At 65.0% G+C, this 41200-nt stretch carries 40 protein-coding genes (1 of these 40 only partly in view); 8 read left to right on the top strand and 32 right to left on the bottom strand.

Annotated features, from left to right (window positions below):
* Positions 1 to 163: 163 nt before the first annotated feature.
* From M2390_RS11530 to M2390_RS11505, 6 genes are all read right to left on the bottom strand, one after another.
* Positions 164 to 1030, bottom strand: coding sequence for a carbohydrate ABC transporter permease (locus M2390_RS11530; protein ID WP_259178844.1), 867 nt, complete (start codon positions 1028 to 1030; stop codon positions 164 to 166).
* Entirely contained in the window at positions 1023 to 1946 is a 924-nt protein-coding gene (locus M2390_RS11525; RefSeq protein ID WP_259178839.1) for a carbohydrate ABC transporter permease, read from the bottom strand. Before M2390_RS11525 ends, M2390_RS11530 begins: the two co-directional genes overlap by 8 nt.
* A 58-nt stretch (positions 1947 to 2004) precedes the next feature.
* Positions 2005 to 3354, bottom strand: a complete 1350-nt coding sequence (locus M2390_RS11520) for an alpha-L-fucosidase (RefSeq protein WP_259178838.1) — start codon at positions 3352 to 3354, stop codon at positions 2005 to 2007.
* Between the two features lie 65 nt (positions 3355 to 3419).
* Complete coding sequence (locus M2390_RS11515; RefSeq protein WP_259178836.1) at positions 3420 to 4652, bottom strand: sugar ABC transporter substrate-binding protein; 1233 nt, start codon at positions 4650 to 4652, stop codon at positions 3420 to 3422.
* A gap of 247 nt (positions 4653 to 4899) precedes the next feature.
* Complete coding sequence (locus M2390_RS11510; protein WP_259178834.1) at positions 4900 to 6138, bottom strand: alpha-hydroxy acid oxidase; 1239 nt, start codon at positions 6136 to 6138, stop codon at positions 4900 to 4902.
* 101 nt (positions 6139 to 6239) lie between these two features.
* Positions 6240 to 6917: a FadR/GntR family transcriptional regulator gene (locus M2390_RS11505; protein ID WP_259178832.1), complete on the bottom strand. Its 678-nt coding sequence runs from the start codon at positions 6915 to 6917 to the stop codon at positions 6240 to 6242.
* Positions 6918 to 7064: 147 nt separating this feature from the next.
* On the opposite strand from M2390_RS11505, the gene M2390_RS11500 reads away from it, so the two are divergent.
* The 5 genes from M2390_RS11500 (at position 7065) to M2390_RS11480 (ending at position 12314) form a co-directional block, all read left to right on the top strand.
* Positions 7065 to 8387, top strand: coding sequence for an enolase C-terminal domain-like protein (locus M2390_RS11500; protein WP_259178830.1), 1323 nt, complete (start codon positions 7065 to 7067; stop codon positions 8385 to 8387).
* A 29-nt stretch (positions 8388 to 8416) separates the two neighbouring features.
* Complete coding sequence (locus tag M2390_RS11495; protein WP_259178828.1) at positions 8417 to 9424, top strand: aldo/keto reductase; 1008 nt, start codon at positions 8417 to 8419, stop codon at positions 9422 to 9424.
* A gap of 3 nt (positions 9425 to 9427) precedes the next feature.
* Positions 9428 to 10282 (top strand): amidohydrolase, encoded by an 855-nt coding sequence (locus M2390_RS11490; protein WP_259178827.1) that lies wholly within the window; start codon positions 9428 to 9430, stop codon positions 10280 to 10282.
* On the top strand, positions 10275 to 10610 hold the full coding sequence (locus M2390_RS11485) for an L-rhamnose mutarotase (RefSeq protein WP_259178826.1): 336 nt from the start codon (positions 10275 to 10277) through the stop codon (positions 10608 to 10610). Before M2390_RS11490 ends, M2390_RS11485 begins: the two co-directional genes overlap by 8 nt.
* 126 nt (positions 10611 to 10736) lie before the next feature.
* Positions 10737 to 12314 carry a PQQ-like beta-propeller repeat protein gene (locus tag M2390_RS11480; RefSeq protein WP_259178825.1) on the top strand — a complete coding sequence of 526 codons (1578 nt, stop codon included), beginning with the start codon at positions 10737 to 10739 and terminating at the stop codon, positions 12312 to 12314.
* A 56-nt stretch (positions 12315 to 12370) separates the two neighbouring features.
* Here the strand turns inward: M2390_RS11480 and nusB are convergent, their stop codons facing one another.
* From nusB to M2390_RS11415, 13 genes are all read right to left on the bottom strand, one after another.
* Positions 12371 to 12790 (bottom strand): transcription antitermination factor NusB, encoded by a 420-nt coding sequence (gene nusB / locus M2390_RS11475; protein ID WP_121688549.1) that lies wholly within the window; start codon positions 12788 to 12790, stop codon positions 12371 to 12373.
* A 2-nt stretch (positions 12791 to 12792) separates the two neighbouring features.
* Complete coding sequence (gene efp, locus M2390_RS11470) at positions 12793 to 13356, bottom strand: elongation factor P (RefSeq protein ID WP_030143464.1); 564 nt, start codon at positions 13354 to 13356, stop codon at positions 12793 to 12795.
* A 106-nt stretch (positions 13357 to 13462) separates the two neighbouring features.
* Positions 13463 to 13906, bottom strand: coding sequence for a type II 3-dehydroquinate dehydratase (gene aroQ / locus M2390_RS11465; RefSeq protein WP_259178824.1), 444 nt, complete (start codon positions 13904 to 13906; stop codon positions 13463 to 13465).
* A 19-nt stretch (positions 13907 to 13925) separates the two neighbouring features.
* On the bottom strand, positions 13926 to 15011 hold the full coding sequence (gene aroB, locus M2390_RS11460) for a 3-dehydroquinate synthase (protein WP_121688547.1): 1086 nt from the start codon (positions 15009 to 15011) through the stop codon (positions 13926 to 13928).
* Positions 15008 to 15520 (bottom strand): shikimate kinase, encoded by a 513-nt coding sequence (locus M2390_RS11455; protein WP_259178821.1) that lies wholly within the window; start codon positions 15518 to 15520, stop codon positions 15008 to 15010. Before M2390_RS11455 ends, aroB begins: the two co-directional genes overlap by 4 nt.
* The gene (gene aroC / locus M2390_RS11450; RefSeq protein ID WP_259178820.1) at positions 15513 to 16733 is read right to left on the bottom strand and encodes a chorismate synthase; all 1221 of its coding nucleotides are present in this window, start codon (positions 16731 to 16733) and stop codon (positions 15513 to 15515) included. The genes M2390_RS11455 and aroC overlap by 8 nt, the downstream gene beginning before the upstream one ends.
* Positions 16734 to 16814: 81 nt before the next feature.
* Positions 16815 to 17687, bottom strand: a complete 873-nt coding sequence (locus M2390_RS11445; protein WP_259178818.1) for a shikimate dehydrogenase — start codon at positions 17685 to 17687, stop codon at positions 16815 to 16817.
* A complete protein-coding gene (mltG, locus tag M2390_RS11440; protein WP_259178815.1) occupies positions 17687 to 19171 on the bottom strand; it encodes an endolytic transglycosylase MltG in 1485 nt (494 codons plus the stop codon). Before mltG ends, M2390_RS11445 begins: the two co-directional genes overlap by 1 nt.
* Positions 19172 to 19173: 2 nt before the next feature.
* Positions 19174 to 19653, bottom strand: coding sequence for a Holliday junction resolvase RuvX (gene ruvX, locus M2390_RS11435; RefSeq protein WP_259178813.1), 480 nt, complete (start codon positions 19651 to 19653; stop codon positions 19174 to 19176).
* Entirely contained in the window at positions 19650 to 22310 is a 2661-nt protein-coding gene (alaS, locus tag M2390_RS11430; RefSeq protein ID WP_259178811.1) for an alanine--tRNA ligase, read from the bottom strand. The genes ruvX and alaS overlap by 4 nt, the downstream gene beginning before the upstream one ends.
* A 43-nt stretch (positions 22311 to 22353) precedes the next feature.
* On the bottom strand, positions 22354 to 22557 hold the full coding sequence (locus tag M2390_RS11425) for a hypothetical protein (RefSeq protein WP_030143455.1): 204 nt from the start codon (positions 22555 to 22557) through the stop codon (positions 22354 to 22356).
* A 185-nt stretch (positions 22558 to 22742) separates the two neighbouring features.
* On the bottom strand, positions 22743 to 23372 hold the full coding sequence (rpsD, locus tag M2390_RS11420) for a 30S ribosomal protein S4 (RefSeq protein ID WP_030143454.1): 630 nt from the start codon (positions 23370 to 23372) through the stop codon (positions 22743 to 22745).
* A gap of 268 nt (positions 23373 to 23640) precedes the next feature.
* Positions 23641 to 25197, bottom strand: coding sequence for a replication-associated recombination protein A (locus M2390_RS11415; RefSeq protein ID WP_259178805.1), 1557 nt, complete (start codon positions 25195 to 25197; stop codon positions 23641 to 23643).
* 133 nt (positions 25198 to 25330) lie between these two features.
* Here M2390_RS11415 and M2390_RS11410 point away from each other — a divergent pair, with 133 nt between their 5' ends.
* The 3 genes from M2390_RS11410 to M2390_RS11400 all read left to right on the top strand — a co-directional run bounded on the left by M2390_RS11410 (position 25331) and on the right by M2390_RS11400 (position 28024).
* Complete coding sequence (locus tag M2390_RS11410; RefSeq protein ID WP_259178803.1) at positions 25331 to 26131, top strand: peptidylprolyl isomerase; 801 nt, start codon at positions 25331 to 25333, stop codon at positions 26129 to 26131.
* A 101-nt stretch (positions 26132 to 26232) separates the two neighbouring features.
* Complete coding sequence (locus M2390_RS11405) at positions 26233 to 27462, top strand: DUF349 domain-containing protein (RefSeq protein ID WP_259178801.1); 1230 nt, start codon at positions 26233 to 26235, stop codon at positions 27460 to 27462.
* Between the two features lie 112 nt (positions 27463 to 27574).
* Positions 27575 to 28024 carry a hypothetical protein gene (locus M2390_RS11400; protein ID WP_259178798.1) on the top strand — a complete coding sequence of 150 codons (450 nt, stop codon included), beginning with the start codon at positions 27575 to 27577 and terminating at the stop codon, positions 28022 to 28024.
* Between the two features lie 28 nt (positions 28025 to 28052).
* On the opposite strand, the gene M2390_RS11395 is transcribed toward M2390_RS11400, so the two are convergent.
* From M2390_RS11395 to M2390_RS11335, 13 genes are all read right to left on the bottom strand, one after another.
* Entirely contained in the window at positions 28053 to 30302 is a 2250-nt protein-coding gene (locus tag M2390_RS11395) for a bifunctional (p)ppGpp synthetase/guanosine-3',5'-bis(diphosphate) 3'-pyrophosphohydrolase (protein ID WP_030143449.1), read from the bottom strand.
* 218 nt (positions 30303 to 30520) lie between these two features.
* Positions 30521 to 31549, bottom strand: a complete 1029-nt coding sequence (secF, locus tag M2390_RS11390) for a protein translocase subunit SecF (RefSeq protein ID WP_259178795.1) — start codon at positions 31547 to 31549, stop codon at positions 30521 to 30523.
* Entirely contained in the window at positions 31549 to 33204 is a 1656-nt protein-coding gene (secD, locus tag M2390_RS11385; RefSeq protein WP_259178858.1) for a protein translocase subunit SecD, read from the bottom strand. The genes secF and secD overlap by 1 nt, the downstream gene beginning before the upstream one ends.
* Positions 33205 to 33347: 143 nt before the next feature.
* Positions 33348 to 33722, bottom strand: coding sequence for a preprotein translocase subunit YajC (yajC, locus tag M2390_RS11380; RefSeq protein WP_259178793.1), 375 nt, complete (start codon positions 33720 to 33722; stop codon positions 33348 to 33350).
* 78 nt (positions 33723 to 33800) lie between these two features.
* The gene (ruvB, locus tag M2390_RS11375; RefSeq protein ID WP_030143445.1) at positions 33801 to 34841 is read right to left on the bottom strand and encodes a Holliday junction branch migration DNA helicase RuvB; all 1041 of its coding nucleotides are present in this window, start codon (positions 34839 to 34841) and stop codon (positions 33801 to 33803) included.
* The gene (gene ruvA, locus M2390_RS11370; RefSeq protein ID WP_259178792.1) at positions 34838 to 35449 is read right to left on the bottom strand and encodes a Holliday junction branch migration protein RuvA; all 612 of its coding nucleotides are present in this window, start codon (positions 35447 to 35449) and stop codon (positions 34838 to 34840) included. Before ruvA ends, ruvB begins: the two co-directional genes overlap by 4 nt.
* A 115-nt stretch (positions 35450 to 35564) precedes the next feature.
* Positions 35565 to 36194, bottom strand: coding sequence for a crossover junction endodeoxyribonuclease RuvC (ruvC, locus tag M2390_RS11365; RefSeq protein WP_030143443.1), 630 nt, complete (start codon positions 36192 to 36194; stop codon positions 35565 to 35567).
* A 5-nt stretch (positions 36195 to 36199) separates the two neighbouring features.
* Positions 36200 to 36955 (bottom strand): YebC/PmpR family DNA-binding transcriptional regulator, encoded by a 756-nt coding sequence (locus tag M2390_RS11360; RefSeq protein WP_121649813.1) that lies wholly within the window; start codon positions 36953 to 36955, stop codon positions 36200 to 36202.
* Between the two features lie 75 nt (positions 36956 to 37030).
* Positions 37031 to 37624, bottom strand: a complete 594-nt coding sequence (pdxT, locus tag M2390_RS11355; RefSeq protein WP_259178787.1) for a pyridoxal 5'-phosphate synthase glutaminase subunit PdxT — start codon at positions 37622 to 37624, stop codon at positions 37031 to 37033.
* A gap of 206 nt (positions 37625 to 37830) precedes the next feature.
* Positions 37831 to 38733: a pyridoxal 5'-phosphate synthase lyase subunit PdxS gene (pdxS, locus tag M2390_RS11350; protein ID WP_259178784.1), complete on the bottom strand. Its 903-nt coding sequence runs from the start codon at positions 38731 to 38733 to the stop codon at positions 37831 to 37833.
* A 55-nt stretch (positions 38734 to 38788) separates the two neighbouring features.
* A complete protein-coding gene (locus M2390_RS11345) occupies positions 38789 to 39487 on the bottom strand; it encodes a DMT family transporter (RefSeq protein WP_259178783.1) in 699 nt (232 codons plus the stop codon).
* 318 nt (positions 39488 to 39805) lie between these two features.
* A complete protein-coding gene (locus tag M2390_RS11340; protein ID WP_259178782.1) occupies positions 39806 to 41032 on the bottom strand; it encodes an argininosuccinate synthase domain-containing protein in 1227 nt (408 codons plus the stop codon).
* Positions 41029 to 41200, bottom strand: the 3' portion of a protein-coding gene (locus M2390_RS11335) for a TauD/TfdA family dioxygenase (protein WP_259178780.1). Its footprint extends 863 nt past the window's final position; 172 of the gene's 1035 nt are visible here — the last part of the coding sequence; the start codon falls outside the window, past its right edge; its stop codon occupies positions 41029 to 41031. The genes M2390_RS11340 and M2390_RS11335 overlap by 4 nt, the downstream gene beginning before the upstream one ends.

Here is a 41200-nt window from a genome sequence, read left to right as displayed (position 1 = left end):
GGCCCGCCGTCGTTCTTGGGGGTGTGGGGGCCGGCGTGGGCGCGGTGCGGCGCGCGGCCCCGCGCGGGCGGGCCCCCCCCCCCCCCCCCCGCGGGGGGGGGGGGGGGGGGGGGGCCCCCCCCCCCCCCCCCCGTCTCTGCCGTGCAGGACACCCCGGCGAGCGCTAGCGTCCGCCCATACCGCTGGTCACGATGCCGCGCACCAGGTGCTTCTGCAGCACGATCAGTAGCAGCACCGTGGGCACCATCGAGATCACCGACGCCGCCATCACCAGGTGCCACTGGCTGCCCTGCTGTCCGAAGAAGGACTGGAGCCCCAGCGGGATCGTCCCCAGGGCGTTGATGTCATTCACCACGATCAACGGCCAGAGGAACGAATTCCAGTAGGCGATAAAGGTGAACACCGCGAGCACCGCCATCGAGGGGCGCGCGAGCGGCAGCATGATCAGCAGGAAGGTGCGCACGGTTCCGGCACCGTCCACCCGGGCCGCATCATCCAGCTCATAGGGCACGGTCATAAAGAACTGCCGCAGCAGGAATGCACCCAGTGCGGTGAAGGCCCAGGGGATGATCAGGGCCTGGAAGGTGTCCACCCAGCCAAACTGCTGCATCATCACGTACATCGGAACCACCAGCACGTCCTGCGGAATCATCAGCGTGGCCAGGAACAGCACAAACACCAGGTTGCGCCCGCGCCAGCGAATGCGGGAGAAGGCATAGCCGCTGAGCACCGCGACGGCCATGTTGATCGTGGTTCCGGCCACCGCCACAAACAGGCCGTTAAGCATGAACTTCCCAAACGGCAAGAAGGTGAAGGCCTCGACGTAGTTTTCCCAGCGCAGCTGGTCACCCCACAGCGTGGGCGGGGTGGTGAACACCTGATCGGCGGGCTTGAGTGAGGTCGCCACCATATAGATCAGCGGGACCATAAACCCCAGCGCGACGATGCACAGCAGGAGATAGCCGATGACCCGACGGATTCGTTTCGCCGGGGTGAGCTGCACCCGACGTCGCACCGCGATGCTACTCATAGTGCACCCACTTTCGCTGACCGATGAACTGCACGGCGGTAACGCCGAGGATGATGACAAAGAGGATCCAGGCGGCCGCCGAGGCCACGCCCAGCTGCTGATAGCGGAACCCCTGGTTGTAGATGAACTGCACCAGCGTCATCGTGGAGGATCCGGGACCGCCCTTGGTTAGGATGAACGGCTGCACAAACACCTGGAACGAGGTGATCAGCGTCATCATCGTGGCAAAGAAGATCGAGGGCGTGATCAGAGGGAACTTCACACTCCAGAACGCGGTCCAGGCATTGGCACCGTCCAGCTGGGCGGCCTCGATCTGGTTCTCGGGCACCGAGTCCAGGGCGGCCGAGAAGATCAGCATGTTGTAACCAAAGCCCTGCCAGACGCTCATCGCGACGATCGCGATCATCGCCCAGTTGGCATCGGCGAGGAAGTTGGGGGCGGGGAAACCGAAGATCGACTGGGTGGCCCCATCGATCAGTCCGCCGGGCTGATAGATCAGCCTCCACACCACCACGTTGGCCACGATCGGGGTCACCACGGGGATGAAGAAGATGACCCGGAAGATGTGGCGGTGCCGGATCCGCGGGGTGAGCCAGGCGGCGAGGGCCAGCGAAACCGCGAGGTTCAGCGGCACGTAGAGAACCGTGAAGAACAGGGTGTTACGGATGGTCTCCAGGAACACCGGGTCGCCGAGCAGGGCCGCATAGTTGTCGAGGCCGATGAATTTCTGCTCGCCGATCATCGGCCAGTTGTGCATGCTCACCACCAGGGAGGCGATGATCGGCACCAGGGTGAAGATGATCAGGCCCAGCGCGTGCGGGGCGGCAAAGGCCGCACCCCACCAGGAGCGTCGCCCGCGCTGGTCGGCGCTCTCGGGGCGCGGGGCCTTTTTCGCCGAGCGGATGGTCTGCGTCACGGTGTCCCCCGATCCCGGCCGGCACCCACGCGCCGCCTCATCGAGGCCGCCGGGTGGTTCATGCCGCGCTCAGATCAAAGCTCACCAGCACCGGACCGGCAACCTCGGGCACCGGAACCAGGATGCGGGCACCCTCGGCGGTGGCTTCGGCGGATACCGGGGTGCCGTGGGCATCCCGTGCGGTGCTCAGGACGATCTCCGCGGGCAGCCCACCGAGTACCACCTCACCGGGTGACCCGATGAATGCGTGCACGGTGTTGCCGGTGCGGGTCCAGCGCACCCACGGCTCATCCCGATTGCCGCCGGCGGAATAGGGCTCGGAGTCAAAGACCGCGTGGCCGTTGAGGTCGTTCCAGGCACCCAGGTGTTCGAGGGTTTCGCGCTGGCCCTCGGGGACCTCGCCGGAGGCGGTCAGTCCGATGTTGAGCAGGAAGTTGCCGCCGCGAGCGACGATGTCGATGAAGTTTGCGGCGGCGTCGGGGCCGCTCAGCAGGTGGGAGGCATCCTCCAGCTGGTTGAATCCGAACGAGTAGCCCACGCCACGGCAGTTTTCCCAGGCCTGGCCGTCCCCCTCGGCACCGCGGCCGTGCTCGTACTCGCTGGTGCGGTAGTCCCAGTGGGTTTCGCCCCAGCGGTCATTGGAGACCCCGTCGGGACGCAGCGTGTAGAACTTTTCAAACAGGTTCTCCATGCTGAACGGGCCCGAGGGCTTGCCCGCATCGGGCCACTCGATGTCTCCCCAGAGCACGTCGGGGGCATAGCGATCAAGCAGGTCATCCACGTGGTGGTACGCGTATTCGGCATAGCCCGCGTCGAGGGGACGCAGATCCTCCTCCTCGTTGGCGATCGGCGGAATCTCGGGACGGAAGTGCCAGTCCAGGCCGCCGGAGTAGTACACGCCAAAGCGGAGGCCGGCCTTACGGGTGGCGTCGGCGAACTCGCCGATCAGGTCACGCCGGGGTCCTCGGGCCACGGTGTTACGGCCGTTGGTGCCCGGCGCATCCCACAGGGTCACCCCGTCATGGTGCTTGGTAGTGGGGACAAAGTAGCGGGCACCGGTGCGACGAACCAGATCGAGGACCGCATCCGCATCGAAGTTCTCGGCCTTCCAGGCATCGATAAAGTCGTCATAGGGTGCGCCACCGTATACGGTCTTCTGGTGTTCTGCCGCCGGGCTGCCCTCGATGCGGATGGTGTTGAAGTACCACTCCGCATACGGGTTGTGCTTAAACCAGTGGGTCTTCTCGATCGTGCCCAGCGCGCCGATCGGCTCGCCCCAGGCCGGCACCGAGTACGGACCCCAGTGCACAAAGATGCCCAGTTTTGCGCCGCTGAACCAGGCCGGGGTGGGACGCTCAAAGCGTGCGTAGTTGTCGGGACGGACGGGGTTGTCCTGGAACATGGCCATGGGATCTCCTTTGATGGTGGCCGAATGGGGAAACCGGGTGCCGCACGCGGCGGCACCCGGGAAAACTACTTACTGGGAATCTGTGCGGCAATCTGCTTGAGGACTTCGGCCCCGGTGGACTGCCCGTTGATCGCCTGGATCGCATACTGGGCAAGCAGCTGGTTGATCTGCTCGGAGGCCGGGTTTCCCGGCAGCGGGATTGCGGACTTCTGGGCGGCGGCGAAGGTTTCCTCCACACCGTCCAGTCCCGTGTTGGCGAACCATGCGGGCTGTGCGGCGGTGCGGGCGGGGAACGCGCGACCGGCACTGGCGAGCTCGGTGAGCACCTTTTCTCCGGTCATCGTGGTGATGGCCTTGAGTGCGTCCTCGGGCTGATCGCACTGCTTGGAGATACCAAAGCCGGATCCGGCCGAGTAGGTTGCCGGGGTGGTTCCGGCCGGCAGGGTGGCCACACCCAGGTCAAACTTAACCTTGGCCTTCTGGCCGAGCAGCGAGAACGCACCATCGATGTAGCTTGCGGCGTCTCCGTTGACAAACGCATTGTCATCGGCGCTGCTGTCGGCACCGCTGGCCTGGGTCGCGTACCCCTTCTTTACCAGCGAGTTCAGCCAGTCCAGACCCTTCGCAAACTCGGGGTTTTCGATGTCCAGGGATCCGTCGGATTTGAGCAGCTTTCCGCCGTTGTAGGCGAGCATCTGGGACTCAAGGTAGAGGTCTTCGACGGTCGAGGCGAACAGGGTCTTGCCCTTGGCCTTGAACTTTTCTCCGGCGGCCTCGAACTGGTCAACACTCCAGTCCGGGGTGGGCAGCTCAACACCGGCTTCGCGGAACATGTCCTTGTTGTAGAACAGCAGCATGGGGCCGGTGTCATAGGGCAGCGCGTAGAGTTTGCCGTCCACGGTCAGGCCGTCCAGGGCCGAACGGTCATACTCATCGAGGTTGAGACCGGACTTCTTCACCAGCTCATCCAGCGGCAGCAGACCCTCGGTGTAGTTGGAGACGCGCAGGCTCTGCATTGAGACGATGCACGGGGCGTTGTTGGAGCTCAGCTGGGTGCTGATCTTGGTCCAGTAGTCGTTCCAGGGCGCACCCTGGATGGTGACCTTCACCCCGGGGTTGTCGGTGGTGACCTGATCGGCCACCTTCTGCCAGGCGTTCTGGTCTTCCTGGCCGGCGATCCACATCGCCCAGGTCAGTGAGCCGGCCTCTTTCTTCGAGTCGCCGGAACCGCTGCATCCGGCGAGGGTGAGAGCCGCAGCCGCGGCCACTGCCACCCCAAACATCAGACGACGCTTCATTGCAAGTCCTCCTTGGTCATGGCGATCGCAGACATCCGATGATCCGGCGCCTCGATGCGCAGTGCTACTCAAACACATAAACATCGGAGCTGTCAAGCGAATTTTTCAGTCTTGCCCGATCTGAAAATTTGCTCAGTTTTGGCGGTAAATAGCGCAGATACAGGGAATCGGGCACCTTCTCGCCAAAATGACGTGAAGATGCCCGATTTTTAACATCTGATGTATTTGCGCACGGTCGCGCCAACCGCTAGGAGTGCGTGAGCGGGACCAGACGGGTAAGTTGTGTGACGTGTGCGGGTTCGAGCTCGTCCAGGCTCGCCACCCCGAGCAGCTTCATGGTGCGCACAATCTCCCCCTGCAGGATCTGGATCGCCCGATCAACACCCTCGCGGCCACCGGCCATCAGCCCGTAGAGATACGCGCGGCCGATCAGGGTGAAGCGGGCGCCGTGGGCGACCGCGGCCACGATGTCGGCACCGTTCATGATCCCGGTGTCCAGCAGGATCTCGGTGTCGGCCCCCACCTCCTTCACCACGCGCGGCAGCAGGTGGAACGGGATCGGGGCGCGATCAAGCTGGCGTCCACCGTGGTTGGACAGCACGATCCCGTCGGCCCCCAGATCCACCGCGAGCTTCGCATCGGCGAGGGACTGCACCCCCTTGACCACGAGTTTGCCCTTCCACTGCTCCCGAATGAAGCGCAGATCCTCGGGCCCGAGGGTCGGGTCAAACATCGTATCGATCAGCGCGGCCACGGTACCCGACCAGCGATCCAGCGAGGCGAAGGCCAGCGGCTCGGTGGTGAGGAAGTTGATCCACCAGGCCGGACGCGGAATCGCATTCACGATGGTTTTCGGGGTCAGGCTTGGCGGAATGGTCATGCCGTTGCGTACATCACGGAGGCGCGCGCCACCCACGGGGGTGTCTACGGTGACCACGAGGGTGTCATAGCCCGCCGCGGCCGCCCGCTCCACCAGGGCCAGCGAGCGTTCCCGCTCGGTCCACATATACAGCTGGAACCAGTTGCGGCCACCCGGTGCGGCCGCGGCCACGTCCTCGATCGAGGTGGTGCCCATCGTCGAGAGGGTAAAGGGGATGCCCGCGGCGGCCGCGGCGGCGGCACCGGCCCGCTCCCCCTCGGTCTGCATCATTCGGGTAAACCCGGTGGGGGCGATTCCGAAGGGCAGCGCGACCCGATCCCCGAGCACCGTGCGCGAGGTGTCCACCCGGGAAACATCACGCAGGACGGCCGGATGGAACTCGATATCCGAAAACGCCTGTCGCGCCCGGGCCAGCGAGATCTCACTCTCGGCCGCGCCGTCGGTGTAATCGAAGGGGGCGGTAGGGGTGACCCGTTTGGCGATCAGCCGCAGGTCGGCGATCGTGGAAGCCTGGGCGAGCCGGCGCGTACGCGCGTTGAACTCGGGCTTTTTGAAGCGCATCAGCGGAGCCAGATCCCGTGGGCGGGGAATGCGTCGTTCTACCATGATGTCCTTTCCCGGGGGGAATTTTCGTTCGTGTGGTCAGACCACAGGTGTGTATAAAAATCTCGGCGTGGATCCCGGCTCGGGACCCGGGCCGGCGAGCGCTAGCCGTTAATGGAGGAGCGCAGCCACTCCTCAACCCCGAGCACGTGTGCGGTCACCCGCGCCTTAACCAGCTCGGGATCGCGGGATTCCAGCGCATCCACGATGGCTGCATGCTCGGCCAGGGTACGCTCAACCGCGCTCTCCTGGGTGAGCCCGCGCCAGATGCGCGCGCGCACGGTGGCACTGGAGAGCGCCTGCAGGAGGCTGGAGAGGTAGCTGTTGCCGCTGGAATCGATCAGATGACGATGGAATTCCACATCGTGCGCAACCAGTTCCTCGACACTCATGCCCTCATGCGCGCGGGCGGCCTCCTCGCGCAGGGTAGCCAGCTCCTCGGGCGTGATCCGCCCGGTGGCCATCGCACTCGCGGCGGGCTCCAGGATGCGGCGCACCTCGAAGAGCTCCAGGACGGAGTCGTCGTGGTGCATCTCCACCACAAACGCCAGCGCCTCCATCAGGTTTTCGGGTTCGAGGTCGGTCACATAGGTGCCGTCGCCGCGGCGCACCCGCAGCACGCCGATCACATCGAGCGCCTTCACGGCCTCGCGCAGCGAGCTGCGGGAGATCCCCAGCATGTCGCTGAGTTCCTGTTCCGGGGGCAGGCGCTCCCCCGGGCCGAGCTGACCACTCACGATCATGTCTCGGATTCGCGTCATCGCATCATCTGTTACCGGCATATCGATATCGTACGACACCGAGAGAACATCCGTCCTATTTTGCCGAAAATTTCTTTTTTCGGGTTTTTCTTCGCCGCTTGCGCGCTAAAGATCGGATGTATAGTGTGTGAGTCGAGCGAGCAATCCGCAGCGCACAAAGGAGTCCCTGTGAGTTATCTAACCGCCATCACCACCCACGACGTCCGCTTTCCGACCTCCCGGTCCCTGGACGGATCGGATGCGATGAACGCGGATCCCGACTATTCGGCCGCCTATCTGACCCTGGAAACCTCTGCGGGCGATGCCGGCCACGGGTTTGTGTTCACGATCGGGCGCGGCAATGAGATTCAAACCACGGCGATCGCCTCGGTGGCCGCCCGCCTCGAGGGCCGCGACGTCGAGGAACTCCTCGCGGATATGGGAGGCACCTGGCAGGAGCTAGTCCACGACTCACAGATTCGCTGGCTCGGCCCGGAAAAGGGCGTCAGCCATATGGCCATCGGCGCGGTCGTCAACGCGCTCTGGGACCTCAAGGCCAAGCGCGCGGGTCTGCCGCTCTGGCAGCTCCTTTCCCGGATGAGCCCCGAGGAGATCGTGGACCTGGTCGATTTCCGCTACCTGACCGATGCCCTCACCCGCGATGAGGCCCTGGAGATCCTGCGCGCCGCCGAGCCCGGACGCACGGCACGCGAGGCCACGCTGCTCGCCGAGGGCTTCCCCGGCTACACCACCTCGCCGGGCTGGCTCGGCTACTCGGATGAGAAGCTGGCGCGCCTCTGCCGCGAGGCCCTGGACGCGGGCTTTACCCAGATCAAGCTCAAGGTGGGGGCCGACCTGGACAGCGATATCCGCCGGATGGGGATCGCCCGGGAGATCTGCGGGCCCGGCTTCCCCATCGCCATCGATGCCAACCAGCGCTGGGATGTGGAGCAGGCCATCACCTGGATTCGCGCGTTGGCCCCGTTCGATGTGGCCTGGGTTGAGGAGCCCACGAGCCCCGACGATGTGGTCGCCCACGCGGCCATCGCCAGGGCAATCGCCCCGATCCCGGTGGCCACCGGCGAGCACATGGCCAACCGCATCCTCTTTAAGCAGCTGCTCCAACTGCACGGTGCCGAGGTCATCCAGATCGACGCTACCCGGGTGGCCGGGGTCAATGAAAACGTGGCGATCCTGCTGCTCGCCGCCAAGTTTGGTGCCCGGGTGTGCCCACACGCGGGCGGGGTGGGGCTGTGTGAGGCCGTACAGCACCTCTCAATGTTTGACTTCATCGCGGTCTCGGGCACCCGGGAGGGCCGAATGATCGAGTTTGTTGACCACCTGCACGAGCACTTTGTCACGCCGGTACACCTGCGTGATGGGAGCTATCTCCCCCCGCTGACCCCCGGTGCCGGGACCGAAATCCTGCACACCACCCTGCGCGAATTTGCGTTCCCCGATGGGCCGATCTGGCGGGCCGAACACGCCCAGACCCCGCTCGGCATCCGATAGATTTTGTCTCGACCCGTAGGAGTTTCCCCATGAGCCTCGATACCCTTCCCACCCGTGCCCTGGGCCGCGGCGGCCTCCGTGCCGGCCCCTTCGCATTCGGTGCCGCCCAGATCGCAAACCTCTACCGCGAGGTGGATGATGCGAGCGCCCGCGCGGCGGTGGATGCCGCCTGGGACGCCGGAGTGCGCTACTTTGACAGCGCCCCGCACTATGGACTCGGGCTCTCCGAGCGCCGCCTCGGCGAGGCCCTGGCCTCGCGCCCCCGGGACGAATACGTCCTCTCCACCAAGGTTGGTCGGCTGCTGAAACCGCGGGCCGCAAACGGCGAGGTGGATGATGAGGGCTTCGCGGTACCCCGCGCCTTTGAACGGGTGCGCGATTACAGCCGGGATGGTGTGCTGCGTTCGATCGAGGCGAGCCTCACTCGGCTGGGGACCGACCGGATCGACGTGGTGTTTGTGCACGATCCCGACGAGTATGAGGCCGAGGCCCTTGCGAGCGCGTTCCCGGCGCTGGATGAGCTGCGCCGGGAGGGTGTCATCGCGTCCTACGGTGCGGGGATGAATCAGTCGGCCATGCTCGCCCGGTTTGTCCGTGAGACCGACCTGGACGTGATCATGCAGGCCAACCGGTACACGCTGCTCGAGCAGGAACCGCTGGATGATCTGCTGCCCGCGGCTCTCGACCGAAACGTGAGCATCGTGGCCGCCGCGGTGTTCAACTCGGGCCTGCTGGCCCGGGACCGTCCCGCGGCGGACGCCCCCTACAATTACGGACCCGCGGGCGCCGAGCTCATCGCACGGGTCAACCGCATCGCCGATGTGTGTGAGGCGCACGGCGTCACCCTCCCCGCGGCGGCCGCCCAGTTCCCGCTCGCCCATCCCGCGGTTGCCACCGTGTGCCTGGGGTCCCGCACGGCCGAACAGGTCATCCGCAATGCGGCGCTGTTCGAGGTGGAAATCCCGGATGCACTGTGGAGCGATCTCGTCGGTGCCGGTCTGCTGCGCGCCGACGCCCCGGTCCCGGGAGCGCGCTAGCTGATGTCGGCGCTGATCGACGCCCACCTGCACGTATGGGATCGTACCCGGGCACGCTATGAGTGGCTGAACGATTCCCATGCCCCGATCAACCGGGACATGCCCCTGGCCGAAGCGCCCCTCACCGCGGCCGGTGTGAGCGGGGCAATCCTGGTGCAGGCGGCGGATAACCCCGAGGACACCGCGCATATGCTCGCGGTGGCCGCCGCGGATTCCCGGATCCTCGGGGTGGTGGGCTACGTCCCCCTGCACGAGCCGGACCTGGCAGCCGCGGCGCTTGATCGGCTGAGCACCGAGCCGGCGATCGTGGGCATCCGTAACCTGACCCATGATCGCGCCGATCCCGACTGGCTGGTGCGCCCCGAGGTTCTGGCGGGCATCGCGCTGGTGGCCGAACGCGGGCTCCCCCTGGATATCGTTGCCGCGCTCCCCCGGCACCTGGAACACATCCCGGTCATCGCCGACCGCTTCCCCGACCTGCGGATCATCCTGGACCACCTGGGCACACCACCGGTGGGCGGCGACCTGGATGCTCACTGGCACGGCGCGCTGGCCGACGCGGCCGCGCGCCCCAACGTCTGGGCCAAGGTGTCCGGGCTGTATCCCGCGGGACGAGCATCCGCGACCGTGGCCGAGCTGGAACCGGTGCTCACCCGGGCGCTGCGGTGCTTTGGTGCCGACCGCCTGATGCTCGGATCCGACTGGCCCATCAATGAGCTCTTTGGAGGCCCCGCGGAAACCTGGCGGGCGCTGCTGGCCCTCACCGATACCCTCACCCTCGATCAGCGGGCGGCCCTGCGCCACCGCACGGCCGAGCGCGCCTATGCGCTCACCCCTGGAAAGGATCCCCATGAGTGACAGCATCCGCCGTGTGGCCTCGGTCATCGGCCTGCCCCCGGAACACCGCGCCGAATACGAGCGTCTACACGCGGCCGTATGGCCGAGCGTGCTTGAGCAAATCGCACGCAGCAACATTCGTAACTACTCGATTTACCGTCACGGCGACCTCCTGTTCTCCTATTTCGAGTACGTGGGAACCTCCTATGAGGCGGATATGGCGGCGATGGGGGCCGATCCCGCCACCCGTGAGTGGTGGGCCCTCACCGAACCGCTTCAGGCACCGCTCCCCATGCGCGATCCCGCCAACTGGTGGGCCACACTGCCCGAGGTTTTCCACACGGACTAGCCGTGGGACCCCGATGCGCCACGGCCGGGTGCAGCAGCTTCGTCGCATTTGAGCCCCCGTCAGAAAACCCTAGACTCGGATCTACGTTTCATGCATCGCGCGTGAATGCAACGATCGGAGCCCTGCGTGTCAGACGCGAACGACCCCCGCCGCACCCCGGAGAAATCCGAGGATTCCGGACGCCGCGGTCCCGCTCCGCGCCGCTCTCGCCGGCGCGTGCTGATCTGGATCGCGGTGCCCGTGCTGGTGGGCCTTGTGGCCACCGGGGTGATCATCCAATCCTTTTTCACCGGTGCCCGCGACCCCGACGCTGCCCCCTCCGACTGGCCGGCCGCCCCGGCCACCTCGACGCCCGGAAACGGACGAGGGGAACCGCCCGAGCGCGATTCCGCCCGCACCGTGGATCTCCGTTCCCAGCCCGGCCCGCGCAGCGCGCCGTTCACCAACCCGCAACTCCTCACCTCCCTGCTGCCCAGCGAAACCGCCGAGTATACGATGACCTCGATGCTCCCCACGGGCGCGAGCACCATCATCGTCTGCTGGGGCACCCCCGAGTCGGCGGGCATTTCAATGCAGCGCCTGGACCTGGAAACGGGCGAGGCCCTGTGGGAGGTTCCGGGTGTGAACTGCGGAAACATCGTGCTCTCGGGCGATGGAAAATCCGTGGTCCTGGTGCGTAACGAGGATCCCGGCGAGTACACCCAGCGCACCGGACTGTACGGGTTTGATGTGGAGACCGGTGCCGAGCTCGGCACCGCGATCATCGATGGCCGATTCTTTCCCTACGAAAACACCCGAGGCGTGATCTCGGCGCGGCCGAAGCAATTCGCGGCGGCCGGGCCGCTGCCATCCTCACTGGATGACAGCGTCGTGCTCTACAGCGCGGACACCATCCGTCGTTACGATCCGCGCAGCCTGGATAAGCCGCGCTGGTCGTGGACGGCGACCTCTGCCGACGCGCCGGTCAGCGAAGCGGACGAGACACCGCGCTTCGCGGTCTCGGATTCACACGTGTTTGTTGGCGACGCCCTGGTCAGTCTCGCCGATGGATCGTCGCGGAGATTCGACACTCTGCAACGCGACGCCACCTATACGCTCGCCGCCCCCGGAATGCTGGTGGAACAAACAGTTCCGGGCGAGGGAAAAACCTCCGTCCGACTGCTTCGGGCCGACAGCGGAAAAACCGTCTGGGCACATACCTTCGGTGGCAATTCCACCCGACTCGAGTATGTCGACGACCGCTATGTCCGAATTACCCGGGCGTCTTCCGACATCAGCTATCTGGACGCGCACACGGGCAAGCTCCTCCGCGAGGGAACACGAGATGAGACGCGGGAACCACTCTTCGCCGATCGCGAGATCACCGTAACCGTGGATCCCACCCAGAACATGGCACCACTGGTGCTGGACACCGCCACCGGGAACAAGCGGTTTGCGCTGCCCGCACCCACGGATTCGACCCCCACCTGGAGGGTGGCCGGACGCTCGACGGACACCCTCTACCTGTTTGAGGCTCGGGAGGGCTCACGGCCCTCGCGACTGTTCGGGGTGGACCTGGCATCCGGACGCACACTCTGGGAGCACGCGGTACCGGGTTCGGATGTTCAATACTATGCCGTGGGCGACCAGTTGGTCGGGGTGGACTTCCTCCAGTTTGGGCTCACCGGCGCGCGCAGCCTCTACGGCCTGGGCGAAGCGGGTTAACAACACACGGCGGGTGGCATGGTCAACCATGCCACCCGCCGTGTGTGTACGGGAGACTAACCGAGCGCGTTGGCCTGGGCGATCTTGCCCAGCAGGCCGTTCACAAACCCGGCGGAGTCATCCGTCGAGAACTGCTTGGCGGCCTCCACGGCCTCGTCGATGGCCACGGCCACCGGGACCTGCGGGTTGAAGAGCATCTCCCAGACGCCGATGCGGAGGATCGCACGATCCACCACGGGCATCCGGGCGAGGGTCCAGCCCTGCGCGTAGGTTTCCAGCTGCTCGTCGATCTCGGCGGCGTGATCAAACACACCGTCCACGATCTCCCGGGCGTAGAGCCACGATGCTTCACGCGCGGGTTCATGCGCGGCGCGCGCGGCCTCGGCGGTCAGGATCACGTGGATCGGCTGATCGCGGACGTCCGCGCCGTACAGCATATCGAGTGCCCGCTTGCGGGCTTTAGTTCTGGCGCTCACTACTAGTCGTTCACGCGGCCCAGGTAGTCACCGGTGCGGGTGTCTACCTTGACGCGGGTGCCACTCTCAACAAACAGCGGGACCTGGATCTCGTATCCGGTCTCGATGGTTGCCGGCTTGGTGCCACCGGTGGAACGGTCGCCCTGCAGGCCCGGGTCGGTGTGGGTGATGGTGATAACCACCGAGGCGGGCAGGTCCACGTACAGCGGGTTGCCGTTGTTCAGGGCGATGGTGACGGCCTGGTTCTCGAGCAGGAAGTTTGCTGCGTCGCCCACGACGGCGGCGGGTACGTTGATCTGGTCGTAGTCGGTGGCGTCCATGAAGACATAGGCATCGCCATCGGCGTAGAGGTAGGTGAAGTCGCGGCGGTCGACGCTCTCCAGCTCGATCTTGGTGCCGGCGTTGTAGGTCTTGTCTACGGTCTTACCGGAGACGACGTTCTTCATCTTGGTGCGCACAAAAGCGCCACCCTTGCCCGGCTTGACGTGCTGGAAGTCGATTACGGTCCAGAGCTGTCCGTCAATCTTGAGGACAACGCCGTTCTTGATGTCAGCGGTAGATGCCATGAAAAGCGGTTCCGTTCAGTTAAAAAAGGTACGATCGGGTGCGACCGACCCACCCATCTTAGTAGACGCGCCGTGAACCTTCAAAGAACGGCGCGCGCGGGCCCGCCTAGCGGCCGGCAAACCCGGTCAGCTGAACGAGCGCCAGGCGGTAGGAATCGAATCCAAATCCGGCGATCACCCCGGTGGAAACGGCAGAAATAACGCTGGTGTGCCGGAACTCCTCGCGGGCGTGCACGTTGGAGATGTGCACCTCGATCAGCGGAACCCCGGGCTCATGGAGCAGCGCGATGGCATCCCGCAGCGCATAGCTGTAGTGGGTCAGCGCGCCCGCGTTGAGGATCACCGGGGTGCCCGCATCGGCGGCCTCGTGGATCCACTCGACCAACTGCCCCTCATAGTTGCTCTGGCGCAGGTCGATCTCGACACCCTCGGGAGCATCCTCCTGGAGGATGCGCGCGAGGTCGTCGAGGGTCCCCGAACCGTACACCTCGGGCTGACGGGTGCCCAGGCGGTTGAGGTTCGGGCCGTTGAGGACAAGAATGCGGGTCATGATCGCAGACTACCGGATCCTAGGACCCGATCTCCTGATATGCGGCAAACAGGAGCGAGGTTTCCGGGGCGGTCAGCACGCTGGGCTTGCCAATATCATCCAGCACGATGAAGCGCAACATGCCCGCGCGCACCTTCTTATCGCGCTGCATGGTGGCCAGCAGCGTATTCCAGCGGCCCACGGGGTAGCTGGTGGGCAGATCCAGCGAGTCGAGGATCGCTCGGGTGCGGTCCACGGCCTCATCGGAGAGGCGACCCGCCAGGCGCGAAAGCTCGGCAGCAAACACCATGCCCACCGCAACCGCGGCACCGTGACGCCACTGGTAGCGCTCGGCGTGCTCGATCGCGTGTCCCAGGGTGTGCCCGTAGTTAAGGATTTCGCGCAGACCCGCCTCGCGGAAGTCCTCGCCCACTACCCGGGCCTTCATGTCGATCGAGAGTTCAATCACCCGGCGGAACTCATCGGTTTCCGGGTTGGTGGCCACGGCAACATCGGCCTCGATGATGTCGAGGATCTCCGGGTAGTAGATGAACCCGGCCTTGACGATCTCGGCGAAGCCGGTGAGGATCTCGTTGCGCGGCAGGGTGTCGAGCACCGAGAGGTCGGCGAAGACGGCCGAGGGGGCGTGGAACACACCCACCAGGTTCTTGCCCTCGTTGGTGTTGATGCCGGTCTTGCCACCCACGGCGGCGTCGACCATAGCCAGCACCGAGGTGGGCAGCGAGATCAGCTTGACCCCGCGCAGCCAGGTGGCCGCCACGAAGCCGGCGAGGTCGGTGATGGCACCGCCACCAAAACCGATCACCGCATCGGTGCGGGCAAAGTCGGCCTGGCCGAGGATCTGCCAGCAGAAGGCGGCGACCTCCACGCGCTTGGCGGCCTCGGCATCGGGCACCTCGGCCAGGAGCACCTGATAGTGCTCGGCCAGGGTCTCACGCAGGGCGGCGGCGCGGGCACCCAGGGTCGGCGGGTGCACGATCAGTACCTTCTGCACCCCCTCGCCGAGCACGGCGGGGATCCCGCCATAGATGTCTCGACCGATGATGACCTCATAGTCACCCTGCGGGGAGGAAACGGGAACGATGGTGGGTTCGGGGGTACTCATGAGTTCTCCTTAGCCCACGCGGCAATCTTGCCACCGAGGGCGGTGATGTGTCCGGCGGAGGTGTCAAAGCGAACGCTGGCAACCTCCTCGTACAGGGCGCGACGCTCGGTGAAGATGCGCAGCCAGGCGTCGGGGTCGTTCTGCACCAGCGGGCGTTTGCCGCCGCGCAGGCGTCCACGCACCACCCGCTCCGACACGGTCAGGTAGATGGTGGGCAATCCGCGCAGGGTTGCGCGGGTGTCGGCATCCAGCACCGATCCCCCACCGAGCGAAACCACGGCGGGTTCGGTGAGGGCCTGGGCCACCACCTCGCGTTCGATGGCGCGGAAACCGGCCTCGCCCACCCGCTCGAAGATCCCGGCGATCTCGCCGTGCTCGGCGACGATGCGCTGGTCGGTATCGATGAACGGGCGATCCAGGTCGCGGGCGAGCCGGCGACCAATCTTCGTTTTTCCCGAGCCCATCGGACCGACCATCGCGATCGTCTTGGGGACTTGCTGATTACTCACCGGCGGCGAGCTCCGGGTTGGAGGTCTCGGCGGTGTGCAGGTTGGCTGCCAGGTGGGCGCGGTAGGCGTCGAGGTTGCGACGGGTCTCCACGATCGAGTCGCCCCCGAACTTCTCCAGCACCGAGTTGGCCAGCACGAGCGCAACCATGGCCTCGGCGACCACGCCGGCGGCGGGAACGGCACAGACATCCGAGCGCTGGTGGTGGGCACCGGCGGCCTCGCCGGTTGCGGTGTCCACGGTACGCAGCGAGTGCGGCACGGTGGCGATCGGCTTCATGCCGGCGCGCACGCGCAGCACGGTTCCGGTGCTCATGCCGCCCTCGATGCCGCCCGCGCGGTCGCTTGAGCGCACGATCACGCCGTCCTCGATGAACAGCTCATCGTGGGCGGCCGAACCGCGACGGCGGGTGGTCTCGAAACCGTCACCGATCTCGACACCCTTGATCGCCTGGATACCCATGATCGCCTGCGCCAGCTGGGCGTCGAGGCGACGGTCCCAGTGCACGTGCGAACCGAGTCCGGGCGGCAGGTTGTAGGCGAGCACCTCAACCACGCCACCGATGGTGTCGCCGTTCTTTTTGGTGTCATCCACCTCGGCCACCATCTTGGCCGAGGTGTCGGCGTCGAAGCAGCGCAGCGGATCGGCGTCCAGCGCGTCCACGTCGCCGGGCAACGGGAGCGCGGTGCCGTCCGGAACGCGGATCGGTCCGATCGCGATGGTGTGCGAGACCAGCTCAACACCCAGCTCGTTCAGGAACGACTTGGCCACCGCACCGAGGGCCACGCGGGCCGCGGTCTCGCGGGCGCTGGCGCGCTCGAGAATCGGACGAGCCTCGTCAAAGTTGTACTTCTGCATGCCCACCAGGTCGGCGTGACCGGGACGCGGACGGGTCAGCGGCGCGCCGCGACCACGGGACATGTCCGAGAGCTCCACCGGCTCCGGGCTCATGACCTCGGTCCACTTGGGCCACTCGGTGTTCCCCACGCGCAGCGCAACCGGACCACCCAGGGTGAATCCGTGACGCACGCCACCGGAGATGTGCAGCTCGTCGGCCTCAAACTTCATCCGCGATCCACGACCATAACCGAGCTTGCGGCGGGCGAGGTCCTCGCGGATGGCGTCCATCGACACCGGGACGCCCGAGGGCAGCCCCTCAACGATTGCGATCAGTTCCGGGCCGTGAGATTCTCCGGCGGTGAGCCAACGAAGCATGGCACCTATCTTTCCCTCGTCGCGGTGACCCGCGCATGAACATCTGAGGCCGGCGTGCACGGGGCATCCGGCGAAAAACCGCTAACTGGGGGTGGGTGTTGCGGGCAGCTGCAGCCCCACCGCCGCATACATGTCGGCGAGGACCGCGTGCTCATCGGGCAGAGGCAGAGCGGGGTTGTGCCCCACAAAGATCCGCACCTGGATGAGCGCCTGGCGGACCAGCATCTCCAGTCCACTGACCACGATACCGCCTTCGGTAACCCACTCGCTCGCCAGCGCGCTGGGCCAGGGCGAATAGGCCACGTCAAACAGGATCGTGCGCGCCCGCAGATCCGCCGGGAACACGATACCCGAGGAGGCCCCGCCGGGCAGGGTCGAGATCACCAGGTCGGTATCGGCGGCAACCACATACTGATCAAACCGGCGGATTTCCAGCGGAATTCCCAGGGCATCGGCGATGGGTTCAAGGTGCGCCGCACGATCCGGGGTGCGCGCAAACACCCGCACGGCGTGGGCGCCCAGGCGGGCGGCTGCCACCAGCGCGCTGGCGGCTGTTGCACCTCCGCCCAGAATGTCGACGCCGCCGCGTGGCAGCGGGTCCTCCCCCACCAAGCCGCGCACGGCATCGGCAATCCCGGCAATATCGGTGTTGAATCCGCGGGGAGCCTCCCCCGGCACCAACAGCAGCGTGTTGACGGCGCCGGTCAGGGTCGCGTTCTCGTCACGCTCCCCGGCGATCCGGAACGATTCCCCCTTGAGTGGCATCGTCAGAGACAGTCCACGCCAGGACTCATCCAGCCCGGCCACGATCTCGGCCAGTTCGGCCTCACCCACCTCGCGGCGATCATAGTTCCAGTCCCCCAGACCGAGCCGCGCATAGGCGGCCCGGTGCAGATCTGGGGAACGAGAGTGATCGATCGGCGAGCCGAAGACCGCGAGGTGTGTGGTGGCCACTAGCAGCCCTTACCGGGGTTCGCCGAGCACCAGTCGCGCAGTTGCTTGACCGCGGCCTCGTGATCGGTGTTGTTATTGGTGAACACGGTCTCACCGGTGGTGAGGTTGACCGTGACAAAGAACAGCCAGTCGCCATCGGCCGGGGCGATCGCGGCCTTGATCGCGTCGTCGCCGGGGTTACTGATCGGTCCGATCGGCAGGCCGGTGCGCTCGTAGGTATTCCAGTCGTTTTTATCCTTGAGGGACTCGGCCGAGGACCATACCGAACCATCGGCCTGACCCTTACCGTACTGAGCGGTCGAGTCCATCTGGAGCTTCATGCCGGCGGCCAGACGGTTTTCGATTACCCGCGAAACCTTGGCGAAGTCATCGGTGGCCCGCGCCTCACGCTGCACGATCGAGGCCACGTTGAGGGTGCGCTCATACTGGTCGGCGGGCACACCGGCATCGGTCAGGGCACGCTTGGTGCGATCCACCATCGTCTGCAGGGCCTGGGTAGCGGTGGTCCCCTTGGGGAACGTGTAGGTGGCCGGGAAGAGCCAGCCCTCCATCGTGACCGCATCGGCCGGCAGCCCAAAGCTTGCCGGGTTCGCCGCGGCGGCCTGAACATCGGCCTCGGGCACCCCGATCGCCGTGGCCAGCGCGGGCAGGATCGTGCGTCCGGTGTCACCCTCACGAATCAGCAGACCACCCTCGAGGCGGTTGCCGGGCTTGAGCAGCGCGTTCAGTGCCGCCTGCGCACTCATCTCCTTGCGCAGCGAGTACATGCCCGGGTGGAACACCGGTTCGGTACTGCTGGCCACCAGGAGCTGATAGAACGACTCGACCGAGGCGGTCACGCCGTCCTTATAGAGGGTACGAGCAACGGCCGTGCCGTCATCCCCGTCGGCGATGGTTACGGTGACCTGACCGGTCCCCTCACCCTCAAAATCCTTCACATCCATCGAGGAAATCCGTTCGATCAGCTTGGGGATGACCGGCCCCAGCGTCAACGCCCCCACCCCAACCAGGGCCGCAACCACGAGCACGCTGATGCCCGCGACCACAAACCCTCGCCGCCGACGCTTCTTGGGCTTCGGGGCTGCACGCACGGCGGCGGTGTGCTGTGCCAGCGCGGCCTCGGCCTCGGCGCGGCGCTGCGCCCGGGTTTCGGCAATCTGAGCCTGTTCCCGGGCCTCACGACGACTGGTCGGCGTGGGCAGCACGGGATCGGGCTCCTGCAGGGCACGTTCATGAGCCTCGACCACGTCCCGAGGAAGCTCCCCGGTCAACTCGGAGAATACGTGGTTGAGGACGTCCTCCTCGTGATGCGCCGACCCGACCGGTCCGGATGCCTCCCCCCGCACAATCGCCTCTTCTGGCACGCCGGCATCCCGCGGGACGGCCGCGTCTGCGGGGCCCGCAGCGGCGGCAGGGTCGACGGGGCCGGAGGAACCTCCGGGGGTCAGGCGTTCGGGGAAACGTCCGTTCTGAGGGTCGGTCACACTCAGGCTCCTTCGTCGGTGAGCACCGGTTCACCGGGCGCGATCCCCCGGCCGCGCTCGGTGTCCAGGGCGTGTTGGAGGATGATAACCGCGGCGACCTGATCGATCACACCGCGCGACTTCTTCTGGGAGCGTCCCACGCCGCGCATCGCCTGGTGGGCGGTCACGGTGGACAGGCGCTCATCAACCAGGCGCACCGGGGTGCCGAGGCGAGCGATCGCCTCGGCAAATCCCACGGCGTCCTCGGTTGAGGGGGTGCGGTCGCCGCTCAGCGAGAGCGGCAACCCCACAATAATTTCCACCGGTTCCAGCTCGGCAATGTGCTGGCGAATTGCCGCCAGATCACTGCCGTCCTCGGCGCGCGCCACGGTTTCGACCGGGGTAGCCAGCAGACCATCACGGTCGCTGCGAGCTACCCCGATGCGGGCCTTGCCCACGTCGATACCGATGCGTACACCGCGGCGGAAACCCTCGTGGGTCACGCGCGCCCGATCTGCTCGGTGATCGCGGTCAGCGCGGCGGGAATCGCCGTCACATCCTGACCGCCACCCTGAGCGAGGTCGGGCTTGCCGCCACCGCCACCGCCGAGCACGCCACTGGCAAGCTTCACCAGCGCACCGGCGGCCACGCCGGCATCGCGAGCGGCCTGGTTGGTGCCCACGATGATGACCGGACGACCGGAGACCTCGGCGGCCAGGGCCACCACGGCGGCCTCGGCACCCAGGCGCTCACGCACACCGGTCACCAGCGAACGCACGTCGTCGCCCGAGCCGACCGAACCGAGGTTCTGGGCAATCACGCGCACCTGACCGGCGACCTGAGCGGTCTCGACCAGGGCGGGGATCTTCTCGGCGAGGGCTTTGGCCTCGAATCCGGCGATCTTCTTCTCGGCGGCCTTCAGACCGGTGACGAGCTCCTGGATCTTCTCCGGCAGCTGCTCACGCGGGGTCTTCAGGCTGCCGGTGATCTGCTGCACCAGCGCGCGCTCGGCGGCCAGCTCGCGGAACGCCTCGCGACCCACCAGGGCCTCGACACGACGGTTGGTTGAACCCACCGAGGACTCGCTAATCAGGCTGACCAGTCCGATCTCGGCCGAGGAGCGAACGTGCGTTCCCGCACACAGCTCACGCGACCAGGCACCGTTGATGTCCACCATCCGCACGCGGTCACCGTACTTCTCACCAAACAGCGCCATCGCACCGAGCTCGCGCGCCTCATCGAGGCCGAGCACGCGGGTGATGACCTCGTGGTTACCGAGGATCGCATCGTTGGCGATGTCTTCGATCTCGCTCTTGGTCTCGGCCGAGAGGGCCTGGTTCCAGGAGAAGTCAAGACGCATGTAGCCGGCCTTGTTGTAGGAACCGGACTGGTGGGCGTCCTGACCGAGGGTCTGGCGCAGCGCGGCGTGCACGAGGTGGGTGCTGGAGTGCGCGCGGGCGGCACTCTGGCGGTAGTCGGCGTCCACGATCGTGGTGGCCTCGTCCCCGACGGCGACGGTTCCCTGATCGATCAGCACGGTGTGGCTCACCAGGCCCTTGACCGGACGCTGGACGTCCAGCACCTCGGCCTCGAAGCTCGATCCCACGATGCGGCCCTGGTCGGAATCCTGACCACCGGACTCGGCGTACAGGGTGGTCTCGGCGAGGATCAGCTCGGCGGTCTCGCCGGCCTTCGCGGCGGGTACCGAGGCGCCGTTCACGATCACACCGATGACCTTCGAACCGGTGATCAGCTCGTCATAGCCGCGGAAGTCGGTCTCGCCCAGCGCACGGAAGTCGCTGTAGACGGAGAGGTCGGCCAGGTGGCCCTTCTTGTTCTTGGCGTCGGCCTTGGCCCGCGAGCGCTGCTCGCTCATCGCCTGGTCGAAGACCGCGCGGTCCACGCGGAGACCGGCCTCCTCGGCGATTTCCAGGGTCAGATCGATCGGGAAACCGAAGGTGTCGTGCAGCAGGAACGCGGTCTTACCGCTCAGGGTCGAGTTCCCCGCGGCCTTGGTCTCGGCCACGGCGGCGTCAAGAATTTCGGTACCACCGGCCAGGGTGCGGAGGAAGGTCTCCTCCTCGGCGAAGGCCACCCGCGAGACGCGCGACCAGTCGGCCTCCACCTCGGGGTAGGACGCCTTCATCGCGTCGCGAGACACGGCGAACAGCTCGGGGAAGCTCGCGGCCTCGTAACCCAGCAGGCGCATCGCGCGCACAACGCGGCGCAGCAGGCGACGCAGGATGTAGCCACGGCCCTCGTTGGACGGGGTCACACCGTCGGTGATCAGCATCAGCGAGGAGCGCACGTGGTCGGCGATCACGCGCAGGCGGACGTCGTCCTCGTGGTTGGCACCGTAGGCGCGGCCCGAGAGCTCGGCGGCGCGGTCCAGGACCGGGCGCACCTCATCGATCTCGTACATGTTCTCGACACCCTGCTTGATGAACGCCACGCGCTCCAGACCCATACCGGTGTCGATGTTCTTCTTGGGCAGCTCACCCTTGATGGTGAACTCGGTCTTGGACTTCACGTCCGAAACCAGGTACTGCATGAACACCAGGTTCCAGATCTCGACGTAGCGGTCATCGTCGGTGGCCGGGCCGCCGTCGATACCGTAGGCGGGACCGCGGTCGAAGAAGATCTCCGAGCAGGGGCCGGCGGGACCGGGCTGACCGGTGGACCAGTAGTTGGTGTCGGCGTCCAGGCGCTGGATGCGCTCGGCGGGCAGGCCGGCGACCTCGGTCCAGTACTGGATGGCCTCGTCGTCGTCCTTGTAGACGGTGACCCAGAGGTCCTTCGGGTCAAACCCGAGCTTGCCGTCCTCTTCGCTCCCGGTCAGGAACTCCCATGCGAAGGTGATGGCGTCCTTCTTGAAGTAGTCGCCGAAGGAGAAGTTACCGTTCATCTGGAAGAAGGTACCGTGACGCGGGGTCTTACCCACCTCTTCGATATCCGAGGTGCGGATGCACTTCTGCACGCTGGTCGCGCGGTGGAACGGGGCGGGAATCAGCCCGGTGAAGTAGGGCACAAACGGAACCATGCCGGCCACCGTAAACATCAGCGTCGGATCGTCGCTGATCAGCGAGGCGGAGGGGACTACGGTGTGGCCGCGCTCGGCGAAGAAGTTGAGCCAGCGCTTGCGAATTTCGGCGGTTTTCATGGGTCCGTTCTACTGTCGTTGGGGAGGGGAAGAGTCCGACGACTTACTTGGTGGTGGTACTGATGTCGCTATCCTCGCGAAGCTCGGCTTCGCGCAGCTTGTACGAGTCGGCAACGATGTCACCAAACTCGCGCATGCGGCCGTCGAGTTCGCTGAAGAACCGACGTCCGCGGGTGGTCTTGTTCACCTCGTGGGCGACAACAAATCCCGCGGCAATACCCGCGAGGAAAATGAGGAAGTTTTTCACTGGAGTCTCCGAAATCATGAGGGTGAGTGGGCAACCACCCCACAATCTTAGTGCGCTGAGGTGGTAAAAGGTGGATCTTGCGGTGCAGGTCGCACGCTTCACCTGCGTGTGGCGATCCAAAAACCCGGGTACCAAAAGCGGGGCCACGGAAAACCGTGACCCCGCAAGAGGTGTATGGGTACTAGTTAGCGGGCTGCGTAGTACTCAACAACGAGCTGTACTTCACAGGTCACGGGGACCTCGGCACGCTTCGGACGACGCTCCAGGCGAGCCTGCAGCTTGTCGATCTCTACGTCCAGGTAAGCCGGAACCTTGGGCAGGACATCCTGGTGACCGCCAGCGGCAGCAACCTGGAAGACCTCAAGAGCCTCGGACTTCTCCTTGACGTGGATGGTCTGACCCGGCTTCACGCGGAAGGACGGGCGGTCCACCAGCTGACCGTCAACGAGGATGTGACGGTGCACAACCAGCTGACGAGCCTGGGCGGTGGTGCGGGCAAAACCGGCGCGAACCACGAGTGCGTCAAGACGCAGCTCGAGGAGCTCAACCAGGTTCTCACCGGTCAGACCGGAGGTACGACGAGCCTCTTCGAACGCAATCTTCAGCTGCTTCTCGCGAATGCCGTACTGGGCGCGAAGACGCTGCTTCTCGCGCAGACGAACGGCATAGTCGGAGTCAGCCTTGCGCTTGGTGCGGCCGTGCTCACCGGGAGCGTAGGGACGCTTCTCGAGGTACTTGGCAGCCTTCGGGGTGAGGGCAATGCCGAGTGCGCGCGAGAGGCGCGTCTTGCTACGGGTACGTGACTTAGTAGACACGGTTTCCTTTCAAATGGTTTCCATAAACAGATTTCCCGCACCACAAAACGCGGTGTGGAAAGGAGTTAGAGGGAGTGACCAGGGCGATTCGGCTACAGAATCCATCCCGTCGATCGATGAGTCTCTGCGCAGCCGTACGTCAAGACTCGATCTAGGTCCCCGCTAGCCTAGCATGCGCCCTCCCCGAAAGCACCCGCGCGCGGGGCGTTTTGTCGGGGATTTATGAGCGACATTTCACTCTCCGAAACGAACGGAGAGGTCGTGCGCCCTAGCGTCCGCGGACGATGCGCAGGATCTTGGCCAGGCGTCCGCCCACCTCGCGCTCGTTGCCGTGGGTGGTGGGGCGATAGTAGGTGCGGCCGGTCAGCTCATCCGGCAGGTACTGCTGTTCCACCACGCCGAGTTCGGTGTCGTGCGGGTAGCGGTAGCCCTTACCGTGCCCCAGGCGTTTGGCCCCGGCGTAGTGCGCGTCGCGCAGGTGCTTGGGGACACGCCCGAACGCCCCCGCCCGCACATCGGCAATCGCATCGTTGATGCCCAGATACGCGGCATTGGACTTGGCGGCGGTGGCCAGGTAGACCACAGCCTCGGCCAGCGGGATGCGCCCCTCGGGCATACCGATCATCTGGACGGCATCGGCGGCGGCCACCGCGATCACCAGGGCCTGCGGGTCGGCCAGGCCGATATCCTCCGAGGCGGAGACGATGATTCGACGGGCGATGAAGCGCGGGTCCTCCCCCGCCTCGATCATCCGGGCCAGGTAGTGCAGTGCGGCGTCGGGGTCCGAGCCGCGGATCGATTTAATGAACGCGCTGATGACGTCGTAGTGCTCATCGCCGTTGCGGTCATAGCGCAGCAGCGCGCGATCCACGGCACCGGCGACGATCTCCTTGGTGATGACCGGGCGGGTGTCGGCGGGGTCAGCACTCTCCGATTCACCGCCACGGTTCGCTTCGCCGTCACTGTTCGCTTCGCCGTCACTGTTCGCTTCGCCGTCCCCGAGGCCTGCATCTGCATCTGCATCTGCATCAGCATCAGCATCAGCATCAACGTCGTCTTCGTCTTCGTCTTCGTCCCGATCCCCCGCTTGTCCCTCGGGGGCACCAAAATCGAGCACCCCGTCCTCGGACAGCGCCGCGGCGACCAGCGAATCGGCGGACACCGCGGCCGCCTCAAGCGCGGTGAGCGCGCGCCGGGCATCCCCCGAAGCCAGCCGAATAATGGTCGCGCGGGCCTCGGGATCCAGGCGGTAACGATCTCCCAGACCACGCGGATCGGATACCGCACGATCGATCAGGACCCCCAGATCGTCGTCGGAGAGCTGTTCCAGCGTGAGTAGCAGGGAGCGCGAGAGCAGCGGCGAGATGACCGAGAATGAGGGATTCTCGGTGGTCGCGGCCACCAGAATGACCCAGCCGTTCTCGACCCCGGGCAGCAGTGCATCCTGCTGCGCCTTGGTAAAGCGGTGGATCTCGTCGAGGAACAACACGGTGGAAAGACCGTACAGATCGCGGCTGGTCATGGCCTCCGCCATCACCTCGCGCACGTCCTTCACCCCGGCAGTGACCGCCGAAAGCTCCACAAACCGGCGATTCGAGGAGTGTGCGATGGTCTGCGCGATCGTGGTCTTCCCGGTACCGGGTGGTCCCCAGAGAATGACCGAGACCGTGCCCTGGTCCCCGGACTTTCCCGTGGCCAGACTCACCAGCGGAGAACCCGGGCGCAGCAGGTGCCGCTGTCCGGCGACCTCGTCGAGGGTGCGCGGGCGCATGCGTACCGCGAGCGGAACGCTCCCGGACTGGAGGGCGGAGGACGAGGAAACCATGCCTCCAGGCTATCGGGTACCACCGGCGCCGGCTGCGAATTCGCCGTCGGCGCGCGCCATACGCACACATATTCATCGGCCGTGCCGCTAGTATCGTCTCGAACACCCGAACTCCCTGGAAAGGACCGCATCCGTGGCAGCCCAGAAAAAGGACGAAAAAGCCGCTCGCGAGGCACGTGCACGCCTGCAGCAGTACGAGGCACGCAAGGAGGCGTGGGAGAAAAAGCGTAAGACGCGCACCCGCAACGCCTGGATTGCCGGCGGCGTGGCATTCGTCCTGGTAGCCGGAGCGATCACCTGGGGCGTCATCGCCCAGAATGCGGGCAACACCCCCGAGGCCGGATCCTCCGCCTCGCCGAGTGCCTCCTCCTCCCCCGCCCCCACGGCCAAGGCGCCGGACCCCTCGGTCGCCGAGGATCGTACCTGGACCGGGGACATCACCGTCAACGGCGTCGACCTGGGTATCGAGCTTGAGGGCCAGAAGGCACCACAGGCCGTCGCCTCATTTGTCTCACTGACCCAGCAGGGCTTCTACAACGGCCTGTCCTGCCACCGCATGGTGGACACTCCCGGAACGTCGGGTGAGCCCGGATTCCAGATCCTGCAGTGCGGTGACCCCAAGGGTGACGGCTCCGGCGGTCCCGGCTACAGCTTCGGACCGATCGAAAACGCTCCGTCCGACAACATTTACCCGGCGGGCACCCTGGCCATGGCACGCGTCGGAAACGACGCAAATTCCAACGGCAGCCAGTTCTTCATCGTCTTCGGCGACACCAAGATTCCCTCGGATAGCGCCGGCGGATACACCGTACTCGGCAAAATCACGAGTGGCCTGGATAAGCTCAACGAGTCGGTGACCACGATCCCGGTGGGCGGTGCGGATAACTCCACGCCGCAGCAGCCCATTAAGCTGGACTCCATTACCGTCAAATAGAATCAAGACGTATGTTGGGGCTGCCCGGCATTCGTCGTCCATACTAGGCTTATCGAGAGATCTCGAGAGCATCGAGCGTAAACATCAGCAAGGTGAGGCACGTGTCTACTTCCGAACAGCAACCGTGGGGTCGCGTCGACGACTCCGGTACCGTTTTTGTCCGCGAGGGCGAGCAGTGGCGTGAGGTTGGTCAGTACCCCGACGGCACCGCCGAAGAGGCACTCGCCTACTTCGAGCGCAAGTACCTCGATCTGGCCGGCCAGGTCACCCTGCTGGAGCAGCGCGCCAAGCGCGGCGCTCCCGCAAGCGACATCTCCAAGGCCGTCGCCAAGCTCCGCGAGGAACTGACCGACGCCAAGGCCGTGGGCGACATTGCCTCGCTGGTTTCCCGCGTGGGTGCCCTGGACGCCACCGTGGGTGAGCTCACCGAGCAGCAGACCGAGGCGGCCAAGGCCGAACTCGAGGAGGCCGTGGCCGAGCGCACCCGCATCGTCGAGCAGGCCGAGGCCGTCGCCGGTCAGGATCCCGCCAAGACGCAGTGGAAGCAGGCCACCGAGCAGATGGCCGAGCTGTTTGCGGCCTGGCAGAAGCACCAGCAGGAGGGCCCCAAGCTTTCCAAGGGTGTCGCCAACGACCTGTGGAAGCGGTTCCGTACCGCCCGCGGCACCGTGGATGCCAACCGTCGTGCGTTCTTCGCCGAGCTGGATTCGGTCCACAAGGAAGCGCGCACCCGCAAGCAGAAGCTGATCGAGGCCGCCGAGGCCCTGATCCCCCGCGGTGCCGAGGCCACCTCGGACTACCGCCGTCTGCTGGACGAGTGGAAGCTCTCGGGTCGTGCCGGCAAGCGCCAGGACGACAACCTGTGGGCCCGCTTCAAGGCCGCCGGTGACGCGATCTACCAGGCCAAGGCCGAGCTGGACGCCATCGACAACGCCGAGTTCCAGGCAAACTACGAGAAGAAGCGCGAGCTGCTCGACCAGGCCACCCCGCTGCTGCAGGAGACCGACCGCGAGAAGCTGCGTTCGGCCCTGCTGAATGTTCAGCGTCAGTGGGATGAGGTCGGCAAGGTTCCGCGCGACAAGATCCGCGAGGTTGAAGACGGACTGCGCGCCGTGGAAAACCACCTCCGTGCGCTGGACGATGAGCACTGGAGCAAGAACAACCCCGAGACCAAGGCTCGCACCGAGGGCCTGGCCGGTCAGCTGAACGCGGCCATCGAGAAGCTCGAGCAGGAGCTTGCGGCTGCCGAGGCCACCGGGGATGCCAAGAAGATTGCCAAGGCCAGCGAGGCGCTTGAGGCACGCAAGGCGTGGCTCAACGTCCTCGGCTAACACCACGGTCTGCACGCAGACGGCCACGGAACCCTCGGGTTCCGTGGCCGTCTGCGTTGTCCGGCGCGTCCGCGACCTAGACTTTTCCCACCGGGAGGGACAGGCTGAGAACATGACCTCGGCAGACCTGGCTCGCCTCTTCCCGGGTCCGGGGGCCCACCTTCCGGATCTGCTCACCACCGCGGATATGCCGCTGGCTCAGCTGATCGGCGCGCGGCTGCGTGGTGAGGTGTACGCCCTGGAACGAGGCTTTGTCCCGATCGACATTCCCGAGACATCCGCGCTGCGTGCCCGAGCGCTCGCCCTGGCGCTGCCCGAACCCGCCGATAGTCACCGACTGTGTGCGGTGGGTGCGTCCGCGCGCTGGATCCGGGACTTCGATGTCCCCCGTCCCCTCCGACACACCTTCCAGGGAACCCAGCGTCATCGCACACACCGCTGGAGCATCCTCGACGCCACCGTTCTCCCCGGCGCCATCCCCGAAGAACGTCGCACCCGGATCGCCGGACTCTGGGTCGAACTCACCGAGCCGGAATCAGCAACGCCCGCCCACTCGGACTGAGTGGGCGGGCGTGAGAGCGGCGTCGAGGCTAGCCGCCGGTCACCCGATAGACGTCATAAACGGCATCGATGCGGCGCACAGCGTTCAGGACACGATCCAGGTGGGTGGTGTCCCCCATTTCGAAGACAAAACGGGAGATCGCCAAGCGGTTGCTTGAGGTCGAGACATTCGCCGAGAGGATGTTTACGTGGTGTTCGCTGAGCACCCGTGTCACATCGCTGAGCAGGCCCGCGCGATCCAGTGCTTCCACCTGGATCTGCACCATAAACACGCTCTTCGACGACGCTGCCCAGGCCACCTCGATCATTCGGTCGGGTTCCTGCATCAGGCCCTGGACGTTGTGGCAGTCGGCGCGGTGTACCGAGACACCAGACCCGCGGGTCACAAAGCCGACGATCTCGTCGCCCGGCACCGGGGTGCAGCACTTGGCCAGCTTAACCAGGATGTCGGCGGCCCCGCGCACCAGCACACCGGAGTCGCTGTGTTCCTGCGGGCGGACGCGTCCACGCATCGGGAACTCGATCGCGTGCTCCTCGGCCTCCTGATCGCCCTGGAGCAGCGAAACCACCTTCTCCAGGACCGACTGGGTCGAGACGTGTCCCTCACCCACGGCGGCGTAGAGGGCCGAGACGTCCTCATAGCGCATCTGGGCGGCGACCTCGGCGAAGCTGTCGCGGTCCATGAGCTTCTGCAGCGGCAGGTTCTGCTTCCGCATCGCCCGGGCGATCGCGTCCTTGCCCTGCTCGATGGCCTCGTCGCGGCGCTCCTTGGTGAACCACTGCCGAATCTTATTGCGCGCCCGGGTGCTCTTCACAAACGCCAGCCAGTCCTGGCTGGGGCCCGAGTCGGGGTTCTTTGAGGTGAAGACCTCCACCACGTCCCCGGAGTTCAGTTCGGTCTCCAGCGGCACCAGGCGGCCGTTGACCTTGGAACCCATCGTGCGGTGCCCCACCTCGGTGTGCACCGCATAGGCGAAGTCCACCGGGGTCGCCCCGGCGGGCAGACCCACCACGCGCCCCTTGGGGGTGAACACGTACACTTCCTTGGCGCCGATTTCAAAGCGCAGCGAGTCCAGGAACTCCCCCGGATCGGCGGTCTCGGCCTGCCAGTCGGAGATGTGCTTGAGCCAGGCCATATCGGTCCCGGTCGAGCGCGACACCTCAACCTTATTGCCCGCGTTGCGCTCCTTATACGCCCAGTGCGCGGCCACACCGTATTCGGCGTGCTCGTGCATCTCCTGGGTACGGATCTGGATCTCCACCGACTTACCGCCGGGCCCGATCACCGTGGTGTGCAGCGACTGGTACAGGTTGAACTTCGGGGTCGCGATGTAGTCCTTGAACCGCCCGGGGATCGGGGTCCAGCGGGCATGGATCGCGCCGAGGACCGCGTAGCAGTCGCGCACCGAGTTGACGATCACGCGGATGCCCACCAGGTCGTAGATGTCATCAAACTCGCGCCCACGCAGAATCATCTTCTGATAGATCGAGTAGTACTGCTTGGGCCGGCCCATGACCTTGCCGCGGATCTTCGCCGCGCGCAGATCCGTGGTGACCTCCTGGATCACCTGCTGGACGAACTCCTCACGCTTGGGCGTGCGCTCCTTAACCAGCGACTCAATCTCGGCATAGATCTTCGGATACAGCACCGCGAAGGAGAGGTCTTCCAGCTCCCACTTGATGGTCTGAATACCCAGGCGGTGGGCCAGCGGCGCATAGATTTCCAGCGTCTCGGTGGCCTTGCGGGTGGACTTCTCCGGCGGCACAAAGCCCCAGGTGCGGGCGTTGTGGAGGCGGTCAGCCAGCTTGATGATCAGCACACGGATGTCCTTGGACATCGCCACGATCATCTTGCGCACGGTTTCGGCCTGCGCGGCGTCCCCGTACTTGACCTTGTCCAGCTTGGTAACCCCGTCCACCAGCATCGCAATCTCATCACCGAAATCGGCGCGCAGCTGGTCCAGGGTGTAGTCGGTGTCCTCCACCGTATCGTGCAGCAGCGCACCGGCGAGGGTGCGTGGGCCGAGGCCCAGATCGGCGAGGATCTGCGCGACCGCCACCGGGTGTGTGATGTAGGGCTCGCCACTCTGGCGCTTCTGCCCACGGTGGGCGCGCTCGGCAACGGTATAGGCCCGCTCAATCACCGAGAGGTCGGCGCGCGGGTGGTGCGTGCGGGCGGTCCGAACCAATCGGTCCACGGCACCCGCCGGCTGAGCCTTAGAAAAAATGCGCGGAACCAGCCGCCGCAGCGACGCATTCGCCGTATTTGTATCGGTCATCGTCGATTCACCACCTCATGTCTCTGCTCCCTATTATGCCCGCTCCCCGCCCCCAAAAAGACCACGGCCCACCGCTATCCGCGAACACCACACTGTGCCCACCACATACACACCCACCACTCCCCGCGAACACCACTCAGCGACCACCGCCACCGCCAAAAAACCGGGGCCCCGCCGCAATCGCGACGGGGCCCCGGTTCGAGGTAAAGCTAGATCGTTTAGGCCTCGGAGGTCGAGCTCTGAACGGCCGCACGCTCGCGGTCGGCGAGCACCTTGCGGTCGTGCTTGGCAATCGCCGGCTCCTTCTCACGCAGCAGCGAGTACAGCGGCGCCGCAACGAAGATGGTCGAGTAGGTGGCCACGAGGATACCCACCAGCAGCGACAGCGAGATGTCACGCAGGGTCTCGGCACCCAGGAAGAGGTCACCGATCACCAGGATCGAGGCCACCGGCAGGGCCGCCACAACCGAGGTGTTAATCGAACGCACCAGGGTCTGGTTGACCGCCAGGTTGACCGACTCACCGAACGTGCGGGGCGAGTGCTCCCCCGCTTCGGTGGTGTTCTCTCGAATCTTGTCGAAGACCACCACCGTGTCATACAGCGAGTAGCCGAGGATCGTCAGGAATCCAATCACCGCGGCCGGGCTGATCTGGAATCCGCTGAGGGCATAAACCCCCAGGGTGATCACCAGCACGTCCACCAGGGCGATAATCGCCGCGGCCGACATCTTCCAGGTGCGGAAGTACAGGGCCATGATGATGAAGGTCAGCACCAGGAAGATCACCAGACCGGTGAGCGCCTGCCGGCTCACATCCGCACCCCAGGAGGGGCCGATGAAGGACGAGGTCACCTCGCTCTCGTTGACCTTGAAGGTGCTGGCCAGCGCCTTGGCTACCTGGCTGGACTCATCCGAGGTCATCTGGTCGGTCTGCACACGAATCGCGTGGTCGCCCACCTCGCTGACCTTCGACACGGCGGAGGGAACCACCGAGGACACGGCGTCGGACGCCTTGGTCTGGTTGGCGTCGGTGACGCCACTCACGGTGAACTCGGATCCACCGGTGAACTCGATCGAGAAGTTGAACGGTGCACCGGTCGTGATGCCACGCACCACGGGAACCATGATCGAACCGATCACCAGCAGGATCGCGATGGTGAACCACAGCTTGCGGCGACCAACGAAGTTGATCGAACGCTTCCCGGTGTAGAGGTCGTTACCAAACGACGTCAGGTTGAGGCTGGGCATTAGCTCTCCTTCGAAGAGGTCGAACCGTTGGCGGCCTGAGCCTCGGCGAGCTTACGCTCGGCGATGGTCTGACGCTTCTGGGCCTCACGGCTGGCCCCGAGGGCCTTCTTGGAACCGGTCATTTCGGGGGTACGGAACTGTGCGCGTCCACGGTAGATCGCACCGAGGGCGTTGGGGTCCAGACCCGTCAGCGGGTGACCACTGGCAAAGAATCGGTTACGAGCAAGCAGCTGGAGCATCGGGTGGGTGAAGAGCACCACCACGATGACGTCGATCACGGTGGTCAGACCCAGCGTGAACGCGAAGCCCTGCACGTTACCCACGGCCAGCAGGTAGAGCACCACGGCTGCCAGCAGGTTCACACCCTTGGATGCGTAGATGGTGCGCTTGGCGCGCTTCCATCCGGCCTCCACGGCGGATTCCAGGCCACGGCCATCACGGAGCTCATCTCGAATACGTTCGAAGTACACGATGAACGAGTCCGCCGTGAATCCGATCGCGACGATGATACCCGCCACACCTGCCAACGACAGTCGGTAGCCCTGCCCCCACGAGAGGAGCGCCAGGGCCGCGTAGGTGAGGGCTCCCGCCACCACGAGCGAGAAGATGGTCACAAAGCCCAGCAGACGGTACTGGAACAGCGTGTAGATGACCACGAGGATCAAACCGATCAGACCGGCGAGCATACCGCCGGAGAGCTGAGCGGAACCCAGGGTCGCGGAGATCTCCGAGCTGGACTGCACACCGAAGGACAGCGGCAGTGCACCGTACTTCAGCTGGTCGGCGAGGGCCTTGGCGCTCTGCTCGTTGAAGTTACCGGAGATGCTCGGGCGGCCATCGGTGATGACACCCTGCATGACCGGAGCCGAGATCACCTTTCCGTCAAGCACAAACGCGAAGGCCGCGCGAGCGTCGTTGGGGTTGGCCGAGTACAGCTTGAACAGGCGCTTGCTCACATCGGTGAACGCATCCTTGCCCTTACCGGCGAGGGTGATGTTCACGGCCCACTCACCGGTGCTGGCACCGGAGGAGGTGGTCTTGATGCCGGCGGAGGCGTCGGTGATCGAATCACCGTTGAGCTCAACCGGACCCAGCAGGTAGCGCACGGTACCGTCGTCCGAGCAGGCCACCACCGGCTGATCCTTGGGTGCGTTCTCGGCACCGGTCGGGGTCTTGCAGTCGGTAGACAGGAACTCGGCGCTCAGGTACGGGGTGACCCAGGCCAGGTCGCTGCCGTCGGTGGGCTTGGTGGCCGGGGTCTTGGACAGGTCATCGGTCGGCTTGGGGTTAGCCGTCTCCTTGCCGTCCTCGCCGGTTGTGGTGGTGGTCGGAGCCGACGCCACCAGAACCGAACGGAACTGCAGCTGAGCACTGGACTCGATCCGCTTCCGGGTGTCCTCATCGATCTTGCCCGGGATCGACACAACGATGTTGCGTCCACCCTGGGTGTTGACCTCGGCCTCGGTCACACCGGTCGCGTTCACACGCTGACGGATGATCGACACGGCCTGGTTCAGCTGCTCCGAGGAAACCTGCTGTCCGCCCTCAAGCTTGGGCTCGAGGATGATCTGCGTTCCACCCTCCAGGTCGAGGGCGAGCTTGGGCTGCCAGGAGGCGTCCCCAAACATCGTTCCCGCGGCAAGACCGCCAAACATGGCAATGAGGATCACCGCCAACCAGATGAGCGCCCGCCTACCGTGGCGGACGGGAGCCTGTCGTGATTGTGCCAATGGGCTACTCAGCTTTCTATGGAGGGACGCGCCAGAACTACCCCGACGCGTGCGATGGGAGAGGCGCGTTACTTCTCGTCGGTCTTGGGCTTGGCGGTCTCGGCGCGCTCACCGAACTCGGGCTCGCCCACGAAGGTGGCGTTGTCCTCGTTCAGCTGAGCCTCGGCGGCCTCGTCCTCGGCGGCCGGCTCCTCGGTGGGAACCACGCGCGAGACGATCTGACGGTGAACGGTCAGGATGGTACCGGGGCTGGTCTCCAGCAGTACCTTGTTGTTCTCGTCATCAATCGAGATGATGGTGCCGAAGATGCCACCGTTGGTCATCACCTCGGCACCGGGAACAACCTGCTCCTGCAGGGCGGCGAGGTCACGCTTGCGCTTCTGACCGTTACGGAACATAAAGAAGATGAGCAGTGCCATAACGGCGAGCATGATGACGGTCATGAAGTCCATGATTTTACGCAGAGCCTTTCGCGGCGCGAGCGCCGGGGATCAAAGTTTCGGGTGTGTTGTTCGCTTGAATTATAGGTCATTGCCCTGTTGCGGGGCGTGGGGATGCTGAATCCCGAAGTGTGCGTAGGCCTCATTGGTCGCCATTCGACCGCGTGGGGTGCGCATGATCAAACCTATCCGCACCAGGAAGGGTTCCACCACACTTTCGATGGTTTCGGCCTCTTCTCCGACGGATACCGCCAGGGTGTTAAGCCCCACCGGTCCCCCGCCGAAGCGCTTGAGCAGGATCTCCATGACGGCCCGGTCCAGGCGGTCTAGCCCCAGCGGATCCACGTCATACAGCTCCAGGGCGGCACTCACGGCGGTGAGGTCCGCGCGGGAATTGTGAACCAGCGCATAGTCACGGACGCGGCGTAGGAGCCGGTTGGCGATACGCGGGGTTCCTCGACAGCGGCCGGCGATTTCGGCCAGTGCCGCCCGATCGATGTCCAGATCCAGGAGTCCGGCGGCGCGAGCGAGCACCTGTTCGAGTTCGTTATCGGCGTAAAACTCCAGGTGCGCGGTGAACCCAAATCGGTCGCGCAGCGGGTTGGGTAGCAGGCCCGCGCGGGTGGTCGCGCCCACCAGGGTGAACGGGGCCAGTTCCAGCGGGACCGAGGTTGCACCGGCGCCCTTGCCCACCATGATGTCGATTCGGAAGTCCTCCATCGCCAGATAGAGCATCTCCTCGGCGGAGCGCGCCATCCGGTGAATCTCGTCGATGAAGAGGACCTCGCCGGGCACCAGGCTGGAGAGCAGCGCGGCCAGATCGCCCGCATGCTGGATCGCCGGGCCGCTGGACATCCGCAGCGGACGCTCGCTCTCCTGGGCCACGATCATCGCCAGGGTGGTTTTTCCCAGCCCGGGAGGACCGGCCAACAGGATGTGATCGGGGGTGCGTTCCTGCAGGGCCGCGGCGCGCAGCAGCAACTCCAGCTGCCCGCGCACCTTCTGCTGTCCCACAAACTCGCTCAGCGTACTCGGGCGCAGCGCACCCTCGAAGGCCAGCTCGGCGTCCCCGGACGCGGTGGCGCTCAGGGTTTCGGCGACGTCGTCGAATTCGACGCTCATCGTCCGCTCCCCGGCTGGGGTCCGAGGGCCGACAGGGTGGCGCGCAGCAGCGCGGGCACGGTAGCGGAGGCGGGGTCACCACTCGCGGCGAGGGCCGCCTCCACCGCGGGCACAGCCACACGCTCGTTCCACCCCAGACCCAGCAGGGCTTCGATCACGCTGGCCTTGACGGCGGCGGAGCCGGTAGCACTCGCGCTGACCCGGCGGGTGGCCACGAGCTTGCCGGCCAGGGAGACGATGATCAGCTTGGCGGTCTTGGGGCCGATACCGGTGACCTTGCGGAATGCGGAGTCGTCCTCGGCGGCCACCGCATCGGCGATCTGATCCGGGCTCATCGAGGCGAGCACACCGAGCGCGGACTTCGGACCCACGCCGTTGACGCCGAGGAGCACCTCGAAGACGTCGAGCTGTTCGGTGGTTTCAAACCCAAACAGGAGCTGGGCATCCTCACGGATGATGTGCGAAATGTGCACAAACGTTTCGGCGCCCACACGCAGGCGTACCGCGTGTTCGGGCGTAATCTGTACGGCGTAACCAACGCCGCCTACCTCGATGGCCACTCGGCCGGCGGTGGTGCTGAGCACGGTCCCGCGAAGACTTACAATCACGCCCCTAGCCTATGCCCCGCCTGCGACACGGACTCACTGCCACGCCCGATGTTACGCAGGAAGCGGCGATATCGGGCGGGCACTCGCCCACGCTCACCCCGCATCACGGTGGCGGCTACTTTCCGAAGCGGCCGGTGCGGGTATTGCGCGGGGACGCGACCCCGGCCTGTTCGGCATTGCGCCAGGCCTGCTGGGCGGGCGTCAGATTGCCCGAGGTGGGGGCACTCACCGGGGTGCGGGATCCGTGCGGGCGGGCGCCCACCGGAACCAGGCCTCCCCAGGCGTGGCAGAGAGCCAGGGCCAGGGCGTCCGCGGCGTCCGCGGGCTGAGGCAGTTCGGCCAGGCCGAGGATGCGGGCAACCATCTGCTGCACCTGCTTCTTCTCGGCGTTGCCGTACCCGGTCACCGAAGCCTTGACCTCGGACGGGGTGTGCATCCCAATCGGGATGCCGTGTTTGGCGGCGGAGTACAGCGCCAGGCCGCTGGCCTGCGCGGTCCCCATCACCGTGCTGAGGTTTTGCTGGGCGAACACACGCTCAACCGCCATCGCGGTGGGCGCGTGTTCCACGATCGCCGCGTCGATCCCCTCGGCGATGGCCAGGAGTCGCGCGTCGATGGACATGTCTGGGCTGGTGCGGATCACCCCGTAGTGCACGAGGGTGGCCCGACGGTTCGGTGCGACATCGACAATGCCGATGCCGCACCGGGTGAGCCCCGGGTCAACACCCAGTACCCGAGTGCTCACGATGCCTAGTCCTGCTCGAGCTCGGCCTGCACCTCGGCGCTCAGGCCGTAGTTGCCGTAGATGTTCTGGACGTCGTCGGACTCTTCCAGCGCATCGATCAGGCGGAACACCTTGCGGGCGGTCTCGGCGTCCACGTCTACCTTGAGGTTCGGGATCATCGCAACATCGGCGGACTCGTAGTCGATACCGGCCTCCTGCAGCGCCTTACGCACGGTGACCAGGTCGCTCACGTCGGTGATGATCTCGAAGGTGTCACCCTCGTTGAGAACCTCTTCGGCACCGGCCTCAAGCACGGCCTCCATGACGTCGTCCTCGGTGGTGTTCTCCGCCGAGACAACGATCAGACCCTTGCGGTTGAAGTTGTAGGCCACGCTACCGGGGTCGGCCATGGTGCCGCCGTTGCGGGTCATCGCCGCACGCACGTCGGCGGCCGCACGGTTCTTGTTGTCGGTCAGACACTCGATCATGAGCGCGACGCCATTCTGCGCGTAGCCCTCATAGATGATCGTGGTGTAGTTGATGACCTCACCGGTCAGACCCGCGCCACGCTTGATCGCGCGGTCGATGTTGTCGTTGGGAACGGAGGTCTTCTTTGCCTTCTGAACCGCGTCAACCAGGGTGGGGTTTCCGGACAGATCGGCACCACCGATCTTCGCAGCAACCTCGATGTTCTTAATCAGTTTGGCAAACGACTTCGCACGGCGCTGATCGATGATCGCCTTCTTGTGCTTGGTTGTTGCCCACTTGGAGTGTCCGGACATATGCTCCCGTTTCGTCGTATATCCCCTCTATTCTACGGGTCCGACCGGGATCTTCTCGCATCCGGGCTGGCGTGCTCAGGCGTTTTTGGCCGCGAGCACCATCTCCAGGAAGTACCGATGCACCGAATCGTCCCCGGTCAGCTCGGGATGGAACGAGGTGCCGAGGAGGTTTCCGTGGCGGGCGGCGACGATCGATCCGTCCTCCAGGCTCGCCAAAACCGCGGTCTCGGTCGACACCGCGACAATCAGCGGGGCGCGAATGAAGGTTGCGGCCACCGGATGATCAATCCCCGCAAACTCCAGGGTGGTATCGAAGGAGTGGGCCTGGGAACCAAACGCGTTGCGTCGCACCGTCACCGGCAGACCACCGAGGTTCTGCTGGCCGGGAGCCGCATCCAGCACGGTATCGGCGAGGAGGATCAGGCCGGCACACGTCCCATACGCGGGCAGGCCGGCGCGCAGCAGGGCGATCAGCGGATCACGCACCTCGAACAGACGCATCAGCTTATCCAGCACCGAGGATTCACCGCCGGGCAGGACGATTCCGTCCAGCCCGCTCAGGTCTGCGGGTGTGCGCACGGGCACGGTTTCCGCACCCACCCGGCTCAGCGCCTCCAGATGTTCGGAGACGCCACCCTGGAGCGCGAGCACTCCGATGCGTGCTGTCATGGTCAACACTCCTTCAAAAACGGGTTCGCGTGTGTACCCAGGGGGGCACACACGCGAACCGGGGATCGATTTACCAGCCGCGGTCGGCCAGGCGGTGCGGAGACTTACCTGTCCCGGTCGGCCTGACGATGCGGAAACCTACCAACCGCGCTCGGCTAGGCGGTGCGGAGACTTACCTGTCCCGGTCGGCCTGACGATGCGGGAACCTACCAGCCGCGCTCGGCCAGGCGGTGGGGAGCGGCCAGGTCGGCCACATTGATGCCCACCATGGCCTCGCCGAGTCCGCGTGAGGCCTGCGCGATCACGGCCGGGTCGTTGAACGCGGCGGTGGCCTTGACCACGGCGGCGGCGCGAGCCTCGGGGTTGCCGGACTTGAAGATACCCGAGCCGACAAACACGCCGTCGGCGCCGAGCTGCATCATCATCGCGGCATCGGCCGGGGTGGCCACTCCCCCGGCGGTGAACAGGACAACCGGCAGGGTGCCGGTGCGAGCGACCTCAACCACCAGGTCAAACGGCGCCTGCAGGTCCTTGGCGGCCACGTACAGTTCGTCCTCATTGAGCGCCGACAGCGCACGGATCTGCGACTTGATGGTGCGGATGTGCTTGGTGGCCTCGGAGACGTCGCCGGTTCCGGCCTCACCCTTGGAGCGGATCATGGCCGCCCCCTCGGTGATGCGGCGCAGAGCCTCACCCAGGTTGGTGGCACCACAGACGAAAGGCACCTCGAAGTCCCACTTGTTGATGTGGTTGACATAGTCTGCGGGGCTCAGCACCTCGGACTCGTCGATGAAGTCCACCTCGAGCGCGCCGAGCACCTGGGCCTCGACGAAGTGGCCGATGCGGGCCTTGGCCATGACCGGGATGGACACCTCGGCACGGATCGCGTCGATCAGGTCGGGGTCGCTCATCCGAGCCACGCCACCCTGGGCGCGAATGTCGGCGGGAACCCGCTCGAGCGCCATCACGGCAACGGCGCCGGCGTCCTCGGCGATGCGGGCCTGCTCGGGGGTTACCACGTCCATGATCACCCCGCCCTTCAGCATGTCGGCGAGGCCGCGCTTGACGCGGGTGGTGGCGGTGGTCTGGGTGGGGTTTTCTGAGGTCATGCGCCTACGTTATGACATTAACCAGTCCAATACCCGTGAAGATTGCAGTCCAATATTAATCAGGTGGCTGTTTGGCAGAGTTCTTGGGTGATATATCAGGTTTTGGACCGATTCTCTCACCCGAGAATGACGCCGCGGTCCCCCAAATCACAGTGGCAAAAAGCATAGCCGCGCCAATATATTGAACGCCCTCAAATGGTTGGCCCGATGCCGCGGCGAATAACGATGCCACAAGAGGTTCTCCCGCAAGCAAGAGCGCGACGCTGGACGGCGCAATCTGGCGCGAAGCCCACAGTTGAAGCCCGAAAGCAATGGCGGTGGCACCAACGCCAAGATAGGTGAGCCGTGCCCAGTCGCCTGGCTCAAGTTTCTCAAGCGTTGAGGGGAGGTTATATGCACCCCCAAACACCCCCGCGACTGCTGCAACCGTCAGCATTTGAATCGCGGAGATATGCAACGAAGACGTGCCCTGGGTGTTTCCCACCTTCGAAAACAAAACAAGCTGGACCGCACGCACCAGAGCCGAGAGCACGATCAGCACATCGCCCGTCGTAAACCCCGTTATTGCACCGCCGGCGAGGAGCAAAATCGCGCCCGAGGCCAGCCCAGCACGAAGGAACGAAGCCCTGGGTATTCGTTGAGATCCGAATGCACGTTCAACAAATGGGACCGCGAGGATGGTGACCGACACAAGGACACCGGCGTTACTGACGGTTGTCCCGAAGACGCCCCAGGTTTCCAGTCCAATAACCACCGCAAGGACGCCTCCGAAAATAATCCCCGACGTCAATTCTGTCCGAGTGCTCCCACCGCGAGTTGCACACACAGCGATCAGGAGGCAGAGACCACCAATTGTGAATCGAATAAAGATCAACGTTGGCACAGGCATACTTGATACCGAAAAAGCGCCTATCGTGACATAGCTCGAGCCCCACAACAGGACAACGACGAGGAGCGCAGCCACCGGAAGGGTTGAGCGCCCCCACCCGCTGAATGCTCTCATCATCACGGCTTCAACTGATTCGTGCTCATCACAAAAATTGCATCATTCTGAGTTGCAGGATGCACGGCGTCACCGATCGCGGGTATTTCGCAAGCGCGACGCGAAGGACGAAAAGGCAAGAGCGCTCCGCGCCGCATGTCCCTCCGTCTGCCTCGCAAACTGCTGCCCATATGATGCATATCCCAGGCTGAAACGAGACGATACACTCAGGACGGTAATTGTGCCGTGGTCTAGCCGAACCCTAACGTCACCGGTTATTGGCTGGCTTAGCTCGATTGAAGCGTTTCGTGCAGACCTGGGCAAGATCCCAAACCAGTCACCAGCCACGGCAGATGACGTAAGCGCTTCATCCACTCCGGACTTGAACGAGAGTTCGGCCGCAGTGAGAGTCGCGGTTTCTAGATGGTGATGAGCCAGTGTGAGTACCGCGGCGGCGGGTGCCTCACGAATTTCATGATTCTTTAATCCATCGTGCAGGGGCTCCAACCCAGAGAAACGACCGATTCCTCGTTGTCCGGCCTGCTCATTCAGCCTCATAACAATCCTAAATAGTGACAGCGCCTCACCATTGATCGCAATCGGGAGGCCAGCCTTGAACGAAATAACCAAATCCACGGGTCCTCGAACTACCTGGCTAATATTCTGTGTCCAGGCAAAGACACCTCCATCGGGGAGTGGGTTTCTTGAGTCTTCAAGGGCACCGTTTTCAATCACGCGTGCCCAGGGCGTTGCATCCACGCTGTAGCGACCCCCGGCATCGAAACTCACACCAGATTGGGTCAACGCATCCAGCTTATGTTCACGCGTGATCGTTGATTGAGCGAAGGGAATTCCGATAGTGAGACCGGGATCCAGAGTCAAAAGTGAGTTACTCAAGCGGTAAAGCGAATTCTGCATAAACGTGCTTGTGTGTACGATCGACCGAATTCCAAGGTCATGAGCAACATTCACCGCGGCTTGGGCGAGCAACGGTCGGCTTAGACTCGAACTAATGGGATATAGGCCGTTGAACCAACAGCGAGACCTTATCGCTGGGGCGATAAACGTATCCGCAAAATTTTCTCCGAGATGGCGCACGATTATCGGTGTGCGCAATGCCTCTGCACGCTGTACGACGCCACTTACGTCATGATCGAAAAGGTCTATATGCAGTGCGTGAACTTGCAATCCCTCTTCGGCAGCCCAATCGAGAAAGTAGCTACCATCAACTCCCCCCGAGTAAAGAACGAGCATCGGTTCTCCGCGCAACCTCAACTCATCAAGAGTGGACAGCACGTCTACGTCCAATGAAATCATGCGGACCCGCCGTTACTCTTCAAAAGCTCGGGAAGATTGGTGATCAAATGACTCGAATTCTCTCGAACCGCCCTACTCCGACGAATGTCGGCAACCACGCTGCAACGACGCAGCCATCTGTCATTTCCGTCAAAGCGTGGCAAAAAACCCGAACGGGCATGGACCGCA

It is taken from the genome of Mycetocola sp. BIGb0189 (genome assembly GCF_024810155.1).
In the GTDB taxonomy this organism is placed as follows: Bacteria; Actinomycetota; Actinomycetes; order Actinomycetales; family Microbacteriaceae; genus Mycetocola; species Mycetocola lacteus.
The sequence above is the reverse complement of the archived record's forward strand: the minus strand, read 5'-3'. Positions and strand labels throughout refer to the sequence as shown.

Coding starts and splice junctions, on each gene's coding strand:
- M2390_RS11530 (WP_259178844.1), bottom strand. CDS start 1,030: ATGAGTAGCATCGCGGTGCGACGTCGGGTGCAGCTCACCCCGGCGAAA.
- M2390_RS11520 (WP_259178838.1), bottom strand. CDS start 3,354: ATGGCCATGTTCCAGGACAACCCCGTCCGTCCCGACAACTACGCACGC.
- M2390_RS11515 (WP_259178836.1), bottom strand. CDS start 4,652: ATGAAGCGTCGTCTGATGTTTGGGGTGGCAGTGGCCGCGGCTGCGGCT.
- M2390_RS11510 (WP_259178834.1), bottom strand. CDS start 6,138: ATGGTAGAACGACGCATTCCCCGCCCACGGGATCTGGCTCCGCTGATG.
- M2390_RS11505 (WP_259178832.1), bottom strand. CDS start 6,917: ATGCCGGTAACAGATGATGCGATGACGCGAATCCGAGACATGATCGTG.
- M2390_RS11495 (WP_259178828.1), top strand. CDS start 8,417: ATGAGCCTCGATACCCTTCCCACCCGTGCCCTGGGCCGCGGCGGCCTC.
- M2390_RS11490 (WP_259178827.1), top strand. CDS start 9,428: ATGTCGGCGCTGATCGACGCCCACCTGCACGTATGGGATCGTACCCGG.
- M2390_RS11485 (WP_259178826.1), top strand. CDS start 10,275: ATGAGTGACAGCATCCGCCGTGTGGCCTCGGTCATCGGCCTGCCCCCG.
- efp (WP_030143464.1), bottom strand. CDS start 13,356: ATGGCATCTACCGCTGACATCAAGAACGGCGTTGTCCTCAAGATTGAC.
- aroQ (WP_259178824.1), bottom strand. CDS start 13,906: ATGACCCGCATTCTTGTCCTCAACGGCCCGAACCTCAACCGCCTGGGC.
- aroB (WP_121688547.1), bottom strand. CDS start 15,011: ATGAGTACCCCCGAACCCACCATCGTTCCCGTTTCCTCCCCGCAGGGT.
- aroC (WP_259178820.1), bottom strand. CDS start 16,733: ATGCTTCGTTGGCTCACCGCCGGAGAATCTCACGGCCCGGAACTGATC.
- alaS (WP_259178811.1), bottom strand. CDS start 22,310: ATGAAAACCGCCGAAATTCGCAAGCGCTGGCTCAACTTCTTCGCCGAG.
- M2390_RS11415 (WP_259178805.1), bottom strand. CDS start 25,197: ATGGTTTCCTCGTCCTCCGCCCTCCAGTCCGGGAGCGTTCCGCTCGCG.
- M2390_RS11400 (WP_259178798.1), top strand. CDS start 27,575: ATGACCTCGGCAGACCTGGCTCGCCTCTTCCCGGGTCCGGGGGCCCAC.
- M2390_RS11395 (WP_030143449.1), bottom strand. CDS start 30,302: ATGACCGATACAAATACGGCGAATGCGTCGCTGCGGCGGCTGGTTCCG.
- secF (WP_259178795.1), bottom strand. CDS start 31,549: ATGCCCAGCCTCAACCTGACGTCGTTTGGTAACGACCTCTACACCGGG.
- secD (WP_259178858.1), bottom strand. CDS start 33,204: ATGTTTGGCGGTCTTGCCGCGGGAACGATGTTTGGGGACGCCTCCTGG.
- yajC (WP_259178793.1), bottom strand. CDS start 33,722: ATGACCGTCATCATGCTCGCCGTTATGGCACTGCTCATCTTCTTTATG.
- ruvB (WP_030143445.1), bottom strand. CDS start 34,841: ATGAGCGTCGAATTCGACGACGTCGCCGAAACCCTGAGCGCCACCGCG.
- M2390_RS11360 (WP_121649813.1), bottom strand. CDS start 36,955: ATGTCCGGACACTCCAAGTGGGCAACAACCAAGCACAAGAAGGCGATC.
- pdxT (WP_259178787.1), bottom strand. CDS start 37,624: ATGACAGCACGCATCGGAGTGCTCGCGCTCCAGGGTGGCGTCTCCGAA.
- pdxS (WP_259178784.1), bottom strand. CDS start 38,733: ATGACCTCAGAAAACCCCACCCAGACCACCGCCACCACCCGCGTCAAG.
- M2390_RS11340 (WP_259178782.1), bottom strand. CDS start 41,032: ATGATTTCATTGGACGTAGACGTGCTGTCCACTCTTGATGAGTTGAGG.